The sequence below is a fragment of the Micromonospora sp. WMMD1120 genome, assembly GCF_029626235.1.
Taxonomy (GTDB): domain Bacteria; phylum Actinomycetota; class Actinomycetes; order Mycobacteriales; family Micromonosporaceae; genus Micromonospora.
Map to the genome: position 1 here is coordinate 708,719 of NZ_JARUBO010000005.1, position 54,425 is coordinate 763,143.

The window sequence follows — 54,425 nt, forward strand, 5'->3', positions numbered from 1 at the left end:
GACCGGCTGAACTCCTCCCGGTACGACTCGGCGGCCGCCTTGATCTCCTCGGTGACGCTCGTCGAGCCGTCGTCGTCGCGGCGCGGATAGTCCCCGGCCAGCACCCGCCCGTACGCCCCGGAGTCGATCCACTGGCGCACCTGCGCCGCCCGTGCCACCGGCGTCGGGTGGCTGCTCCAGGCGGTCATCCGGATCTTGTGCAGGCTGTCGCGCAGGTCTCCCCCGCCGGCGTACTCGGCGGCCTGCTCCAGGAAGGCGGTGGTGTCGACCTGCGACAGGTCACCACCACCGGCGAGTTTCATCAGCAGCCGCAGCGCGGCGGCCGGGTCCTGCCCGGCGAGCAGGCCGGCCCGGTCGGCGGACAGCTCCGCCTTGCGCCACCACTCCAGCATCGCCGCGATGATCGCCCGCAACGCGAACGCGCCCACCGGCAGCCAGCTCAGGTTGGCCGCCCAGCGGGTGAGGATCATGAGCATCGTCTTGTAGACCGCGTGCCCGCTGCCCACGTGCCCCAACTCGTGGCCGAGCAGGCACCGCAGCTCGTCCTCGTCGAGTTGCTGCACGCAGGCCGAGTTGAGCACGATGAACGGCCGTTCCAGACCGACCGCCTCGGCCCCCAACCAGGGCGACTGGGTCACGTACAGCTCGGGCAGCTCGGCCACGTCCAGCGCCGCCGCGGCCTCGGTGTAGCGCTGCCACACCGCCGGGTACTGCCGGTGGTCGACCCGGATGCCGGAAGCCAACACCGACAACCGGAAACCCCGCTCGTTCCACATCCCGAAGAACGCCCGCACCACGTCGTCGAAACCGCGCAGCTCGCGCAACGCGACCAGGGCGCCCCGATCGGCCGGGTGCTCCCAGGCGCGGGAGCTGATGCCGGTGAGGGTGATCCGACGCCGCGCGGGCGATTCCGTTGCCGACATGGTGAGTCCCCCCGATCGCCGTGGCTCCTCGCATCGTGCCCCAGCCGCTGTCCGGCGTCCATGCCGCGGCCGCTCGTCCGCTCGGGCGGCGCCGGCCGGGTCAGCGAATCCGCACGTAGTAGCGGTCGGCGTCGTGCGGCAGAGCCGGCGCGCCGTCGACCAACAGGTCGGCGTGTGCGCGGGTGTCGTCGGCGGCGAAGTGCGCCCGCTCCCCGTCGTGCCACCGCCGCAGGTCGGGCAGGATCTCCGGCCCGTCCCGGGCCACCGCGCGGGCGAGCCGCAGCGACGCGGGCGCGGTGACGAACACGGCAAGGGTCAGTTCCGGCCGCACGACCGCCCGGGCGGCGCTCACCCCCTCCACCACCAGCACCGGCGCGACCGGCACCGGAATCACACGCGGCAGGAAGCGCCCGCGCACCCAGCTGTACCGCCGGTACCCACCCGGTTCGCCGTCGCGCAACGGCGCGAGCACCCCGTCGTCGAGCCGGGGCCAGAAGGTGACCTGGTCGTCCCAACCGTCGAGCAGGTCGTCGGTGTGCACCACCGGCGGTCGCCCGCCAGGCAGCGCCGCCAGGGCATCCGCGAGCCGCGCGGCGAACCGGCTCTTGCCCGCGCCACTCGGCCCGTCGACGGCCACCAGCCGGGTCCGCCCCAACCGCGCCGGGCCCTCGAGCACCCGACGTGCCAGTTCGGCGTACGCCTCGACGACCGCCACGGGCGACCCACCAGTCCGACGGTCGGACAACTCCGGAACCTCCTCCCGACGCATCACCACACACGTCCCCACCGGCTCGCGAGCCCGCCGGCGGCCATGATCGTGCTCGATCGCGGATGGAGTGGTACCCCGATGACCCGGATGCCACTGCTTCCACGATGTTGCGCGATCTTGTGGCTGCGGGTCCACCGAAACCGCCACCGCGGAAACGTCAGTGGATCACCTCAGCTCGGGCCGTCGCCGCGCACCGGTGACCCGTCCGGCTGACCATCCTGCTCGGGCGCTGTCACGTCCGGGGGAATTGGGGTGGCGACGGGTGACGGGCATCCCGTTCGCCGCCGGCGCTGCCACCGAATCGGCATGATCGGGTGGTGCTCCGAGACGTGATGAGCCCCGGCATAGACGCCCTGCTCGAACAGGCCCGCGCCGGGCTGCACCGACTGACTCCGCAACAGACCGTCGAGGCGGTCCGAGGCGGTGCGCTGCTGGTCGACACCCGTACCGATCAGCAACGCCGCGAACAGGGCGACCTGCCGGGCGCGGTCGTCATCGACCGGACCGTGTTGGAGTGGCGGCTCGATCCGGCCAGCGCCTGGCGGATCCCGGAGGCCACCGGCTACGACCGGGAGATCGTGCTGGTGTGTCGGCAGGGCTACAGCTCCAGCCTCGCCGCCGCCAGCCTGCAGACCCTGGGACTGCGCCGGGCAACCGACATGATCGGCGGCGTCGACGCCTGGCTCGCGGCCGGCCTCCCGACGACCGACCGCCCCGCCGACATCCGCCCCTGACCAGATCCGCCCCTACTCGGACCGCCCTGATCAGGCCCGCCTCGGCTCGGACCCGCCCCTGATCAGGCCCGCCCCAGCTCGGACCGCCCTGATCAGGCCCGCCTCGGCTCGGACCCGCCCCTGATCAGGCCCGCCTTAGCTCGGACCCGCCCCGGCTTTGACCCGCCCTTCCGTCCGGCGGTCTGACCCGGGACCGTGCTTCCCCCGCCCGTCGGGTGAGCGCCGAGTCGGTCAGGTTTGTGGTGCGCCGGGCGGGATGAAGGGCAGGTCCGGTGGTGGACCGAAGTCGATCAGGTGCCACAACGCGTCGGTGTCGAGGTGTTCCTCGACCAGGTCACCGAGTAGGTCGAGGGATCGTTCCCGGGCGGCGGCGAAGCTGGTGGACGGCGCGACCCGGAACCCACTGCGGCCGGCCAGGCGGGCCGCCTCGGTCAGGAACCAGCGGCGGAACTCGTCGGACTCGAACGCCCCGTGCCAGTGCGTGCCGTGCACCACGCCGAGCACAGCACCCTCGCCGACCCCGTCGTCGCCGGTCAGCAGCGGTGTCAGACCGGGATCGGTGTGGGAGACGTACCCGTGGTGGATCTCGTAACCCCGCACCGGAAGGCCACCGTGCCCGGTGCCCACCGACTGCCGGACGGTCTTGCGCGGATCGAAGGTGATCTCGATGGGCAGCAGGCCGAGCCCGGGCACGCTGCCCCGTCGGCTCTCCACCGGGTCGTGGATGGCGCGACCGAGCATCTGGAAACCGCCGCAGAGCCCCAGCAGCGGCTTGCCGGCCGCCACGTGGGTGCCGACCGCGTCGGCGAGGCCGGTCTCGCGCAGCCAGGCGAGGTCGGCGACGGTCGACTTGGAACCGGGTAGGACGACCAGGTCGGCGGCGGCCACCTCGGCGGGCTCGATGGTGAGGCGTACCCGGACGCCCGGCTCGGTGGCGAGCGCCTCGACGTCGGTGGCGTTGCTGATCCGGGGTAGCCGGACGACTGCCACGTCCAGCCATTCGGTGCCAGCCGGGGCTGCGGGCCTACCGAGCACCCGGCCGTAGGCCAACGAGTCCTCCGCGTCGAGCCACAGGTCCAGCGCCCAGGGCAGCACCCCGTACGTGGGGCGGCCGGTCACCTGCCGCAGCATGTCCAGACCCGGCTGGAGCAGCCCGAGGTCGCCCCGGAACTTGTTGATGACGAAACCGGCGACCAGCGCCTGGTCGGCCGGGTCGAGCAGGGCAACGGTGCCGAACATCGAGGCGAAGACGCCGCCCCGGTCGATGTCACCGACGACGATGGTGGGCAGGTTCGCGTGCCGGGCCAGCCCCATGTTGACGTAGTCGCCGGCCCGCAGGTTGATCTCGGCCGGGCTGCCGGCGCCCTCACAGATCACCACGTCGTACGTCGCGCGCAGCTCGGCCAACGCCGCGTACGCCGTCTCGGCGAGCCGGGGCCGCAACTGCCGGAAGGTGCCGGCGGTGATGGTGTCCACCGCCTCGCCCAGCAGCACCACCTGACTGGCCAGGTCGCTGCCCGGCTTGAGCAGCACCGGGTTGAACCGCAGGTCGGGGGCGAGCCCGCAGGCTGCGGCCTGCATGGCCTGGGCTCGCCCGATCTCGCCGCCGCGCCCGTCCGACCCGACCACCACCGCCGAGTTGTTCGACATGTTCTGCGCCTTGTACGGCGCCACGCTGACGCCCTGCCGGTGCAGCCAGCGGCAGATGCCGGCGGTCAGCACGCTCTTGCCCGCGTCGGAGGTCGTCCCGGCGACCAGCAGCCCACCACTCATCGCCGGGTCCCCCGGTCGATCGCTGCGGTGGCGGCTCCACCCCGGTCGACCAGCCCGCGCCGACCGACAAGCCCTCCCCGCGTGACCAGCCCACGTCGACCGACAAGCCCTCCCCGCGTGACCAGCCCACGATCTTCGACCAGCCCGCCCCGCGTGACCAGCCCGCGCCGGCTGGCGGCCAGACCCCGCCGCCCCAGCGCGCCGAGCAGGCGGCCGACAGTCACCGGATAGGCGGCGGCCAACCCGACCGCGGCCAACCCGACCGCGCCGGAGATGCGCGCTGCCCGGCGCAGGTGTCGCGCCTCCGGACGGGGACCGTCGCCGAGGAACGGGCGCACCTCGGAGCGCCCGAAGTAGACGTTCCGACCGCCGAGACGCACACCCAGCGCTCCGGCCATCGCCGCCTCGCACTGGCCGGCGTTGGGGCTCGGGTGGTCGTTGCGGTCGCGCCGCCACACCCGCCAGGCCCGTTGCCGATCGCCGTGCGCGACCGGCGCGACGGCGATGGTGAGCAGCCCGGTCAGCCGCGACGGCACCAGGTTGAGCACGTCGTCGAGTCGGGCGGCCGGGGTGCCGAACCGCGCGTAACGTGCCGACCGGTGCCCGACCATCGCGTCGAGGGTGTTCGCCGCGCGGTAGCCCAGCAACCCCGGCAGCCCGGCGACCGCTCCCCAGACCAGAGGGGCGACGACCGCGTCGGAGGTGTTCTCCGCCACCGACTCGACAGTGGCGCGGGCCAGTTCCGACTCGCCGAGCGTCGACGGGTCCCGTCCGCAGAGGTGTCCGAGGCGTCGCCGGGCGGCGGGTAGATCGCCGTCGCGCAACGTCCGACCCATGACCGTCGCCTCGTTCCGGAGCGTACGACCGCCCAGGACCGTCCACGTGCCGGCGGCCACGAGCACCGCCCGGGTCACCGGTCGGTGTCGGGTGGCCACCGCGGCGACCGCCCCGAGCAGCACCGGCCCGCTGACCGCCAGCGCGGTGAACGCGGTGCCCGCCGCTCGGTCCGGTCGGTAGAGGCGGCGCTCCAGTGCCCCCGCGGCCCGCCCGAAGCCGGCCACCGGGTGCCATCGGCGTGGGTCACCGAGCAGCCTGTCCAGCGCGTACCCGGCCAGCAGCCCCACCGCGTTCGCCACCGGCGCTGTCCGTCGCACCCGCACCACCTCCGGCCGGCCAGCCTAGACGAGCAACCCGTGAGCCGACCGGGCCCACGATGATTCCTGAATATCCTGATGGCGCTCGATGAACAGTCCGGGCGCCGCCGCCGCCGGGGTGACGACGCCGGTCGCGTCGCCACCCCGCCCCCGTCGTGCCGGGCCGGTGCCGAACCGGAGGCCGAACCCGGTCCCTCCTGCCCAGCCACGCGTCAGGCCGGTTGCGGAACCCGGCCCCGAGCACGCCGCCCCCGACCGGGCCGTGCCGACTCCGGCTGCCCCTCGTCCGGCACCGGACCCAGCTCGTCGTCCACGGCGGCGTCGGTGTCGCCGTCGCTCGTCCCGGCCGGCGCGGCCGACTCGTCGTCGAGATCCACGAGGTTGAAGTCGCTGGCGGCCGAGAGGTCGTCGTCACCGTCGCCGAACGGGCTCACGCGCAGCTCGGTGTAGTCCGGTAGCTCGAAGTCGTCGTCCAGCGGGCGGTCGTCGGGCACCACGGGCGCCTGCTCGGCAGGCACCGCCTCGGTGGGCTCGCCGTGCACCCGACTCTCGGTCTCCTCGTCCTCCACGGTGCTTGTCGTCATGCTCGGCCGGTTGCGCAGGAACCGCGCCCGACCACGGGACAGGTCGTGGCCGACGGCCACCGCCTCCAGCTCGTAGATGGTGCGGTGGGTGCCCGAGTCGTCGACCCAGTCGCGGGTGTAGAGCCGGCCACAGACGACCACCGGGTCGCCGACCATGACGGAGGCCGCCACCCCCTCGGCGAGCTTGCGCCAACAGTTGACGCGGACACGCAGCGAGTTGCCGTCGACCCACCGGCCACTGTCCCGGTCGAGTCGGCGGGCCGTCGAGGCCACCTTGAAGTTGGCCACCAGGGTGTTGCTCTGGGCGGTACGCCGCCACTGGGGCGCGGTCAAGACGTTGCCGATGATGGTGAGATGAGTGTCGAACATAGCCCCTCCGGGAAGATGGGAACCTGCCAGCGCGAGTCGACTCGGCATCGAGCCTGGGCGCTGCGGACGATCGACACCAGCCACCGCCCCCGCCCTGTGGACGACGGGTCCACCTGTGGAAAACGCCCTGATCACGCCCGGATGTGGTAGGCGCGACCCACGCGAGCCGACGCCGACGGTTTCCCGGCCCCGCCGGACTGGGTAAGGACTTGATCAACGCACCACCGACAGCTCCACGTCGACGAGAGGTCAGCGCCATGATGATCACTACCTTCGGCTCCGCGAACGCTTCCGGGGCGCGGCGATGAGCGCCGTGGCGAACCCCGCCACCGTGGCTGAGTGCCTGCGGGTGGGTGCCGGGTTCTCCCAGGGCGACCGCAACTGGATCGCCGAGCAGTTCGCCACCCTCGACGCCCGGCTCGCCGGCTTCCACGCCGACGCCACCGAGCTGGAGGTGTCGGTGAAGGACCGCGAGGCCCGCGGGCAGAAGGTCACCCTGGAGTGCTGGATCGCCGGCCGGCAGAAGATCGTCACCACCTCCACCGAGGAGGACCTGCACGCCGCGCTCAACGACGTCCGCGACGACCTGCGTCGCCGGCTCAACGACGCCAAGACCCGCCAGGAGCCGCGCAACAACAAACACCTGCGCGACATCCCACAGCCCCAGGGCGAACCGGACCCGGTCGACGAGCAGACCCCAGCCCGAGCCGACGCAGAAACGGTCTAACCCGCCCCGACCCCGCCCGGCCCCGGCCCCGCCCTGCCCCGCCCTGCCGATCTTGCACTTACTGTCGCGATATAACGGGCAATCCCGGCGTATCACCGTTCGAAAGTGCAAGATCGACGGGGACGGGGCGCGGGGACGGGGCGCGGGGACGAGAGCGCGGGGTGCGGGGACGAGAGCGCGGGGCGCGGGAGCGAGGGCCGGGCACGGGAACCAGGGAGGGCAGGGCGCGGGGCTACCGCTGGGTAGGTGCGCGGGCGTAGCGTCGCGGGCGTGGAGCCGGACGTGTTGGGGCCGCCGTACGAGCGGCAGACGATCGACCTGGGCACCGACGACGAGGGGGCCGTGGTCGCGACCCTGGTCCGGCGACGGGCCGAGCGTCCGACCGGGCGGGCCGTCCTCTACGTGCACGGGTTCGTCGACTATTTCTTCCAGACCCACCTGGCCGACTTCTTCGCCGCGCGGGGCTGGGATTTCTACGCGCTCGACCTGCGGAAATACGGGCGGAGTCTGCTGCCCGGGCAGACCCCCAACTTCTGCCGCGACATCAGCGACTACTTCCCCGAACTGGACGCCGCAGCCAAGATCATCCGCGCGGACGACGGGCACGACACCCTGCTGGCCATGGGCCACTCCACCGGCGGCCTGATCCTCTCGCTCTGGGCGGACGCCCGTCGCGACAGCGGCGTCATCGACGGCCTGGTGCTGAACAGCCCCTTCTTCGACCTGAACGCCCCCTGGGCGTTGCGTCGCCCCATCGCGGCCGCCGTCTCGCGGCTGGGCCGCAGGGCGCCGCACCGCATCGTGCCGCTCGGGCTCGGCACCGTGTACGGCGAGAGCCTGCACGCCGACCACCGCGGCGAGTGGACCTACGACCTGGAGTGGAAGCCGCTCGCCGGGTTCCCGGTCCGGGCCGGCTGGTTGAACGCGATCCGCACCGGTCAACGCCGGCTGCGCGCCGGCCTGGACGTCCGGGTGCCGGTGCTGTTGGCCTGCTCGACCCGCTCCTTCCGCAGCACCAGGTGGCACGACAACGCCACCCTGGCCGACACCGTGCTGGACGTCGAACACATGGTCCGCTACGCGCCCCGCCTCGGTCGCCACGTCACGCTGGCGCGCTTCGAGGGCGGGCTGCACGACCTCACGCTCTCCGGCCCCGCCGTCCGCAAGAGGTTCTTCGACGAGGTCGGCCGGTGGGCCGAGGCGTTCCTCGCCGCGGGTCCCACCGCCCCGGCGGCGGCGACTCCGATCGCCGCCGACCCGCCCACCAGCGACTCACCCCAGGGCGGTGCGGCCACTGCCGACGCGAGCCCGACCGGAACGGTCACCGCCGACAGCTGACCGGGCGGGGTTCGGCTCAGGCGTGGTCGGACGGGGCCGGAAGGACGGCCCGGATCCGGTCGAAGGTCGCCACCGGGTGCGCGCCGGCGCCGGGCAGGACCAGACCGAGGCAGTACGGCGACACCTCCCCGGTCGGCTCCGCCTGGACGATGAAGACCGGTGCGCCCACGTACCCCGATGGCAGTTCGGTGGTGATCCGCACGGCGTCCCCGTCGCGGACGACGCGCTCGATCGCGACCTCAAGCGGTCGCGAGCCGTCTCCGCGTACCCCGTGGGCCAGCACGAAGGCGGAACCGGCGTCGGCGGTGAGGTGGGCGACCACCTCGGGCCCGGCGGCGATCCCCACCGGCACCGGCTGGACGCGCCACCGCCAGCCGCCGTCGCCGGCGTAGCGGTGCAGGCCGGCGGTCGGCAACACCGCCACCCCGTCCGGGAGGAAGCGGGACCAGCCCGGCGCGATCTCGCTCTCGGCGACGGCGTCCGGGGCGACTCCCGCCGGCTCGGTGACGCTCGACCGCAGGCTCAGTTCACCACCCGACGCGCCCACCAGGTCCGCCGCCGTCAGCAGCCACTCCCCCACCCTGTCGTCGCCATCCTGGAAGAAGAACGCGGTGCCGAAGTCGATCTCCGATCGGTACGGCAGGATGGCCCGGCCGACGACCTGACACAGCTCGTAGGCGACGTCACTCTCAGTGTCGGAATCCAGCAACACCAGCCCACGGTACGGTCCCGAGCAGGGTTGTTCGCCGGTAACCGGGATGCCCGAAGCGCCACCGACATGAGACCCTGCTCGGCAACGTGGACGCGGGCACCCTTTACGCCGTCGGGCAGCCGGACGGCGGTACCCTCTGGGCGCGACGATCTACGTCACACGCGCCCGTAGCTCAGCGGATAGAGCAGGGGACTTCTAATCCCAAGGCCGCAGGTTCGAATCCTGCCGGGCGCGCCCCTCCCTTCCGGGTGACGAGCCGTTCGTCGCTGGGGGCGGATCAGCAGCGTCCTGCCTCGATGGCGCCGATGCGGGGTCAGGCAGCCAGCCGTACCGCCAGGAGGACGACAACGGCGGTCGCGGCGACGGCGAGCAGAGTGCGCGGCGTCCGGAGGCCCCGCCACCACGGAATCGCCCAGAGCAGCAACCACATGACGCCAGCGATCAGCACGTGCCAGCCGACCACCCGGAGAGTGGTCTCCTCGCACATGTTGTCGGCCGCGGCCTCTTCGCACAGCCCCGGCGTGCCGTGCGGCTGGTAGAAGTAACTCGCCGTGAATCCGCCGATGCAGGCTAACACCGGAGCCGCCAGCAGGGTGAGCAGCGGCGTCACCAACCAGCCGGCGACATCCCGGCGCCGATCCGTCAGCCACTTCACCGGCAGCAGATTAGCGTGCGCTGATGGCCCCCACCGATGGCGGACCGGTGGTGCGGGAAGGGGACCCACCCGTCGACGTTATCTCGGTAGATCGGTCCACCCATGTCTCGGGTGGACGTCGCGGTGAGCGCTTGCGGGGCACCGGAAACGACCACTCCCCGTTAGGCTCGCCGGTACGGGCCGCAACGGGAGGTGTGATGGTCAACCCCACCCTGGAGATGCGTCGCCTGGCCGGCAAGGTCGCCGTACTCCTGGCGGGTGTCTATGTCCTCGTCGTGTTCGGCGCGGCGGTGGCCACGGCGAGCGGTGACGGCGTTCCGTGGTGGGGTTGGCTTCTGCTCCCGCTGCCGGCGGTTCCGTTCGTTCCGTCGGTGACGGCGGCCGCGCGTCTGCACCGCACCAGCGACCCGGAGCGGACGCGGGCGTTGTGGCGGCGCAGCCTCGGGTTCGCCGGCGTCGGCCTGGTGCTGGTGATCGTCGTGGCCCTCGTCCTGAACGCGGCGGGCGGATCATGACCTTCACGGTGCACCCTCCGGCGCTGCGCGTCTACGCCGACCAGCTCGCCGAGGCCGGCAAGGCGGCCGAAGCCGCGAAGACCTATGTCCATACGCACGGCTCGTTCAGCCTGCACGAGCGTGGGCTGCTGGGGATGGCCGCGCCGGGCCACCGCAACCTGGTCGACGCGCTCGACGAACTGCTGAGCCACCTCGGCGCCCTGACCGGGACGTCTGCCACGGCGTTGCGGCAGGTCGCCGACCGGTACGAGCAGACCGACTCCACGATCGCCGCCGACCTCGACGCCACCTACCCGGCGGTGCCGCGCCCCTCTCCCAGCCGCGACTGACCCGCTCATCGGGAGGCCACGATGGATGATCCGACCCGGTTCCTGACGGAGCCGGCCAAGCCGGAGAGCAGCATCAGCAACGGCTTCGTGAACCCGATCGACCTGTTCAACTACGTGAGCCCGTCCGCCTGGATCAACGCGACAATCAACAAGCCGACCGGCGTCGACGTGTTCGGCTGGATGACCACCTGGCTGAGCGGCGACTGGGAGGCGATCTGGAAGTTCGGCGACGCGATGGGCAACCTCGCGGCCTGCCTGCAACAGGTCGGCATCAACATCCAACAGGGCATGCTCGACCTGGACCGACAGTGGGACGGGCACGCCAACGACGCCGCCCACCAATATTTCTCCCGGCTGGCCTCGGCCACCAGCGGGCAGCAACTGGAGCTGTACAAGATCCGCGACAACTACCATAAGGCCGCCAACGGGGCGTGGCAGCTCTCCAACCAGCTCGGCAACATCCTCCAGGCGCTCGCCGACAAGGCGGTGATCGCCGGCATCGCGGCCGCCGCCGGCACGATCACGGCGGAGACCGGCGTCGGCGCGGTGGTGGGCTACGGGGTCGCGGCGCTGATGGTGGTGGACATGCTCGCCCTCATCAACAAGGCGTCCCTGCTGATCAACACCGCCGGCACCGTCATCCTCGGTCTCTTCGGCACCGCCATGGATGTCGCCTACCAGGGCGGCGACCTGTCGACGATCAAACTGCCCGCCCTCGCCTACACCGCACCGGGAGCCTGACGTGCCCGACGAGCCGGACGACGACCTGCACCGCGACCTGACCCGGATGGCCGGCAACCCGGCGCTCGCCGCCGGGGTACGCGAGAGTCTGCGGCGGCTCGCCGCCGGCGGGGCGAGCCCCGAGTTGGCGGCGCTGGCACGGGACGTGCTGTCCGGCCGGTCCTCGTTGCGCGCCGCCGCCGACAACGAGGCGATCACGGGGCAGTTGTCCGAGCGGATCGGGCGCTTCCAGCAGTGGCAGGCGGAGTTGACGCCCGAGGAACGTGAACACTTCCTCGCCGACGTCCGCGCCCGGTTCGGGGCCCAGGAGGGCTGACCGCGAGCGGCGGCGCAGGAAGTGCCCGGCCGGTGTCTACGGGCCGGCCGGCCCACGGCGTTAATAGGGCGTGACGTTCGAGGAGTACGCGTTCGCCCGCACCTCGGCGCTGGTACGGCTCGCCCGGCTGCTGACCGGCGATGACCACCGCGCCGAGGACCTGGTGCAGGACGTCCTGGCCCAGGCGTACGCGCGGTGGGGACGCATCGGGCGCACGGACCGCCCGGACGCGTACGTCCGGCGGATGCTCGTCAACGCCCACCACTCCTGGTGGCGCCGCCGCAGCAGCCGGGAGGTCTCCGTCGCCGCCGTCCTCGACCGGGCCGGCGACGTGGACGAGGCCGCCGCTGTCGCCGAGCGCGACGCACTGTGGCGGTTGGTGCGCGAGCTGCCGGCGCGTCAGCGCACCGTGATCGTCCTGCGTTACTACGAGGATCTCGACGACGTGCTCATCGCCGAGCTGCTCGGCTGCTCGACCGGCACCGTCCGTACCCACGCGAAGCGCGCGCTGGCCGCGCTGCGCGAACGGCAGCAGGCACCGTCCCCCGCACGGGCAGGAGACTTGTGATGTCCAGCGACCTCGATCAGCAGCTCGCCGCCGCGCTCCGGCGGCGCGCGGGCGGTGACGTCGACCCGACGCCGATGGTGGAACACGCCCTTCAGCACGGTCGCCGGCTCCGGCGGCGTCGCCGCGGGCTCCTCGCCGGCGCTGTGGCGGCGGCATGTGTCGCGGTGACCTCGCTGGTCATGGTGGTGTGGGCCGGTCGGACCGGGGACCACCCGATCCTGCCGGCCACGGCGCTGCTGCTGCCGGACGCCTCGACGCGGGCCGGCGCCCTCGCCCGCCCCGGGGAGGTCGGCGCGGACCCGGCGACCGTGCACTTCACGACCGACCCCCTGATCGGCGACGCCGAGTACGCGACGTGGCGCGCCGGGCGCGGCACCGAGAGCGTCGAGTTCCGGGGGCCGGGCGGTCAGGCCCGTTTCGCGCTGGCACGCAGCGAGGTCTCGCTGAACGAGCTGCCCCAGACGTTGTCCTCGGCCGGCACGCCGCAGCCCCGCGTCGACGTCCGGGTCGGAGAGCTTCCGGGGGTCGCCTGGTTCGACCCTTCCGGTGACCGGAAGCTGTGGTTCATCCGCTGGCAGCCGGCGGACGGGCTCTGGGCCCAACTGGACGCGTACGCGTCCACGAGCGACGAGGCGATCGGCACGGCCGGCCGGGTCCGGTTCGACGTGGCACACCGCTGCGTGGTGCCGTTCCGCCTGGAGTCGCTGCCGCGCCAGACGCGACCGCTCGAATGTTCGGTCACGCTCGGCCGGGCCGGGCGGGACGTCTTCGTGGAGGGCGCGGTCGTCGTCGGGGACGACAGCGGTCGGTGGCTGACGGTCCGGGCGCAGCGGACCCGGGCCGACCGCGGCGTGCGGCCCGGGGAACTCGCGGCGGGGCCGTACCGGGTGCGGCGGCAGGGCGACGACGTCCTGGAGATGACGGTGCGACAGTGCGCCGTCGAGGCGTTCCGGAAGGGTTGGGGCGAGGGTTACACCGAGGCGGAGGGCCTGGCGATCCTCGGCGGCTACCGAGCGGCCGACGACCTGGACCGCCCGGACACCTGGTGACGTCGGGTCAGGCCGAGGTCGCCGCCACGCAGAACTCGTTGCCCTCCGGGTCGGCCATCACCACATGGCTGTGCTCGGACTCCGCCAGGACCCGGCCGCCGGCCCGCACCAACCTCTCCGCCTCCGCGGTGATCCGCGCCCACCGCTCGCTCGGGCTGCCGTGGCCCGGCACCCGGATGTCGATGTGCAGGCGGTTCTTCGCCGTCTTGGGCTCGGGCACGTTGAGGATGGAGAGGTGCGGGCCGACGCCGTCCGGGTCGCAGAGCCACGCGCCGTGCTCGGGCAGGTCGTCCTCCGGCAGGTCGAACTGGGCGTGCCACTCCTCGCGGCTGGCGAAGGGCGGTGGCGGCGGCTCGTCGACGTAACCCAGGGCGGTCTTCCAGAACGCGGCGAGCACCCGCGCGTCGGTGGAGTCGAGGGTCAGGGTGATCCTGGCTGCCATACCGGGACCGTAACGCCCACCCCCGACGTCCTCAGATCGGCCCGAGCAGTCTGCTCAGCGTGGCGTCGCCCTGACCGAGCTGCGCGCCGTCCGTCGACTCGACCAGGAAGCGGTGGCAGCCGTCGAGTTCGACGTACCGTTCGGGCCCTCCGCCGTCGAGTGGACGCAGCACCGCGAAGCGGCTCGCCGGGGTCGCGCAGTCGACCACCGCCCGGCGGTTGCCCAGCGCCCGCAGCACCCCCGCCTGTCGCTCGGCGGGCAGTTGTCCGCCGTACACGAAATCGCCCGCCGGTTTGCCACCACCCTGCTCGGACGGGGGCACCTGGTAGACGCAGAGCCGCAGTGGCCCGGCGGCCGGCGCGGCGACCGGACCGGGCGGCGCGGGGCGGCCCGTGCGGGTCCGCACCCAGACCATGTCCGACCACTGCGGCGCGCAACCGACGGCGTCGGCCGCCGGGTTTCCGAGCCGCCCCACGGTACGGGTGTCCACCGTGGTCCACTGCGGGCCGGCCAGCGCGGCGGTCACCTCGGCGCGCGGTTTGCCGCAGGGGTCGGTCGGCAGATAGGGCCGCAGCCAGCGCCCCCGGTCGTCGACCAGGGCCAGCCACGGCGGGATGACCATGTCGAGGGTGCAGGCGACCTCGCCGTCGCCCTTCTCGTTGGGCAGGCGCAGCGCGGCGAGCAGCGGCGCGATCTCCTGGGCCCGTCGTTCGGTGGCGATCTGCTCCTGGCCGCCGCCCGCGCCGGGTCGGATCTCCCGCCCGCAGAGCACGGCGGCGACCGGGGCGAACGCGGGGTCGATCCGCCCGATTGTCGGCTCGGGCACGGCTGACGCCGACGGCCGCGTGGTCGGCGCCGTGATCAGCTCGCCGGCCCGTGGCGCCGCAGTGGCGCAGGAGGTCCAGCCCTCGACGATCTGGGCCGGGCCGGGCTCCGTCGCCACCCCCGACTCGATGTCGGTGCCACCGCAGCCGCCCAGCGCCATGCCGAGCAGAGCCACCGCCAGTGCCGTGCGGGACGAGCGCATCTGGCTCACCACCTTTCCATCGGGGATGGGACGGACGACGGGGGCGTCCGGTTCCGTCCGGCGTCAGCGACACGACGCACACAGAGGGTCACGCAATGCCATCGGTCATGCTATTGTCCGATGTCGATCTACGCTGTGCGGACCCGGAACGGGTCGTTGTCGGAAGGACACTTCCCGATGCCGGCCGTTGCCACCCCGAGCGCGCCACCCCCCACGCTGGACAATCCGGCCGGCGGCGCGTTGAGCCTCATCTTCACCACGCTGCCGGCGCTGCTGCGACTGACCTGCGGGCTGGTGGGCGCGGCGGTCGCCCTGTCGGTGCGGACCCCACCCGTCGAGCCGGCGGTGCTGCTGCCCGTGGTGGCCGCGCTGACCGGCTGGTCGCTCTGGTACGCGTACCGCGCGCTCACCGAGGGGATCGGCCCGGTCCTCGTCGCCGGTGACGTCGCGGTCACCGCGACCGCCTGTGTCCTCATCCCCGTGCTGGTGGCGCCGGAGGTCCTACCCGGCGAGGGCAGTTGGATAGCGGTGCTGGCCAGCACGACGGTGATCAACACACAGGCCACCGCCTCGGCGCGCTGGTCGATCCCGGCCGGGCTGCTCGTGATCATCGCGTACGTGGTGGGCACGCAGGCGGCCGGCAACCCGACCGAGGCTCGGGCGCACACCGCCACCCTGCTGGCGCAGACCCTGTGCACGGCGATGATGGCGGCGGTGATGCGCCGCCGTATCGGCCGGGCCGACCGCGCCTTCGCCGAGCACCAGCGGCTCACCCGGGAGGCGCTGGTCGCGCGGGCCGCCCGCGACGCCGAACGGCAGCACAACCGCGACCTGCACGACACGGTGCTCGGCACGCTGACCATGGTGGGGCAGGGCGCGGTGGCCGGGCCCTCGGCGATCTTCCGCGATCGTTGCGTCGCTGACCTGCGTACCCTCGGAACGCCGCACGACGGCGGCCCGGTGGCCGGCGACGGTCCGGTGCCGCTCGACGCGCGGTTGTCGGCGGTGGCGGGCCGGCTGCCCGAGTTGGCGATGCGCCTGGACCTGGCCCCCTGCGCCGTCCCCGCCGGAGTGGCCGACGCGATCAGCGAGAGCGCCTACGCGGCGTTGTCGAACGTGCTCCGCCACGCGCCGGGCGTGGCGGCGACGCTGCGGTTGAGCCCCGACGCGATCGGCGTCGTGGTCGAGGTCGTCGACGACGGCCCCGGCTTCGACCCGGCCACCGTCCCACCGCATCGGTACGGCCTGCGCGAGTCGATCAGAGGGCGGATGGCGACGGTCGGTGGGCGGGCCGAGGTGTGTTCCGCCATCGGCGCGGGCACCCGGATCAGGCTGGAGTGGCCCGGTGTCGGCTGATCTCGGCGCTGCGGCGCACCCCACCGGCACGGCGGGCCCGCCGGCTTCCGTCAGCGTGCCCGCGCCACGGGAGCCGGTCGTCGCCGACGGGTTCGCCACGCCGGCCGCCGTGGCGCGGGCGTCCGACCGGGGCGCCCGGATCGCCGCCGTCGCCATCGCGCTGGCCTGGCACGTCGCGATCGGGCTGCCGGCGGTGCTGGCCGCGCGCGGGGAACTCGGCGCACCGGCGGTGGTGCTGGGCGCCTGGGTGCTGGTCGCCGTGACCGGCGCGGTGGCCGGCGTACGCCTGCTGCGCGCCCGGCCGCTGCCGCCGTGGCCGTTGGCCGGGCTGCTGCTGCTCGTCGACGCGGCCGTCTTCGCCGCGGCCGGTGAGCGGCAGTTGTTCACCGCCGCCAACTGGGTGTGGGGCACCCTCGGCTGGTTCTTCGTGCTGGCGGTGTGGGGCCGGCGGGTGGTGGCGCTGATCGCGCTGCTCAGCACGCACGCGTTGATCGCGCTGGTGGCCGTGCTCGGGCACGGCCCCGAACCGGCCGACGTCGCACGCTACGTGATGTACGTCTACGGCACGTTCTCGCTGCCGGTGGCGGTGTTCGTGGGCAGCGCGGTGATCGTCGACCTGGCACGGAAACGGGCCGCCGTGGCGGCTGCCGGCCACGCGATGGCCGCGGAGCGGGACGCGGCCGAGCGGGGCGTGCGGGAACGCCGCAACCGGCTGGCCCTGGTCAGCTCGGCCGCCGGGCGGGTCCTCGGCGAACTGGCCGACGGCCAGGCCGACCCGAACGACCCGGAGGTGCAGCGCCGCTGCATGCTGGCCGCGGCCCGGCTGCGCCGGCTGATCGCGGAGTCCGACGACGTGCCGGACCCGCTGCTCCACGAGTTGCGGGCCGCCGCCGACCTGGCGGAACGCAACGGGCTGCCGATCGACCTGGTCACCATCGGCACCCCGCCGCCACTGCCGGTAGAGGTCCGTCGCCGGCTGGCCGACCCACTCACCGGCACCCTGGCCGACGCCCGGGACTGGGCCCGGCTGACAGTGGTCTCCGGCCCGGACGAGGTGGTGGTCAGCCTGGTCACGCCCGACCGGCAGGGGCCGGAGGCGACCGGGCCACCGTCCGCCGAGCACGACGACGGGCCGGTGCGGTACCTCTACGAACGGGACGGGAACATCAGATGGGCGCAGACCCAGTGGCGGCGGTGAGCGACGGTCGGCCGGTCGGGGTGGCGATCGTCGACGATCACCCGGTGGTGGTGGAGGGTGTCCGCGCCTGGCTCGCCACCGAGCCGAGACTGACCGTTCTCGCCACCGGCGACGACCCGGACGTGGTGCTGCGGGCCGCGCCGGACGCCGACGTCGTGCTGCTCGACCTGCGACTGCACGGCCGGATGGCACTGGACAAGCTGGCCGAGCTGAGCGCCGCCGGCCGACGGGTGGTGGTCTACTCGGAGCACACCGACCCGCAGACGATGCTCGCCGCGCTGGACGCCGGCGCGGTGGCGTTCCTCGCCAAGCACGAGGGTCGGGAGCACTGTGTGGAGACCGTGCTGGCCGCCGCGAGCGACCGTCCGTACGTGCCGCCCGCGCTCGCCGGCGCGATGGTCGGCGACCCCCGGCCGGACCGACCCATGCTCTCCGACAAGGAGCGCGAGGCGCTGCTGCTCTGGTTCCAGTCGATGTCCAAGGCGTCGGTGGCCCGGCGGATGCAGATCAGCGAGCACACGGTGAAGCAGTACGTCGACAGGGCCCGGATCAAGTACACGAGGGCGGGCCGTCCGGCCGCCACCAAGGCGGCGTTACTCGCCCGCGCGATCGAGGACGGCCTCGTCCGCCCGGAGGAGATCGGCATCTACCGGTCAACGGCGAAGCACGACCGGCCGACCCCCTAACAGGTGTCATGACAGCGGCGGGCCGATCGGCGAGGCTTGACCGCACAGCCAGCTGACCGGGAGGTCGTGACGATGCATGCCGACGCGTCCCCCTTCTTCATCGGCCCGCACCGGTTCGACGCGCCGGACGACGGGATGACGCCCACCCTGGACCGCCGCTACCACCTGCGCCCGATGCCGGGCGAGCGAGTGCTCGGGCGGCACCAACTAATGGTCGCGGGCTACCTGCTCGGGCCGAGCGAGACACGACGCCGCTGGGGGCTGCCCGAGCCGGTCGCGGTGACGGTCACCGACCAGCGGATCTGCTGGGTGGGCAGCGGGTCACACCTGTCGCTGGTCGCCGACGGGACGCACCGGAGCCGACCGCCCGCCCGGCTGAACGGCCTGATGAGCGGCCAGATTCGTTGGCAGTGGCCGTCCCGCCTGGAGTTGCCGGCGACCGGTGCGGACGCACCCGCGCAGGTGTTGATCGTCTGCGACGCGCTCCGCACCATCCAGCAGCCGGCACTGGCCCTCGGCGGTCCACCGGCCGAGGTCATGGCGCTGGCCCGTCAGGTCCGCCGCGCGGTGGCCATGTTCCGGCTCAGCCGTCCGCACCTGGTGGACCTCTCGGCGCAGGAGCGGGACGTGCTGCTGCTGCGGGCCGGGCCCGGCCTGCTCGCCGGTGACACCCGGGTCACGCTGCCCGGCTCGTTGCCCGTCGAGTTCCACTCCCGCGACGACTACTACCGCTCCCGGCCGGAACCGACCTCGTGGCGCGGGCTCGCCGGCGGCGCGGCGTCCGGAGACTGGTGAGACGACCGGACCGCTGAGACGGCCGGCCCGTGCGACGGCCGGGCCCGGGCGACGGCCGGGCCGGTACGGGCGGCCGGGCCAGCGCGGGCGGCCGGGCCAGCGCGGGCGGCCGGGCCAGCGCGGGCGGCCGGGCCAGCGCGGGCGGCCGGGGCCGGGCGGCGGCCCGGCGAGGGCCGCCCGGCGGCGGCTGGACGGGTTCGGTGCGGCTCGCGCCGGGCGACCCGGTGTCAGGCGCTGGTGGCGCGTTGCTCGGCGGCGGCGTCCAGCGCGGCGGCCTCCTCCGGGGTGGGCGCGCCGCCGCCCAGGTGCGCGGGCTGCCACCAGGTGTCGTCCGGGCCCGCCGGCTTGTCCGGATAGGTCCGCTGCGCGCGGTCGACGAGGGCGCTGAGCCGGGTGGTCAGCTCGGCGGCGAGCGCGTTCGGGTCCGGGAAGTCCGCCGGGTCGATCGGCTCGCCGACCAGAATGGTGATCGGGGTGTGCCGGCGGGTGAGGGTGCGCGGCCGGCCCTTGGTCCAGAGCCGCTGCGTGCCCCACAGCGCGACCGGCAGCACCGGCACCTTCGCCGAGCGGGCCATCCGCACCGTGCCGCTCTTCAGTTCCTTCACGGTGAAGGACTGGCTGATCGTGGCCTCGGGAAAGACGCCGACGACCTCGCCGCTCTTGAGCGCGGCCACCGCGGCCCGGAACGAGGCCGCTCCCGCCTGCCTGTCCACCGGGATGTGCCGCATGCCGCGCATCAGCGGGCCGGAGATCTTGTGCGCGAACACCGACTCTTTCGCCATGAACCGGACCAACCGGCCCGAGGCGTTCGCGCCCAGGCCGGCGAAGATGAAGTCGAGGTAGCTGACGTGGTTGCTGGCCAGGACCGCCCCGCCGGTACGGGGTACGTGGTGGGCGCCCTCAATGGTGATCTTCAGGTCGAGGAGACGGAACATCGTCTTGGCGGCGGCGATCACTGGCGGGTACACGAGCTCCGGCATCCGCAGAATCTACCCCGACGAGCAGGAGTTCGGCGCGGTGGCGAACCGGCGGTGACGTGGTCAGCGCCACCGCCGGCTCCGCCGCCGGGTCACTCAGTCGCCGAGGTTGTCCAGGGTCAGCCGGCCCCGGGCGAACGCGTCCACCCGACCCCAGCGACCCGGGATGTCCAGCACCTCGATACGGCCCATCCCGACCGGCAGGCGTGGCTCGACCGCCAGGTGACCGCCATGCGGCTCCAGGCCGAGCATGGTCCGCAGCAGCAACAGCGGCGTACCCGTCGACCACGCCTGCGGGCTGCACGCCGTCGGGTACTCCACCGGGAACTTGGTCAGCTCGCGTGGGTAGCCGCCGAACGCCTCCGGCAACCGGCCGTCGAAGTAGGTGGCCGCGTCCAGGATGCCGCTGGCGATGGTCGCGGCCTCCTCGGCGAAGCCGTACCGCCGTAGACCCCAGGCGATGAACGAGTTGTCGAACGGCCAGATCGTGCCGTTGTGGTAGCCGATCGGGTTGTACCGGATCTCGCCCTCGGCGAGCGTACGCACCCCCCAGCCGGAGAACAGTCGCGGCCCGACCAGGTGCGCGGCCAGCTTCTCGGCGCGCTCGGGCTCGACGATGCCGCTCCACAGCAAGTGACCGTTGTTGGAGCTGAGGATGTCGCACTGGCGGCCGTCCGGGTCCAGGGCCAGGGCGAAGAACTCGCCGTCGGCCACCCACCACTCCCGGTTGAACCGCTCCTTCAGCTCCGCCGCCTCCCGCTCCAACTGGTCGGCGAACTCCGGGTCGTCCCAGAACTCCCGGGCCAGCCGGGCCGCGCGGACCTTCGCGTCGTACGCGTACCCCTGCACCTCGCACGTCGCGCGCGGAAACGGCGGCAGCGTGCCGTCGGAGTAGGAGATCGAGTCCCAGGAGTCCTTCCAGCACTGGTTCTCCAGGCCGGTGTCGGTGTTGCGCCGCTCGTACCAGATGTAGCCGTTACCGACCAGGTCGGCGTAGTTGTCGATCCACCGCAACGCCGCCCGGGACTCCTGCTCCAACTCCTTGACCAGCGCGACGTCCCCGGTCCAGCGCTCGTACTCGTCGAGCAGCACGACGAACAGCGGCGTCGCGTCCACCGAGCCGTAGTACGGCGAGTGGGGCTGCTCCTCGAAGGCCGCCGTCTCGCCGTAGCGCATCTCGTGCAGGATGCGCCCGGGGTCCTCGTCCCGGAAGTCGTCGAACCGGCTGCCCTGCAGCGCGGCCAGGATGCGCAGCGTGGTCTTCGACAACTGCGGGGTGAACGGCAGCGTCTGGAGGCAGGTGAGAATGCTGTCCCGACCGAACATGGTCATGAACCAGGGCAACCCGGCGGCCGGCAGGGTCGCCCCGCCCAGCGACAGCGGCGAGAAGCGCAGCGCCGCCAGGTCGATCAGGCTGCGCCGGTACGTGCTGGCCACCCGCCCGTGCTCACTGTTGACCTTCGGGGCGTCGGCGATCCACTGCTCCAGGTCGCGCTGGAGCTCCTGCCGCTCGGTGTCGTGCACGCGCACGCCGAGTCGTAGGTCCCGGCCACCCGGCCCGACCGCGCGGGTCTCGACGTGGATCGCGGCCTCCCACTGCTCGTTGGGCTCCAGGTGCACTGTGTACGCGAACCCCTTGCTGTCGTAACGGGGTCCCATGGTCGACGAGATGACGGTCTCGCGCCGGAAGTTGCCCCGGCGGTAGCCCAACCGCAGCCGGTCCGACTCCACCTCGGTGAAGGTCTCGCCCTTCTTGTTCAGGATCTCGTCCTTCACCTGGAACAGGTCGGCGAAGTCCGACGCCGCGTCCATCCGCACTTCCAGGTCGACCGGCTTCTCGTCGTGGTTGAGGATGGTGACCTGCTCCCGGAAGCTCCCGCCCACCGCGCGCTCCCGGATGATCGACAACTTGGCGTCCACGTAGTGCGTGGCCATGCCCGGGACGAGGAAGAACCGCGACTCGTAGTACTGGAGGTCGTCGAAGGAGAGCGAGTTGAGCCGCTCACCGTTGACGCTCAGCACCCAGGTCGACAGGAACCGCGTGTCGAGGGAGAACAGCCCGGTGGGCTCGGTCGGTGTCGCCTCGATGTCGCCGGTGTCCTCGCAGACGACGAACGTGCTGCCGTCCAGGATCCGGATCGTGTTGCTCTGTCCCATCAGCGCGCTCCCCCCACGAAACGGCGACGCGGCCCACGGGCGTCCGGGGAACCGGGGAAGATCCGTTCCACCTGGACGATGAGACGGGCGTCGCCGGTGACCGTCATGTCGCCCCGCAACACCGCGGCCAGACCGTGCTCCCGGCCCGCGGCGACGTCGTCGAAGAGCACCGGGTCCGCGCCGATCACCGTGTCGGCCTCCTGGTCCTCCTGGCTGATGTTCAGCCGACCGTGGTCGATCCTCAGCAGCCAGTGCCGGGTCTGCGCCCCCTCGTGCAGGTCGATGCGCAGCGTCCCGGAGGTCTTCGCCAACAGGGGCTCGTACCCCCGCCGGTCCAGGTCCTCGAAGAACCTCGTGGTCGCGTCCACCATCGGGTCGACTCCTCCCAGTTGCCGGGCCGCACGTCCCCGCACGGGTCCCCGCCGCTCCCCCAATCAACCTCGCCCAAATCGGGTGACCCCCACCCCACCCCACCCTCCCCCGGCCACCCACCCTCCCCCGGCCGCCCACCCTCCCCCGGCCGTCCGCCCTCCCCCGGCCGTCCGCCCTCCCCCGGTGATCATGAAGTTAGCGCCAGCGGCACCGGCGTGTCGTGACGCTAACTTCATGATCATCTGGGGGAGGGCGGGGGCGTGGGGCGGGGCGGGGGCGGGGGCGTGGGGCGGGGCGGGGGCGGGGGCGTGGGGCGGGGCGGGGGCGGGGGCGGGGGCGGGACGCGGCGGCGCCCGGCTCTTCCCGAATGGGAAGAGCCGGGCGCGTGGCCTGCGGCGGGCCGTCAGTTGTTCGGGTCGTCGGCGCTGATGTCAGCGAGCACCGACTGCGGTTCGCGTTCGACGGCGAGGTCACCCATCGAGACCAGGCCGACCAGCCGCCCGTCGTCGATCACCGGAAGCCGGCGCACGGCGTACGTGCGCATCAGGTCCGCGGCGGCCACCGCGTCGTCGTACTGGCTCACCGTGATCACGTCGCGGGTGGTGATCTGGTTCAGCCGGGTCGAACCCGGATCCATGTTCTCCGCGACGCCACGAACCGCGATGTCCCGGTCCGTCACGATGCCGACCACGTTGTCGCCGTCGGTCACCACCACGTCGCCGATCGCGCTGTCACGCATCTCCTGCGCGGCCGAGACGAGCGTGTCGTTGCCGTCCATCGTCACCAACCGGGTCGTCATGAACTCTCCGACCGTTGTCATGGTGCTCCCCTCTCGGTGTCGGCACGGGCCGTCTACCCGCCGCCCGGGAGGGGGTAACGCGGAGCACCCGCCCGGGAGGGGGTAACGCGGAGCACCCGCCCGGCCGGCCGTGCGGGTACGGCGTCCACACGCCGTACCGGAGGGTCGGGCTTCCTCGGCCGCCGCATCCCGACCCCCGGTGTCCGGCGAAGCAGGGCGGTACGCCGGCCGACGACCGCGCGTCTACCGTGGCCCGGTGACGGCGAGCGAACAGGAACTGGCCCAGCTCGTGCTCGGCAGCGGTTGGCTGACCCGGGCGCTGACCGTCGTTCGTGACTCGGGGCTGCCCGACGCCTGGATCGGCGCGGGCGCCGTACGCGACCTGGTCTGGAGCGAACGGTACGGCGACGGCTTCGACCCCACCGCCGTACGGGACGTCGATGTGGTGTTCTTCGACCCCATGAGGCTGACCCGCGACGACGACCGGCACGCCACCGCCCGACTGGCGGCGGCCTGGGCGGACCCGCCGTGGGAGGCACGCAACCAGGCGGCGGTGCACACCTGGTACGCGGCGAAGTTCGGCGGCGACCCGATCGAGCCGTACCGCAGCGTGGCCGAGGCGGTGGCCACCTGGCCGGAGTACGCGACAGCCGTGGCCGTCCGCCTGGCGCCCGACGACCGGCTGGAGGTCTGTGCCCCGTACGGTCTGATGGATCTGTTGGGCGGAATCTGGCGTCACAACCCGGCCCGGGTGGACGTGGCCCTGTCGCGGCAGCGGTTGGCACGGCAACGGCCGGCGCAACGGTGGCCCGGCGTAGTGGTGATCGAGCCCGGCTGACCGACGGCGTCAGCCCCGGGGCGGCATCCCGTAGAGGCGTTCCACGTGTACGCGCAGCACCAGTCGCCCCTCGTCGACCATCGCCTGCCGGTACTCGTCCCAGTCGGGGTGCTCGCCGCGCAGGCTCCGGTAGAGCGTCACCAGCTCCTCGACGGTGTCGTCGTCGACCCGGGCGGCGGGTGGGGTCAGCTCGGCGCGTCCCTCGGCCACCGCGTACGCCCAGCCGTCCTCGCTGCTGACGTGGAAGCTGGCCCGTGGGTCCCGGCGCAGGTTGGCGGTCTTGGCGCGGCCGGTGGTGACCGAGATCCGGATCAGGTCCGCGTCCCGGTCGAAGGAGTAGACCACATTGGACAGCTGCGGCCGCCCGTCCCGCTTGATCGTGGCGAGCACGCCCATCGAGCGGCCGGCGACCAGATCGGTCAACGCCTGCTGGGTGCGGTCATCCGGCACGGTTACCTCCCGGTGCGACTGTCGGCTCCGTCCCATCCAAGCACGGCTGACCGGCCCCCGCCGGTGACCGAGGCACGCCGCCACGACACCGGGCCCCCGCCGACGCGCGGCGAGGGCCCGGGGAGATCACGCCTGTTCAGCGACGCTCGGCGGCGACCAACTCGGCGAGCTGCACCGCGTTGAGGGCGGCACCCTTGCGAAGGTTGTCGTTCGAGCAGAACAGCGCCAGCCCGTACTCCACCGTCTCGTCGGCGCGGATGCGCCCCACGTAGGTCGGGTCCTGGCCGGCGGCCTGCAACGGCGTGGGAACGTCGGTCACCGCCACCCCGGGCGCGCCGGTGAGCAGCTCGTGGGCGCGCTGCGGGGTCAGCGGCCGGGCGAACCGGGCGTTGATCTGCAACGAGTGACCGGTGAAGACCGGCACCCGGACGCAGGTGCCGGACACCTTCAGGTCGGGGATCTCCAGGATCTTGCGGCTCTCGTTGCGGAGCTTCTGCTCCTCGTCGGTCTCGAACGAGCCGTCGTCGACTATCGAACCGGCCAGCGGGAGGACGTTGAAGGCGATCGGCTCGGCGAACGAGCGCGGGGCGGGGAACTCCACCGCCGACCCGTCGAAGGCCAGCCCGGCGGCGTTCTCGGCGACCTTGCGGACCTGCTCGTCCAGCTCGGCGACGCCGGCCAGGCCGGCGCCGGAGACCGCCTGGTACGTCGAGACGACGAGACCGACCAGGCCGGCCTCGGCGTGCAGCGGGCGCAGGACCGGCATAGCGGCCATCGTGGTGCAGTTCGGGTTGGCGATGATGCCCTTCGGCCGGTTAGTGGCCGCGTGCGGGTTGACCTCGGCCACCACCAGCGGCACCAGGGGATCCATCCGGAAGGCGGAGGAGTTGTCGATCACTACGGCACCGGACTCGGCGACCCGGGGCGCCAACTCCCGCGCCGTGCCCTTACCGGCCGAGAAGAGCACGATGTCGAGCCCGGAGTAGTCGGCCGTCGCGGCGTCCTCGACGGTGACCTCTTCGTCGCGCCACGGCAGCGTACGCCCGGCCGATCGCGCCGAGGCGAACAACCGCACCTGCTCCGCCGGGAACTCGCGCTCCGCCAGCACCTGCCGCATTACGCCACCGACCTGACCGGTGGCACCCACAATGCCGATCCTCATGCCCGCGAGGCTACCCAGCCCAGCCCGCCAACCGGGACCCCTTTCCCACCCCCCGGTCCGGCATCACACCCCCACCCCCTCCCGGCCCCCGCGTCCGCGCCCCCCGGTTGATCATGAAGTTATCGCCACGACACGCCGCCGAAAACGACAACAACTTCATGATCAACCGGGGGGCGCGGGGGCGGCGGGGACCGGGCCGGACGCCGGGGTGGGGGTCGGGTTAGGGGGTTAGGGTGCCCAGGTTTGCTGTGGTCAGGGCTTCGCGGATGGTGGCGGCGTCGCCTTCGATGACCAGGGTCAGCGAGTTCGGGTGCAGGTGGGTGGCGGCCGCGGCGGACACCTGGTCCACGTCGGCGGCGAGCAGCGACTCCCGCAACCGCGCGTGGTAGTCGTCCGGCAGGTCGTGCACCACGAGCGTGGTCAGGGCGGAGGCGATGGCCCGAGGGCTCTGCAACTCCACCGAGAGCTGCCCGGCCCGCCAGGACCGGGCCACCGCCAGCTCCTCCTCGGTCACCCCGGTCTCCTGGGTACGGGTGATCTCGCCCACCGCCTCGACCAGGGCCGGCGCGGTGACCGCCGTCTGCACCCCGGAGCTGACCGCGAACCGGCCGAACCGCCGGGACGAGGCGAAGTCGGCCCGGACGCCGTAGGTGTAGCCGTGCACCTCGCGGAGCAGGTGGTTGAGGCGGGAGGTGAACGCCCCACCGAGCACCGTGCCGGCGAGCGTCATCGGCACGTGGTCGGGGTGCGCCCGGTGCGGCGACGGGTGCCCCAGCCGCAGCGTGGACTGCACCGACCCGGGTCGGTCCACCAGGATGATCCGCCGGTCGGCGCGCAGCGGCACCTCGATGGGACCGCCCCGCTCGGCCGGGCCGCCGCCGGTGCCGGCGAACGCCGCGGCGCCGAGCGCGTCCAGGTCGACACGGTCCAGGTCACCGGCGACGACGAGGGTGCCGGGGCGGAGGAACCACTCGGAGTGGAAGACCGTCACGTCCTCCACGTCGAGCGCGGCGACGGAGTCCGGGTCGCCGTACATCGGTCGTCCCCAACGGTTCGCCACGCCGAACAGGTCGGCGCGCAGCGCCGCATCGGCGCGCGGGCCCGGATTGGCCCAGTCCATCCGCAGCGCGGTGGCCTCGTCGTCGCGCACCCGCCGGACGTCGGCCGGGTCCAGTCGGGGCGTCCGGACCGCCTCGGCGAGCAGTTCGACGGCGGCGCTGAGCCGGTCCACCGGGACCACCACGCTGGCCTGGAAGGAGTCCCAGTCCAGGCCGGTCGACAGGGCGGTGCCGAGCCCTTCGACGGCGAGCGCGTACGCGGCGGCGTCCCGTTGCGCGGTGCCCTCCTCCAACGCCTTGGCCAGCACCCCGGACAGGCCCTCCTTGCCCAGCGGCTCCTGACCCGCGCCGACGTCGAGCAGGAGCAGGGCCACGGCGAGGTTCTGCCCGGGCAGGTGCGCGGCGACGACCTGACCGCCGGCCACGGTCCGGCGGACCACCGGCGGAAACCGGTACGGGCGGGCGGCGCCCGGGCCGGGACGGTCGGCGATCAGCGTCATGAGGTCTCCTCGGGCAGGTAGGTCAGGATCACCCGGTCGGTGGCGAGCACGTCGGCGGCGACCTCGGCGATCTGTTCGGCGGTGACCGCGAGCAGGGCGGGCAACTGGTCGGCGACGCGGGCCGGGTCACCGAACTGGGTGGCGTACCGGCCGAGCAGGTCGGCGCGTCCGTCGACGGTGGACAGTTGCCGCCACCAGCCGGTGCTGAGCAACGCCTTGGCCCGGTCCAGCTCGGCGGCGGTCACCGGCACGGTGGCCAGCTCGTCGACAACCTCGGTGAGCCCTTCTGCCAGCCGCTCGGCGCTCACTCCGGGGCGGGCGGTGACGGTGGCGATCAGCGGCGCCGGGGCGTGTGCGAGGTCCACCCCGTACGCCCCGACCAGGTCCGGCTGGGCGATCCGCTCGCCGTCGGCGAGCCGCTGGTAGAGCCGGCTGCCCCGGCCGCTGCCGAGGACGGTGGCGAGCACGGTGACCACGTCGTATCCGGGGCTGCCGAACGGGTGGGTGCGGTGGGCGACGTACACCCGTGGCGCCGGCACGTCGGCTCTGACCGACTCGATGGCGGTCTGCCCGGTCGACGGAACGCTGCGCCCGTCCGGGGCAGGCGCGATGTCGTCGCGGGCGGGCAGCGCGCCGAAGTACTTGTCGGCGAGCGCGAACACGTCCGCCGCTGTGGCGTCGCCGACCACGGTGAGCACCGCGTTGTTCGGCGCGTAGTAGGTCTGGTGGAACGCCTGGAAGGTGGCGAGGTCGGCGGCGTTGAGGTCGGCCATCGAGCCGATGGTCGCGTGGTGGTAGGGGTGCCCCGGCGGGTAGAGCAGCGGCAGCAGGCGCAACCAGGCGTCGCCGTACGGCACGTTCTCGTAGCGCTGCCGGCGTTCGTTCTTGACCACGTCGCGCTGGTTGTCGAGCGTCTCCTGGGTCAGGGCGGGCACCAGGCCGCCCATCCGGTCCGCCTCCAGCCAGAGCGCCAACTCCAGGTGCTCGGCCGGGACCGTCTCGAAGTAGTTCGTCCGGTCCGGGTTCGTGGTGGCGTTGAGCGAACCGCCGGAGCCCTGGATCAGTTTCATGTGTTCGGTCTTGGCCACGTTCACCGAACCTTCGAACATCAGGTGCTCGAAGAGGTGGGCGAAACCGGTCTGCCCGGCTGGCTCGTGCCGGGAGCCGACGTCGTACCAGAGGTTGACGGCCACGGCGGGCGCCGTGCGGTCCTCGCTCACCACCACGCGCAGGCCGTTGTCCAGTCGGGACGTCTCGATGGGCCAGGGGTAACCACTGTCGGGCATGTCCCGACGCTATCCGATCTCCCGGGTGGAAAGGTGACGTGCTGTCGGTCGGCGAGCCGACCCGCCGGCATCGGGAGCGCCGCTCGGGGTATCGGGGGGCCATGACCGTCACCCCGCCACCGTCCCGGCCCGCCACCCGGGCCGCCGTCGAGCGCGCCAGCGCCGCGCTCGCCCGGCTGCGCCGAGGCCGCCTGCTGCATCCGGCCGGTCGCTCGTTCGCCGGCGAGACCATGATCTGGGGTACGCCGGGACCACCGACCGGGGTGGGTCTGCTGGACGACCCCGGCCGGTATCCGACCACCGTACGGCTCTCCAAGGGGACGCCGACCCCGGGCAGTTGGCCGGACGTGCTGGGCCTCGCGCTGCGCCTGCACCACGACTCGGGTCGCCCGTTCGACCTGCTGGTCAGCTCCAGCGGCGCAGCCCCGCTGCTGCGGAACCTGCCGCTGCCCCGGCGTCGCTTCACCGGGACGTACAGCACGATCGTGAGCTACCGGGTCGGCCGCCGCCGGCTCTGGCTGGCCGCGCTCGCCGACCCGGAGGCCGTCGACCTCGGTCGCAGCCTCGCCGCGGTGGCCGCGGCGACCCGAGCGGACACGCCACGCCTGGTGCTCGCGGTCGCGTCCGCCGTGGGGCCGTGGCGGGCGGTCGGACAGGTCAGCCTCGGCGCCCAGCTCAGCGCCGAGGCCGACCTGGCGCTCGCGTTCGATCCGGTGCACAACCTGCCGACCGAGTTGCGGATGGCGGGTCCGGTGGCCGTCCTGCGCGACCTGACCTACCGGGGGTCGCGCCGGGCCCGCGGCGCGACCGCTCAGTCCGGCGGCTCGACCGCGGCCACCGTCTGATCGGAGGTACGACGTTCCAGCACGGTGTCGGGGGCCGCGTTCTGGTCCTCCGTGCGCATGTCCGACTCGGCGAGGATGGCCGCCGCCTGCGCCTGCGGGTCGTCGCTGCCGACCGCCGCCTCCTCGGGCAGAAGGTGGGCGCGGGACTCCACCCGATCCTGATCGCTCTGCTCAATAGTCATGGCTCCACTGATACCCAGACCACATCCGCGCCACGCGATGTCCGCCCCGCATGTTGGGACGACCGACCGGACATCGCCGTCGGGTCGGGTACGCTGGCCCGGTGACGCGTTCCTATCGATGGTTTAGGCAGCCGGCTCGCACGCCGGTGACTTCACCATGAACTGACGTCACCACGAATCGAGCCGGCCGGGCAGGAGCTGTCGTTCCTGCCCTTTTGCGTACGAGCAGCCGGCTCGTCCCGGGCACCGGCCCCGGGCACGGTCGGCGGAAGGATGCCCACCGTGACGACCCCGGAGACCGATCGGGTCAGCGATCAGCGGATCGACCGCGTCGTGCCGCTGACCACGCCCGCTCTGCTGCACCACGAGTTACCCCTCGACGCTCCGCTCGCGTCGGCCGTGCTGACCGGCCGCCGGGCGGTCAGTCGTGTGCTCGACCGCGAGGACGACCGCCTGCTGGTGGTGGTCGGCCCCTGCTCGGTGCATGATCCGGCCGCCGCGCTCGACTACGCGCAGCGTCTGCGCCTGGCGGCCGACCGGCTCGCCGACGACCTGCTGATCGTCATGCGGGTCTACTTCGAGAAGCCGCGCTCCACCGTCGGCTGGAAGGGCCTGATCAACGATCCGGGCCTGGACGGCAGCGGGGACGTCAACACCGGCCTGCGACTGGCCCGGGCGCTGCTGCTGGACGTGCTGCGCCTCGGCTTGCCGGTGGGTTGCGAGTTCCTCGACCCGATCACCCCGCAGTACATCGCGGACACGGTGGTCTGGGGCGCGATCGGCGCCCGTACGGTGGAGAGCCAGGTGCACCGACAGCTCTCCTCCGGCCTGTCGATGCCGATCGGCATGAAGAACCGCCCGGACGGCAGCATCAGCACGGCGGTGGACGCGATCCGCGCCGCCGGAGTGCCGCACGTCTTCCCCGGCATCGACTTCTCCGGAACCCCGGCGATCATGCACACCCGGGGCAACACGGACGGGCACCTGGTGCTGCGCGGGGGCGGTGGCCGGCCCAACTACGACGCGGAGTCGGTCGCCGGCGCGCTCGACCTACTGCGCGCGGCCGACCTGCCGGAGCGGCTGGTGATCGACGCCAGCCACGCCAACAGCGGCAAGGACCACCGCAACCAACCGCTGGTGGCAGCGGACGTGGCGGCCCAACTGGCCGCCGGTCAGCGCGGGATCACCGGCATCATGCTGGAGTCTTTCCTGCTGCCCGGCCGGCAGGATCTCGACCCGACCCGGGAACTCGAGTACGGCCGGTCGGTCACCGACGCCTGCCTCGGCTGGGACGACACCGCCGAGGTGCTGGACCATCTGGCGTCGGCGGTGCGGGCCCGCCGCGCCACCCTGCCGACGATGGCCTGACCCAACGTGACCCCCGTCACTCCGGCTCCCGGAACACGAGCCGGTGTGGGCTGGTTGACTGGGGTGTCGGTGTGTCCAGTGTCCCCGGGCCTCACCTAAATCGCCTCCGCGGAATACCGTTCGGCTGGAGCCGCGCAGTGCCACTCGCCGAGAGGCGACCTGCACACCGACACCAGCGCCGCCCCCGGCCCACAAGGCCGGGGGCGGCGCTGTCTGTCAGCCCGAACACCGCGTGAGGTGGCCACGGCCGGCCCCTATCCGCGCCGGCGGCCGCGAGCGCCCGCGCCGCACCCGGCGCGGGCGCGGCAGCCGGCGCGGGCGCGGCAGCCGGCGCGGGCGCGGCAGCCGGCGCGGGCGCGGCAGCCGGCGCGGGCGCGGCAGCCGGCGCGGGCGCGGCAGCCGGCGCGGGCGCGGGCGCGACCACAGCGACAGGTCCGCCGGCCACTTCGGAAGAACCTGCCACGACACCGGTCGCCCCCTTTGCTCTGCACCCGCCGATGCGACACTCACCGTGCGTGACTGGTGCGCGGATGGGTGCAGAGCAAAGGGGGCGGGTGGCGTCATCGATGGCGGCCCCGGGGCGCTGAACGGCGTTTGACCGATTCCGGCCCGGGTAGCTGATCGAGGTGACCGACGATCCATCAGTGGCCACCGAATCGGTGGCCGACGAACCGCCCACCCGGCCCATCGACGCCCTGCTCGACGACGTCTTTCGCGGGCAGGAACGGGTCGACCAGGGCGAGATCTACCGTCGGGCGGTGGCCGCCGGGCTTCCGGCCGACCTGCTCACCCGCGTCGACTCGCTGCCCGAGGGTGAGTACTCGGTGGACGAGGCCAGTGACCTGCTGGGCGGCACCCTCGGGTGAGCGACGGCAGAAAGGGACACGACATGAACCACGAGGACCAGCACGACGAGGTTCCGGCGCTGGGTCAGCCCCCGAAGGGCCGGGACACCACGCCCGAGCCGGATTTCGCCAACGAACACGACCGCACGGCAGTGGACCGGGACATCATCACCGGGGACGACAGCGGCGAACGCGAGCCGGAGTCGCCGCACGGTTGGTCCGGTATGCAGCGTTGAGGCGTACACCAGAAAAGGGGGCCGGCGGAGAAGCCGGCCCCCTTTCGCGTGCGTCAGTCGTCGTCGTGCTTGCCCTCGGCCGCCTGCTGCGCCGTCGCGTACGCCATCTGGAGGAAGTCGGACGCGGCGACCGCCGTCAGGGCGGTGGCCACCAGCCGGGTGAGCCGGGGCGCGAGCACCAGCCCGCCGGTCAGCCCGGTGGCCACCCAGACGGCCAGACAGAACGGGCAGCTCAGCAGTTCGCCGATCGCGTGCCGGGTCGAGCTGCCCGAGTCCCGGACCTGCTCCATCACCTCGCCACTGCCGATCGGGCGGTCGTACCGGGTGAACGGCGCCCGCAACGGGCTGGTCACCGCGTCTTTGGACAACAACCGGCTCAACTTGTGGGTGGCGATCGAGATCAGCACCACGTCGGCCGGCGCGGGACGCTCCGGCACCGGTCGGCCGGTCGCCTTGACCAGACCGGCGAGACCGCCGGTCACCCCGGCGTAGACGCCCATCGCCGCCAGGTAGCCGCCGAGTGGCCGGTGTTCGTGCGGCGCGTACGCCCGGCGCAGCCGCGCCGCCTTCTGTCGTAGGCCGGTGTCGGTCACCCGGTCTCCTCCCCGGTCGTGATGTCGTTCGATGGTGTCGGCGGGCCTCAGCCGGCCTGCAGGTTGTCCGCGACCTCGCGGTCCAGGTTGACGAGCGCCTCGTCGGCGAGCTGGTCGGGGTCCCCGTCGCCCGACCCCTCGGCGAGGTCGAGCTGTATGCGGGCGCCGCCGGAGTCCGCCGGATCCACCCGGATCTCGGCGGACCAGTCGGCGTCGCCGCTCCAGCGGGCACGCAACTCCTCGCCGTTGATCTCGGCCGCCGGGCTGCCGTCGCCGCGCAACGGCTCCGGCAGCCAGGCCGAGGCCCGGTCGGGGTCGGTGGCCGTGTTGAAGACCACCTCGGGCGGCGCGGACATGCCGCGCACCGCGCGGGCCGGCATCACGCGTCTCGCAGCCGGCTGGGATCGACCTCCCGGCCCGGGTGGCGGGCCAGGTACTCGGTCTCCAACTCGGCGGTCCGCCGCAGGTGGTTGGCGAGCGCCGAGTCCGCCGCGTGCCGCAGGGTGTCCAGGCGGGTGCGGTGCAGGCTGTGCATCTCGCGGATCAGGTCCTCGTCGGTCAACTCCGTCGGGTCGATGCCGGGCAGGTCACCGTCGAGACCCACGGCGCCGGCCGGGTCGGCGGCCTGGTCGCCGCTCCACTCGGCCACCCGCTGCTCCGGGCTCGTCTCGGTCCCGCCGCTGAACGGGACGCCGTCCTCGCGTACCGATCCGGTCATGATCGCCCCCCTTGATCTCGTTTGGGCTGGCGTCTAGACGATTGCCCAGGGGTGCTGACGCCAAACCACGCCGATCGGCCGACAACTACGACACGGTGTCGGAGACCGGCGGCCACCCCGGTACCCTCGGTGCCATGAGGCGGCTCTGGACCCCGGCGTGGATCGCGCGTCACGTGGCCATGGTCGTGCTGGTCGTGGGCTTCCTCGGCCTGGGTTGGTGGCAGGTCAGCCGGGCCGCGGCCGGCAACAGCCTGAGCTGGGGGTACGCGGTCGAGTGGCCGATCTTCGCCGGCTTCGTGGTCTACGTCTGGTGGCGCGAGGTGAAGCTCGCCCGACGCAGACCGGTGGAGCCCGAGACACCGTCGCCGGCCCCGACCGTCGAGCCGGCGCCCACCGTCGACGCCGGGTCCCGGCCGGCGGTCCGCCGACCGGTACGGGTCTCGAGGGCGCGGGTCGCCGACGACGTCGTCGAGGACACCGACCTGGCCGCCTACAACCGCTACCTGTCATGGTTGAACGCCAATCCGGGCGCCCGGCCCGGTGACTATCCCGGCTGAGCCGGGCTCGGAAGGACGGACGAAGGTGGGCGCTGCCCTTACCCGGTACCGCGTGATCGCCTGGATCGTGGGCGTGGTGCTGATCCTGCTGGTCGTGATCGGCATGCCGCTCAAGTACGCGTTCGACAACCCGGTCGTTGTCGAGACGGTGGGCCCGGCCCACGGTTTCCTCTACATGATCTACCTGGTGGCCGCATTCGACCTGAGCCGCCGTGCCGACTGGCCGCTGAAGCGGATGCTGCTGGTGATGCTCGCCGGCACCGTCCCGTTCGTCTCCTTCTACGCCGAGCGCCGGGTCAGCGCCTGGGTGGCCGCGCCGCGGCAGGAACGGGCACCGGAGCCGGTCGCCCACTGATCAGCGGTTGGGTCGCCACGGTTCGGCCGAGGCGAGCGGGTCCGTCCACCCGCCGTAGCGGTTGACCTCGCGGGCGCGCAGCAGCGCACGGGTGACCTGGCCGAACTGCCGTTCGTCGTCGGCGGTGAACAACAACGTCTCGGTCCCCTGGTGCCAGCCCCACAGCTCGTGCGGTGGTGGACGCCAGCGGTCGCCCACCACCGCGAGGGCGGCCGGGAGCAGGAAGACCGCGCCGAGGATGAGGTACGCCCCGGCGGTGAGGTGTTGCAGGCCACCGCTGAAGCCGAGCAGCAGCGCGACACCGCCGAGCATGCTGGCGGTGAGGACGACGGCCCGGACGGCGATCCGGTCGTGGGGACCCCGGGTGGTGCGCAGGTGGGTCAGGTCGGCGACCCGGTAGCTGGTCGACCCGACGGTGAACCGGTCGACGGTCACGATGATGCCGGGCCGCGCGTACAGCAGGGTCGTCCGGGCACCCGGCACCGTTCGCGGCGGTCGCGTCTTCGCGCCTTCACGATCCACGGTTCCTCCCGCGGGAGACGGGTTGGCCGAGCGGAACCACCGTCGACCGGCATCGCTACCGGTCGACGGGATTCCCGGCTTCGTCCTCATTGTGTTGCCGCAGCACCAGTCGACCTGTGCTTTTGCCGATCCGCGACACCTCGTGGCTCAGGCGACATCGGCAAGAAACGGCTTCCATTTCGGGTTTTGTCGGTTATGGCGAGCAGCTATCCGGCGGCATGCGCCCGGAACGACGAAAGTCGTATATCCGTCAAGCCTTCATCAAAGACGTGAAAGTGCCAGCACCGTACGTGTTACCAGTCACTGTGACGCCACCGGCACCGAGCGACACGCCGGGCGACTCTCCGCACTTCCGCCCCTGCTTCAACTGCGGACGACAGCCGTCCCGGGTTAGGTTGGGCGAGCCGGTCCGGCCCAGTGCCGTCCGCCCGGATGGCCCCGGCCGGTGCCGCCCGGGGCATCAGCAGCTCCGGCGGCCGTGGGAGAGGGGGCCCTCCGCTCTTGTCATCCCTGAGAAACCTGCTGCGCACCATGGCGCTGGCCGGCATGTCGGCCGCGCTGATCGCCCCGACGGCGGCAGCTCACGCCGAACCGTCCCCCGCCGAGCTGACCCAGCGGATCGAGACCTCCTCGGCCGAGCTGGAGCGGGTCGTCGAGTCGTACAACAAGCTCCGTGAGGAGATCAAGGCGAACGAGGCCGCGGCGGGCCGATTACAGACCCGCATCGGTCCCCTGGAACAACAGGTCGAGCAGAGCCGGGCCGACGTGGCCGAGTTGGCCACCACCGCGTACAAGAGCGGCGGCCTGCGTACCGCGGACGCCCTGCTGCGGCCCGGCGGTTCGTCGGCGCTGCTGGACCGGCTCGGCGCACTCGAACAGCTGACCCGGCAGCGACAGGAGCGCATCTCCGGCTTCACCGCTGACCAGCAGCGGCTGCTCGACGAGAAGACCCGCCTGGAAGCCACCCTGGCCCGGCAGGCCGCGCAGGCCCGAGAGCTCGCGGCGGGCAAGAAGCGGATCGAACAGGACCTGGCCAGGCTGTACGAGCTGCGCCGGCAGGCGTACGGGGCCGCCACCGAGCGACCCGAGCCGAAGGTGGCGGCCGCCGAGGCGAAGAACGTGCCAGCGGTGGCCGGCGCGGCCGGCACGGCGGTGCGCTACGCGTTCGGCGCGCTGGGCAAGCCGTACCAGTGGGCGAGCGACGGGCCGAACGGCTACGACTGCTCCGGGTTGACCTCGGCGGCGTGGCGGGCGGCCGGAAAGTCGCTACCGCACAACACGCGGATGCAGTGGAGCGCGGTGGCGCACATCGGTAGGAGCGACCTGAGCCCCGGCGACCTCGTCTTCTACAGCGGGCTCGGGCACGTCGCCCTCTACGTGGGCAACGGCCAGGTGATCGACGCGCCCAGCGCCGGTCGCAACGTGCTCAAGCGCGGCATGAACATGATGCCCATCCAGGGCTACGGTCGGGTCCGCTAGCCACCACCGGAAACGGCGAACGGCCGGCGTCCCCCTATCGGACGCCGGCCGTTCGCCGTCATTACTACCAGGTCAGGCCGCCTGCAACCCCTCGGCCCGAGCCAGCTCACGCAGCCGGCCGAGAGCCTGGATCTCGAGCTGGCGGATCCGCTCGCGAGACAGCGAGAACCGGGACGCGACCTCGGTGAGCGAGTGCTCCCGGCCGTCCTCCAGCCCGTAGCGGGCCCGCATGATGCCGGCGGACCGGTCGTCGAGGTGGTTGAGCAGACCCTCGATCCGCTGCCGCTCCAGGCCGCTCAGGACGATGTCCTCCGGCGACGGCGCGTCACTGTCGGCGACCAGGTCGCCGAGGTTGGTGTCGCCGTCGTCGCCCACCGGGGTGTCCAGCGAGACGGTGTCCTGCGACCAGCGGCGCAGCTCGTTGACCCGCTCGACGGTGACGCCGAGGGCCGCGGCGATCTGCTCCGGCTCCGGGTCGCTGCCCAGCTCGCGGGTCAACTGGCGGGCCACGTTGCGCATCCGGTTGACGTCCTCCACCAGGTGCACCGGCAGTCGGACGGTGCGCTCCTGCTGGGCGATCGCCCGGCTGATCGCCTGGCGGATCCACCAGGTGGCGTAGGTGGAGAACTTGTAGCCACGCTCGTAGTCGAACTTCTCGACCGCCCGGACCAGGCCGGTGTTGCCCTCCTGGATCAGATCCAGCATGGGCATGCCCGAGCGGACGTAGCGTCGGGCGATCGAGACGACCAGCCGGAGGTTGGCACGGATGAAGAGATCCTTCGCCCGTTCCCCCTCGACGACCAGCCACTCCAGGTCGGCCCGGTCCACACCGGTGGGGACGGCGTCCTCACCGAGCAGGTGCTCGGCGTAGAGGCCGGCCTCGATCGCCTTGGAGAGGTCAACCTCCTTGGCGGCGTCCAGCAGTGGCGTCCGGGAGATCTCGTGCAGGTAGACGCCGACCAGGTCGCGCTCCTCGGCAACCTCGTCGGTTCGCATGCCGATGTTCTTGTCCACGTTGCCCACGGTCCCCTCGCTCGCGCCGGTTGCCCGGTTCCTTGCCATTCCCCACGCCGTCAGCCCCTGGTAACTTCTGCTGTGCCCATCGGTGCTGACACCTACACAACAGATGAGACGTGTCGGGGATTCCATGTCGTGAGTCGAAAGTGTCACGAATGCCTGAGTAGTAGCTGAGAGCACGGTCCATGTTTGCTGTCAGCATCCCGCCGGGTGGCTCGCCACTGGGCACCACGTACGGGTTACCGCACCATGGCAACACCGCCCGCCGTGGGGGCACAGCGACCCGGGTCACCACCCGGCTGCGATTCTGGTCACTGCCAGATACGCACCCGGGAAGCGGTCGGTTCATCCACGAGGGTGTTATTACCCCCCGGCCGAATGAACAATCCGGAGGCTGATTCGCTTCCCGGGGCGAGCGGCCCTAGTGAGCCAGCAGTGCGAGCGCGCCGCGGACCTGGTCGGCCGAGCGCGCCAACGCGGCCCGGGCGGCGTCGATCTCGGCGCCCGAGACGAGTGAGACCAGGGCGGTCTTCAGGTCGCCGTCGGCCTGCGCGAGAGCCTGCCGGGAGACCTCCTCGGAGCAGCCGGTGGCCTCGACCAGAATCGAGATCATTCGGCCGCGGAGTTTGGCGTTGGTGGCGACCATGTCGATCATGAGGTTCGAGTAGACCCGACCCAGGCGCACCATGACGGCTGTCGAGAACGTGTTGAGCACCAACTTCTGCGCGGTGCCCGCCTTCATCCGCGTCGACCCGGTGACCACCTCGGGTCCGGTGTCCACCCCGATGAACACGTCGACCGACCGGGCGGCCTCGGCCTCCGGATTGGCGCACAGCAGCACCGTGGAGGCGTCCGTGGCGCGGGCCGCGGCGAGCGCCCCGAGGACGTACGGCGTGCGTCCGCTGGCCGCCAGGCCGACCACCAGGTCCCCGGCGCGTACGCAACCGGCCGCCTCGACCGCGCCTCCCCGATCGTCGTCCTCGGCGTCCTCCACGGCGCGCCACATGGCGTCCGGCCCGCCGGCCAGGTGGGCGCAGAACCAGTGCCGGGGCGAGTTGAAGGTGGGGGCCAACTCGGCCGCGTCGAGCACGCCCAGCCGGCCGGAGGTGCCCGCGCCGAAGTAGTGCACCCGGTGGCCGCCGCGCAGGGCCGCGACCGCCAGGTCGACGGTCGTGGCGATCTCGTCGAGCACCGCGGCGACGGCCGCCGGCACCCGCCGGTCCGCCTCGTTGATCACGGTGAGCACGTCCCGCGTCGACATCAGGTCGAGGTCGACGCTGAGCGGGTTACGCCGTTCGGTGGGGGCGCCGACCCGGACGGTCGGGCGGGTGGGCGGTGCGGGCAGGTCCGCACCCGCCGTCATGCCCGCCTCCGGTTCGCACCCACCCGGTGCGACTGGACGGCCTCGGCGGTCGCCTCGAGGGCCTTGCGGGCCCGGGCCCGGTTGCGGGCGGCCACCCCGACGAAGAGGCAGTCGACGACGGTGAGCTGGGCCAGTCGGCTGGCCGTCGCGCCCGATCGGTAGGTGGTTTCCCGGGCGGCCGTGGTCAGCACGAAGTCGGCCACCTCGGCGATGGGCGAGCGGGGGAAGTTGGTCAGCGCCACGGTGGCGGCGCCGCGCGTACGCGCCTGCTCCAACACCTCGATCACGTCCGAGGTGGTGCCGGTGTGCGAGATGCCGATCGCCACGTCGCCCCGGCCCAGCAGGGCGGCCGAGGTCAGCGCGGTGTGCACGTCGGGGAAGTAGAAGGCGATCCGGCCGATGCGGTGCAGCTTCTGCTGGAAGTCGGAGGCGACGAACCCGCTGGCGCCGGCGCCGTAGATGTCGATCCGTCCGGCGCCGCTGATCGCCTCGACCACCTGCTCGCACACGGCCGGGTCGAGTTGTTCGGCGGTTTCCTCGACCGCGCGGGCGTCGTTGAACGCGATCGTGGCGATGATCTGGGCGAGATCGGCGCCGGGCGGGATGTCGCCGCCGACCACCCGGGCGTCCGGCGGCTCGACCCGGCGGGCGGCCTCGGCGGCGAGGCGGATGCGCAGCTGGGGGTACCCGTCCATGCCCACCGAGCGGCAGAAACGGATGACTGTCGCCTCGGACGTCTCCGCTGCGGTGGCGAGGTCCGTGATCGTGCGTCGGGCGGCGGCGGCCGGATCGGAGACGACCAGCCGGGCAACCCGCTGCTCCGCGGGAGACAGCGACGGCAGGAGCCCGCTGATGTGGACGATCAGCCCACCGGGCTCATTGCTCGCAGAAATCTTCGGACTCTTCGCCACGGGTGAAACTTACTTTCACCAAGCGTGAGCGTCAACCATGACTGTCCGAGGTGGGGGAAAGTGTCGGCGCCGGGATCACCGGTCCCGCACAGCGTGCCACTTCCGCAGGATCTCCGCCTCATCCGCCGGGTCGAGTCCACCCTGCCGGACGGCGTCCGGGTGCGCTGTCATCCAGGACGCGGTCGCCCGAACGGTGTCGGGCAACGGACGGATGACCAGCCCGGCGGCCACGGCGGCGGAGACGTCGCGGTCCATCAGACCGGCGGACTCCGGCAGGCGCACCCAGAGCGGCAGGGCCCGCTCGCCCCACCACTCGCGGACGTCGTGCGCCGTGAGGAAGTCCTGGTCGACCCAGGTGAGCAGCGGCTCGGCCACACCCAGGCCGGCGGCCACCCCGGCCAGCATCTCCGCCCGCGACATCGTCGGCCCGGTGCCGTCGTACGTGCCACCGAGCCGGACGGCGGCGGCGTGCAGCAGCCAACCGGCCAGATCCTCGGCGTCCACGAACTGCACCCGATCGGTCGGCGCTCCTGGAGCCAGCACCTCGCCACCGGCCGCCAACCGCCGCACCCAGTACGGGAAGCGGCCGCTGGAGTCCTCCGGGCCGACGAGCAACCCGGCGCGACAGATGAACGAGCGATCCTCCCCGACCCGGTCCCGCACCATCTCCTCGATGCTGACCTTGCACTCGCCGTACCCGCTGAAGTCCGGGCCCGGCCCGTCCACGTCCGGCGCGGCGGGCGGCAACAGCGGCGTGTTCGACGTGGAGAGACCCGGGGTGGCGTGGTCGGCGTAGACCGAGATGGTGGACACGAAGGACCAGTGGGCAACCCGGTCGGCGAGCACGGCGAGCGCGTGGCGGGCGTGATTGATCTGGCGGGTCACGTCCACGACGGCGTCGAATCCCGTGTCGGCGAGCGGGCGGAGCGCGTCGGGGTCGTCCCGGTCCACCGGCACGAACCGGACCCCGGCCGGCGCGACGCCGGACACGCCCCGGGCGGCGCAGGTCACCTCGTGGCCCTGGGCGACGGCGAGCCGGGCCAACGCCCGGCCGAAGAACTGGGTGCCACCGAGAATGAGAATCCGCATCCGCCGATCCTGCACCCCGCATCCCCGAACAACCCCAGGGCTTAGCCGACAGCAGACCGTGATCATGAAGTTGTTGCCACTCGGCACGGCGTGTCTCGGCAACAACTTCATGATCAACGGGGAGAGTCCGGGGGTGGGAGAGAGCAGCGTTCTGGTTACCGGGGGGTCAGGCGGTTTGGGCGGGGCGGTGGTTGGCGCCTTCGCCGGGGCGGGGTGGCGGGTGGTCGTACCGCAGCGAACGGCCCGGCCCGGGTCGGGGCCGGCGGCGGACGACCTGGTCCGGGTGGTCGCGGACCTGGCCGAGCCGTCGGGCGCCGCGCGGGCGGTCGACGTCGCCGCCGGCGAGCCGGCCGCGCCGCTGCGGGCGGTGGTCAATCTGGTCGGGGGGTACGCCGGCGGCGGGCTGGTGCACGAGACGCCGGTCGAGGAGTTCGAGCGGATGTTCACCGTCAACCTCCGGCCGACCTACCTGGTCACCCAGGCGGCGCTGCCACACCTGGTGGCGGCCGGCGGTGGCGCTGTGGTCTGTGTCTCGTCCCGGGCGGCGCTGGCCCCGTTTCCCGGCGCGGCCGGCTACGTGGCGGCCAAGGCGGCGGTGCTGGCGTTCGCCAACGCGGTGGCCGTCGAGTACCGGTCCCGGAACGTGCGCTGCAACACAGTGCTGCCCAGCGTCATCGACACCCCGGCGAACCGGGCGGCCCAGCCCGACGCCGACCACTCCCGCTGGGTGACCCCGGAGGAGATCGCCCCGGTGGTCCGGTTCCTCGCGTCGGCGGACTCCGCGCCGACCAGCGGCGCCACCGTTCCGGTCTACGGGCGGGCCTGAGCCACCAACGGGCCGACGTCGTCGCCGCCGCTCGGCGACGGCAGCCAGCCCACCAGGTGGGACTGGATCTGCTCGGTCACCTCCTCGGCCGGGCGGCCCGCGTCCACCAGCACGAAGGTCGGGTACTCGGGAAGCGTCCGGTAGGCGGTGTCCGCCGCCGTCAGCCAGCTCATCGTCTCGTGGTCGGTGCCGCGTTCCTCGATCCGCCGGTACGCCTCGGCGGGGTCGACGGAGAGCAGGAACGTCACCTGCGGTGTCGGGAACAGTCGGTAACCGGCCCTGGCGAGCCGCTCCCACCGTTGCCCGCCGTGCGCCCTGATGCTCGCGTACTGGCAGGCCGAGTACCGGTCCATGACCGCTGTCCGTCCGGTGATCAGGCAACTGACCAGCGCGAGGGCGATGGCGAGCCAGCGCAGCACCGACTCCACGGCGAGGACGCCGTCGCGCCCGACGAGTCGTTGCGCGTCCGGCCGGCCCAGTCGGCGGGCGATCCGGCCGAGCCAGCGTCGCCCGCTGGCGTTGCGGCGGTAGGTGGCGGGGCGTCCGGCGGCGTTCAGCGCGTCGGCCAGCCGGTGCGCCTGGGTGGTCTTGCCTGAACCGTCGATGCCGATCAGGGCGACGGTGCGCAACCGGGCCCTCCGTCGTCGCATCCCCGATGATCTGGCCACCCTCCACAGGTTATCCGAACGCCGCATACCCCCTGTCCGATTTGTGGGCCTTGATTCCGGTTGGCACCCGACCGCGACGCCGGGAGGTGTGGCCGACCGGAATGCCGGGTACCGGAGTTCGAAACCCAACCGCCGGTCCACCGATACGACGACGGGAGATCCAGATGGCTGAGCGCGGGGACGAGAGTCTGGTGCACACCCTGAAAAAGGTCGCCGCCGTGCTCAAGCAGTCCGAGATCCCGTTCGCCCTGGGCGGCAGCTTCGCCGTGTACGCCCACGGCGGCCACTCCAGCGAGCACGACGTCGACTTCCTGATCCGGGAGGTGGACGTCGAGCCGGCGTTGGAGGCGCTGGTGGCGGCCGGCTTCGTCGCCGAGCGGCCGCCGGAGGACTGGCTGGTGAAGGTCTTCGACGACGGCCGGATGGTCGACCTGATCCACCGCCCGATCGAGACCCCGGTGACCGAGGAGACGTTCGCCGACACCGTCATCCGGCCGGTGGACGCGATCCACATGCCGGTGCTCTCCGCCACCCAGCTGATGGTGCACAAACTGCTCAGCTTCTCCCAGCACTACTGCGACTTCGCCCGTGGCCTGCCGCTGGCCCGGTCACTGCGGGAGCAGATCGACTGGGAACGGGTACGCAAGGAGACGCAGCACTCGCCGTACGCCGAGGCGTTCCTGGTGCTGCTGGACCGGCTGGAGGTGGTGTCGGTAGCCGGCACCCAGCCAGGAGAGGGGACATCGTGACCCACGATCGCGACATCGACACCGCGCCGCCGGACGAGTACGTCGAGGCCGAGATCCAGCGGCTGCTCGCCGAGGACCCGGCCGTGGCCGAGCAGGGGATCACAGTGGTCCGCCGGGAGAGCACCCTCGTGCTGTACGGCGAGGTGGAGAGCCCGCACCGACGGGAGGAGATCCTGCGTCGGGTGGCCGAACGTTTCCCGGACGTGCCGATCACCAGCGATATCGGGGTGATCCGCGTCCAGGCGCCCACGGAGATCGAGCAACTGCCCTGAGGGAGGTTTCATGGTGATCCGGATCGCCGCCGTGGGCGACGTGCATCTGGACCAGGACGTGGTCGGGCGGTTCCGGCCGGCGTTGGAGGAGCTGCCGGAGTGCGCCGACGTGCTGCTGCTGGCCGGGGACCTGACCCGGCACGGCACCGAGGCCGAGGCGCGCTGCGTGGCGGAGGAGTTCGGCGGGTTGGCGGTGCCGGTGGTGACGGTGCTCGGCAACCACGACCACCAGTGCGACCAGGTGCCGCAGGTGGTCAAGGTGCTCCAGGACGCGGGCATCACAGTGCTGGAGGGCAACGGCGTCGTCCTGGACTGCGCCGGCGGCCGGCTGGGCATCGCCGGCGTCAAGGGCTTCGGCGGCGGGTTCGCCGGGCGGTGCGCGAGCGACTTCGGCGAGCCGGAGATGAAGTCCTTCGTCCGCACCACCACCGAGAGCGCGGACAGCCTGGGCGCCGCGCTGCGTTCGCTGGACTGCGACCTGCTCGTCGCCCTCACCCACTACGCGCCGGTGCCGGACACGCTGGTCGGCGAGCCACTGGAGATCTACCCCTTCCTCGGCTCGTACCAGCTGGGTCAGGCGATCGACTCCGCGCCCACCGCGCTTGCCCTGCACGGGCACGCGCACGCCGGCAGCGAGCGCGGCACGACCCCCGGCGGGGTTCGGGTCCGCAACGTGGCGCACCCGGTGATCAAGCAGGCGTACAGCGTCTTCCACGTGGGCGATCAACTCGAGACCGACCAGGTTTCCCCGATCGGTTCGTCGGGTATTCAGCGGCCATGGAGCTGATTCTCTGGATTCTCGCAGTCGTACTCGTGGTCGCCGGCATTCTCGCGCTGTTCCGCCGGCAGATCCTGTGGGGCATCGTCCTCATCGTCGTCGGGCTGTTGGTCGGCCCGGGTGGCGTCAGCATCTTCAATTGACCTCCGCACCACATAACCGCACCGGGACCCGCCGGGGTCGCCGCGACCGGAGCTTCGTCCTCCCGACAGAAGCACCGGCCGCAGCGGCCCCGGCGCTTTCGTCGTGCCAGGTTTGCGTTCCCGCCCCCGCGGAAATATCTCGACCATGAAGACATCTCGGGAGGCGCCGGCCGCGACCGGCCGACGGACCTGGTGGGCCCTCGCCGGCTTCGCGGCGGCGGTCTTCGTGGCGGCCGCCATCGGCGGCCTGGGCGTGCAGGGCACCACCGAGGAGTACGCGAACCTGCGACAGCCCGGCTGGGCGCCACCCTCGTGGCTGTTCGGCCCGGTCTGGTCGCTGCTCTACGCGCTGATCGCGGTGGCCGGTTGGCTGGTGTGGCGCCGGGTCGGCTTCTCCCCCGCCCTCTGGGCCTGGACCGCCCAACTGGTCCTCAACGCGATCTGGACGCCGCTCTTCTTCGGCGCGGGGCAGTACGGGCTCGCGTTCGCCGAGATCGTGGTGATGTGGCTGGCGATCGGGCTCACCGTGGTGCTGTTCGCCAGGGTGTCCCGGGTCGCGGCGGCGCTGCTGCTGCCCTACTGGGCCTGGGTCACCTTCGCCGCCGCGCTGAACCTGTCGATCTGGCGGCTGAACGCCTGACCGACGGTGGCCCCGCACACCGGGAACCACCGCCGGCCTCCGCTCAGCAGCGGGGGACGTTCGGGATATAGCCGTCGTGACCGGTGTAGACGTACGCGTCGGCGATGTACCGGCCACTGCCGATCCGGTCCCAGATCGAGCTGGTGCCGAACGTGCCGGTGACCGAGGTGCCGCTGGTCTGGCACGCGATGGTCACCCGGGTGCCGTCGGCGACGGTGCCCACCGAGGCGTACCCGGTGCCGGGCCCGGAGCGGACGGTCAGTGGCGTGCCGCTGGTGTCGACGGTGCCGTTGCCGCTGCCCGAGGAGCACCCGTTGCCGCTGGTGTAGCTCTTGGTGCCCCAGTACAGCGCCAGGGTGCCGTTGAAGCGGACCTGGATGTCGGCGCCGTTGAGGCGCTGCTCGTAGTGCAGGTGCGGGCCGGTGGAGCCGCCGGTGCTGCCGACCCAGCCGATCACCTTGCCGTAGCCGACGGTCTGCCCGACCGAGACGTTGAAGCCGCTGAGGTGCGCGTAGTACGTGCTGTAACCGCCCCCGTGGTTGATTCGGACATATTTGCCATAACTGGTGCCGCCGAGGTCGGTCACCCGGTCGACGGTCCCCGGGGCACTGGCGACCACCGGGTCGCCCTGGTCGTCGGTGCGGTTGAAGTCGACGGCGTACGCCGGGCTGTGGTCCGACCGGGTCTGCCCGGACCAGGTCTGTCCGCACGGGAACGGCACCTTGAAGGTCGGCGCGGCCAGTGCCGGACTCGCCGGCACCAGTGTTCCCCCGACGAGCAGACCCGTCACCAGCAGGCTCATCCACCGCTTACGCATACAGCTCCTCCTATGTCGAAAACCTTCGATGAGGTTGCTACAGCCTGACAGATATCGCCAATCTTCGAAAGAGTCCCCCGCGCGGCCCGCCAGAGCGCTCACCAGGCAACTCCGAGGTTTCCGGATTGTTACTCGCTCGTGTCTGGCAGGGGGTGGACCGAACCGGATGCAAGCGCTTACATGTGTGCACGCCCAATCGGACCGGCGACGGGTCACCAGCAGAGACCGCGCCGGCTAGGAAGGAGGACGGCATGGCGGTCTTCACCAGACCACGCCAGGCCTTCGTGATCGCCGGTGCACTCGGGCTGGCGCTCAGCGCCACCGCCTGTGGCACCGGTAACGACAAGAAGAGCGACAAGGCAGGCTCCGCGGAGTGCGCCGCGTACGAGAAGTACGAGGGCAACGACGGCAAGAAGGTCTCCATCTACGCGTCCATCCGTGACGCCGAGGCCGACCTGCTGGAGCGGTCGTGGTCGCAGTTCACCGACTGCACCGGCATCGAGATCGCCTACGAGGGCAGCGGTGAGTTCGAGGCGCAGCTCCCGGTCCGCGTCGACGGCGGCAACGCGCCGGACATCGCCTTCGTGCCCCAGCCGGGCCTGGTGAAGCGGTTCGCCGACGCCGGCAAGCTCAAGCAGCTCGGCGCCGACACCAAGGCGCTCGCCGAGCAGAACATGCCGGCCGACTGGCTGAAGTACGGCACCGTCAACGGGACGCTCTACGGCGTGCCGCTCGGCGCCAACGTGAAGTCGTTCGTCTGGTACTCGCCGAAGACGTTCACGGAGAAGGGCTGGGAGGTCCCGCAGACCTGGGACCAGCTCATCGCCCTGAGCGACAAGATCGCCGCCAGCGGCATGAAGCCGTGGTGCGTGGGCGTCGAGTCCGGTGACGCCACCGGTTGGCCGGCCACCGACTGGATCGAGGACGTGATCCTGCGGACCCAGGGTCCCGAGGTCTACGACCAGTGGACCACCCACAGCATCCCGTTCAACGACCCGAGGATCGTCGACGCGGTGGACCGCGCCGGCAGCATCCTCAAGAACGACAAGTACGTCAACGGCGGCTTCGGCGGCGTCAAGAGCATCACCACCACCGCCTTCCAGGAGGCGGGCCTGCCGGTGACCACCGGCAAGTGTGCGATGCACCGTCAGGCGTCGTTCTACGCCAACCAGTTCCCCGAGGGCACCAAGGTGGCCCAGGACGGCGACGCGTTCGCCTTCTACTTCCCGACCATCGACCCGGCCAAGGGCAAGCCGGTGCTGGGCGCGGGCGAGTTCGTCGTCGCCTACGCCGACCGTCCCGAGGTCCAGGCGGTGCAGACCTACCTCGCCTCCGCCGAGTACGTGAACAGCCGCGCGAAGCTCGGCAACTGGGTCACGGCGAACAACAAGCTGGACATCGCCAACGTGGCCAGCCCGATCGACAAGCTCTCCGTCCAGATCCTCCAGGACAAGACGGGCACCTTCCGCTTCGACGGATCCGACCTCATGCCGGCCGCCGTCGGCGCGGGGACGTTCTGGAAGGGCATGGTCGACTGGCTGAACGGCAAGCAGACCGCTCCGGTGCTCCAGGGCATCGAGAGCAGCTGGCCTAAGTGATCCCGGCGGTGGCCCGGTCCGCGTGCGCGGGCCGGGCCACCGGCCGCCGTGGACCCGAGAGGGAGGGTTGATGGAGTTCGACTTCGCCGATGAGCAGCCGAAGCTCCTCATGCTGATGTACGGGCTGGTCGCCTTCGTGCTGGTGGTGGGCGGTCTGCTCCTGCTGCTCGACGTGGTGCCGGCCTGGTTCGCCAGGCGACGGGAGGCGCAGCTCGTCGCCGCCTCCACGAGTGGAGCTCCACTCACCCGCCGACCCCGACAGCGGGAGGGGCTCTTCGCGCTGTTCTTCCTGCTGCCGACGCTGCTGCTGCTCACCGTCGGTCTGGTCGTTCCGGCCATCCGTACCCTGCTGCTCTCCCTGATGAACGGGAGCAGCACCGAATGGGTGGGGCTGCGCAACTACGGCTTCCTGTTCTCCGACGACGCGATGCTCCGGGTCCTGATCAACACCCTGGTCTGGGTCCTGCTGGTGCCGTTGGTGGCGACCGCGTTCGGCCTGATCTACGCCGTTATGGTGGACAAGGCCCGGTTCGAGGCGGTGGCCAAGTCACTGATCTTCCTGCCGATGGCGATCTCGTTCGTCGGCGCGAGCATCATCTGGAAGTTCGTCTACGCCTACCGCGGCGAGGGCGACCAGATCGGTCTGCTCAACCAGATCGTCGTCAGCCTGGGCGGCGAGCCGAAGCAGTGGCTGCTCGAGTCACCGCTCAACACGCTCCTGCTGATCGTCATCATGGTGTGGATCCAGGCCGGTTTCGCGATGGTGGTGCTCTCCGCGGCGATCAAGGCGATCCCCGCCGACATCGTCGAGGCCGCCCGGCTCGACGGGGTCAGCCCGTGGCAGATGTTCTGGCAGATCACCATGCCGAGCATCCGGCCGGCGCTGATCGTCGTGATGGTGACGCTCACCATCGCCACGCTCAAGGTCTTCGACATCGTCCGGACCTCGACCAACGGCAACTACGACACCAGCGTGATCGCCAGCGAGATGTACAACCAGGCCTTCCGGTACGGCCAGAACGGGCAGGGCTCCGCGCTCGCGGTCTTCCTCTTCATCCTGGTCATCCCGGTCGTGATCTACCAGATCCGCAACCTCCGTCAGCAGCGGGAGGGCTGAGATGACCACTGCAACGCCCACCGTCGCCGCCGGCACCCAGAAGACCGGCGGCACCCCGTCCACGACGGCCGGCCGGGTCCGCAAGCGGCTGAACAGCCGCACCGCGACGCTCGTCTCGGTCGTCATCGCGGTGGTCTGGACCATCCCGACCTTCGGTCTGCTCATCTCCTCCCTCCGACCGGAGGACGAGATCAAGACCACCGGCTGGTGGACGGCGTTCACCAACCCGCAGTTCACGTTCGAGAACTACGAGCAGGTCCTGTTCGGGCGGTCGGCGTCCTCCGGGCAGCTCGCCGGGTCCTTCATCAACTCCCTGGCGATCACCATCCCGTCGGTGCTCTTCCCGCTGGCCTTCGCCTGTCTCGCCGCGTACGCCCTGGCCTGGATCAACTTCCGCGGCCGGGACTGGGTCTACATCGCGATCTTCGCGTTGCAGATCGTGCCGTTGCAGATGGCCCTGGTGCCGCTGCTGAAGTTCTTCTCCACCGGCGTCACCCTCGGCGGCGTCACACTGATGCCGGCCTGGGACCTTGTCGACGAGCAGAAGTTCGCCCAGGTGTGGTTCGCGCACACCTGCTTCGCGCTTCCGTTCGCCGTCTTCCTGCTGCACAACTTCATCTCGCAACTGCCGGGCGATCTGATGGAGGCGGCCCGGGTCGACGGGGCCACCCACCCGAAGATCTTCCGCACCATCGTGCTGCCGCTGATCACCCCGGCGCTGGCGGCGTTCGCCATCTTCCAGTTCCTCTGGGTCTGGAACGACCTGCTGGTCGCGCTGATCTTCGCCGGAGGCACCGACGAGACCGCCCCACTGACCGTCCGACTCGCCGAGATGGCCGGCACCCGGGGCAACGAGTGGCAACGGCTCACCGCGGGCGCGTTCGTCTCGATCGTCGTACCCCTCATCGTGTTCCTGTCCCTACAGCGCTTCTTCGTGCGAGGTCTGCTCGCCGGCAGCGTCAAGGGTTGACCCCCGCCCGCCGCCGCCCGGCCCCTCGGGCGGCGGCGGGCGCGTTGGGCACCCGGGCACCGAGCGAGGGAAACCGTGACGAAGATCGATGATGTCGCCCGACTGGCCGGAGTGTCCACGGCCACCGTCTCGCGGGCGCTGCGCGGACTGCCGACGGTCTCGGCCGCCACCCGGCGCCGGGTGCTCGCCGCGGCCCAGCAGCTCGACTACGAGGTCTCGCCGAGCGCGTCCCGACTGGCCGGTGGCCGTACCGGCACCGTCGCCGTCGTGGTCCCCCGGATCACCCGGTGGTTCTTCAGCACCGTCGTCGAGGCGGTCGAGGAGTACCTCCACCAGTCCGGCTACGACCTGCTGCTCTACAACCTGGGCGGCCGGGAGCAGATCCGCCAGCGGGTCCTGCGGACGGCCAACCTGCACAAGCGGGTGGACGCCATGATTCTCGTCGCCACCCCACTGCGGCGGTCGGACCTGAGCGCGCTGGCCACCCTGGACCTACCCGGAGTGACCATCAGCTCGGGCAGCAGGGTGCCCAACTGGCCCTGCGTACGCATCGACGACGTGGCGGCGGCGAGGGCCGCCACCCGGCACCTGATCGACCTCGGCCACCACCGGATCGCGCACATCTCCGGCGACCCGGACGACGAACTGGCCTTCACCACCCACCTCGACCGGCGTCGGGGCTACCAGGCCGCGTTGCGGGCCGCCGGTCTGCGACCCGACCCGAGCCTGGACGTCGAGTCCGGCTTCACCATCGACGGCGGCAACCAGGCCACCGCGGAGCTGCTGGCCCGCGGCGAACCACCGACCGCGATCGTCGCCGCCTGCGACGAGATGGCGATGGGCGCGATCACCGCCCTGCGCGACGTCGGCCTGCGGGTGCCGCAGGACGTCAGCGTGATCGGCATCGACAACCACGACCTGGCCGGCGTGCTGGGGCTCAGCACCATCGCCCAGCCCGCCGCCGAGCAGGGCCGGCTCGCCGCGCAACTGCTGCTCAACCCGCTCGGAGCCCGCACACCGGGCCCGATCATCAGGCAACCGGGCGCCGGCTACGACACCCCGGTGATCCTGCCCACTCGACTGGTGGTGCGGGAGTCGACCGCACCGCCCCGGGCAGACTGACAACCTGACCACCGCGCACCACGGGAGAAGACCCTGAACACCGATCCGACGCAGCAGACGCACTCCGGTCCCCCGGCCACCGGTTGGTGGACCGAGGCGACCATCTACCAGATCTACCCCCGTTCGTTCGCCGACTCGGACGGCGACGGGATCGGTGACCTTCCCGGCATCACCGCCCGCCTCGACCACCTGGTCGAGCTGGGCGTGGACGCGGTCTGGCTCTCCCCCTTCTACCCGTCCCCGCAGGCCGACGCCGGCTACGACGTGGCCGACTACCGTGACATCGACCCGCTGTTCGGGACCCTCACCGACGCGGACAAGCTGATCGCCGAGGCCCACTCGCGCGACCTGCGGGTGATCGTCGACCTGGTGCCGAACCACACCTCGTCGGCGCACCGCTGGTTCCAGGCGGCGCTGCCGGCCGCTCCCGGCAGCCCGGAACGGTCGCGGTACATCTTCCGGGACGGCCGTGGCCCGGCCGGGGACGAGCCGCCGAACGACTGGCAGAGCGTCTTCGGCGGTCCGGCCTGGACCCGGACGGTCGACGCCGACGGGCGGCCCGGCCAGTGGTACCTGCACCTGTTCGACACCGGGCAGCCGGACCTCAACTGGGACAACCCGGAGGTGCACGCCGAGTTCCTGGACGTGCTGCGGTTCTGGCTGGACCGGGGCGTGGACGGCTTCCGGGTGGACGTGGCGCACGGTCTGATCAAGCAGGCCGACCTGGCCGACTGGCAGGAGCCGCAGGAGATCCTCTCCGGCAACGAGGTCGACAAGCCCCGGCCGCCGATGTGGGACCAGGAGGGTGTGCACGAGATCTACCGGCAGTGGCGGCGGGTGCTCGACAGCTACCCCGGCGAGCGGGTGCTGGTCGCCGAGGCGTGGGTCGAGCCGGCCGAGCGACTGGCCCGGTACGTCCGCCGGGACGAGATGCACCAGGCGTTCAACTTCGAGTACCTGCTCGCCGCCTGGACCGCCCCGGCCCAGTACGCCGTGATCACCCGCTCGCTGGAGGCGACCGACGCGGTCGGCGCGCCGACCACCTGGGTACTGTCCAACCACGACGTGGTGCGGCACGCCTCCCGGCTCGGCCTGCCGGTGAGCGGCGGTCGACCCAACGGCATCGGCATCGGTGACCGGCAGCCGGACGCCGCCCTCGGTCTGCGCCGGGCCCGCGCGGCCACCCTGCTGATGCTCGCCCTGCCCGGCTCCGCGTACCTCTACCAGGGCGAGGAACTGGGGCTGCCCGAGCACACCACGCTGCCCGACGAGGCCCGGCAGGACCCGACGTGGGAGCGCAGTGGGCACACCCAGCGCGGTCGGGACGGCTGCCGGGTGCCGATCCCGTGGGAGGCCGACGCCCCGTCGTACGGTTTCGGACCGACCGACGCGAGCTGGCTGCCGCAGCCCGCGCTCTGGGCGGAGTACGCGCTGGACCGCCAGCGCGACGTGCCCGGCTCGACGTACGAGCTGTACCGGACCGCACTGCGGTTGCGGCGCTCGCACGGGCTGGGTCGCGGCACCCTGGAGTGGCTCTCCTCCGGCGACGAGGCGCTGACGTTCCGCAACGGCGAGCTGACCGTGCTGACGAACTTCGGCGACGTCCCGGTGCCCGTGCCGGCCGGCGCCGAGGTGCTCGCCGCCAGCGCGGCCCTGGACGACGACGGCGCGGTCCCGACCGACGTGACGGTCTGGCTGCGCGGCTGATCCCCACCGACCGGCCCGCCCCGACGAGTGACGCTGTCGGGGCGGGTCGGCCGGGCACGCTGTGGACCTGATGCCGCAAACGACTCACCCGCACCGCCACGCCACTCGCGCCGCCGCGCCGCCTCAAGATCGTGCTGTTTCCAGGATGTGGTGGCCTCAGCGTGGCGGGAGGCCACTACATCGTGGAAGTAGTGCGACCTTGAGGTGCGGCGCCGGGCACGACCGACGCGATGGGGCGAGCGCGACCCAGGCGGGTGCGGCGGGTGATCAGAGCCGGTCGGCGCGGGCGTGCAGCAGCTCGTGCACGTGGTCGATGTCCGTCGGCGAGCTGCGCGAGGCGAGCCAGTACATCACGCCGGTGGGTATGAAGAAGAGTTGGAACGCGGCCAGGCCGACGGCGAAGTTCAGCGGGGGCGGAAACGCCGTTCGGAGCGCCTGGAACGCCACCCCGACCAGCCCGTTGCCGGCCGCCCTGCCGACACCGTTGACCAGGTTGCCCAGGCTGTAGACGGTGCCCCGGTGCTCCGGCGGGTTGACGTCGGCGATCAGCGCGAACCAGTTCGGCGAGTTGGCCGAGGTCAGCGCCAGCGCCACGATGGCGGTGAGCAGGCTCAGCCCGACCGACGGTTCGGTGAAGACGCTGGCCAGTACCGCACCCACCACCGCGCCGCCGCTCGCGCCGTCCGGCACGTCGATGGTGACCGGCACGAAGAACAGCACCAGGTAGAACGGCAGCGCGGCGAGGACGCCGACGGCGGCGACCAGGGCGCGCCCCCGGGGCGTACGCCGTTGCAGGGCATCACCCACCAGCCCACCAACGATGGAGAGCACTCCGCCCAACTGGAACAGCGTGGCGAACACGCTGCCCACCACCACCGCCGTCGACGCGGAGTAGCCCTGTGCCTCGGCCCGCTCGGCGAAGAGCACCGGCAGCCAGACCAGCGAGCCGAAGGCGGCCTGCGCGGTCAGGCCCTGCAGGATCAGCCACCGGTTGGTCCGTCGGCCCAGGATGCGCGGCAGGTCGGCGCGGCTGATCCGGTAGTCGTAGTCCGCGCCGGCGTCGAGCCTGCCGGCCAGCTCCGGCTCGCTCTGACCACGCCGGATGTCGTACGTGAACAGGTAGGCCACCGTGGCGGCCAGGCCGACGCCGGTGAGCACCAGGAACGGGCGGCGCCAGTCGGCCGCGCCGAGCAACCCGCCGACGAGTGTGCCGGCCAGGGTGCCGACGCCCTGGGAGAGCCCCCAGAAGCTCATCACCAGCCCGCGTCGGGCCGGGGAGATCAGGTCGGTGACCACCGAGAAGCCCACCGAGCCGACCGCGCCGAGCCCGACCGCCGCGACCAGCTGCGCGACCAGGAACGTCAGGTAGCCACCGGCGAGGGCGCTGCCGCCGGTGCCCGCCGCCCAGAGCAGCGTGCCGACCATCAGCAGCGGCTTGCGGTTGGTCCGGTCGCCGACGTACGCCCAGCCCACCGCGGCCGCCGCGCTGACCAGGAAACTGACCGCGGTGACCACGCCGAGCAGCCGCCCCGGCACGTCGAACGCGTCGGAGATCGGCCCGTACAGCGGCGGGACCAGCCCGATCGCCACGTTGTCCAGCGAGGCGAGCAGCACGAACACCACGACGCTGTACAGCCGGTGCACGCGCCCACCGCCCCGACCGTGCGCGCGCTGGCCGGGCCCGCCACTGGTCACCGTCATGACCGGCAGCAAACCAGACGTCGCCGAGGAGATCGTCACGCGGGTGGGCGCCGATCACGGTGGACCGGCACCCACCCGCGTCGATCCCGACGCTCAGCGACGGTCGAGAACCGACCCCCGCGCGGCGGCGTACCGCTCCCGCACCGCGGGCACCGGCTCGGCCGCGTACTCCTCGGTGCCCTCGACCGCCCAGTCGGGTGGCGTGGCGCCACCCAGGGCGACCCAGGCGGCCTGCCGGGCGGCGCCGTCGGCCACGTACTCCCCGGGCGGTGGGACGACCACCGGGCAGCCGAAGACCTGCGGGGCGATCCGACGCACCGCGGCCGAGCGGGCTCCACCGCCGACCAGGATGACCCGGCGGACGGTGGCGCCCTGCGCGACCAGCGCGTCCAGGCCGTCGGCGAGGGCGCAGAGCATGCCCTCCACTGCCGCCCGGGCGAGGTGCGCGGGGGTGGAGGTGCGCAGCGTCAGCCCGTGCACCGCGCCGGTGGCGAGCGGCAGGTTCGGCGTCCGCTCGCCCTCCAGGTAGGGCACCATGACCAGCCCGTCGGCGCCGGCCGGCGCGGAGAGCGCCAGGTCGGCCAGCTCGTCCAGGCTGACGCCGAGCAGCGCGGCGGCGGCGTCCAGCACGCGGGCCGCGTTGAGCGTGCAGACCAGCGGCAGGAAGCGACCGGACGCGTCGGCGAAGCCGGCGACGGCGCCGCTGGCATCTGCGGCCGGCACGTCGGCCACGCTGAACACGGTGCCGGAGGTGCCGATCGAGACGACGACGTCACCCGGGCCGGCGCCGACGCCGAGCGCGGCGGCGGCGTTGTCCCCGGTGCCCGCGCCGAGCAACGCCCCGCCCGGCCCGCCCAGGGCGTCGGCCAGCTTCCCGG

61 protein-coding genes, 1 tRNA gene and 1 pseudogene (2 of these 63 running past the window's edge) are annotated in these 54,425 nt (G+C 72.3%); 33 read left to right on the top strand and 30 right to left on the bottom strand.

What is annotated here, in order from left to right; all coding sequences use genetic code 11:
• Both O7634_RS03405 and O7634_RS03410 read right to left on the bottom strand, forming a co-directional pair.
• Positions 1-923 carry the 5' portion of a M48 family metallopeptidase gene (locus O7634_RS03405; protein ID WP_278148709.1) on the bottom strand. 223 nt of this gene lie to the left of the window's left edge, so 923 of the gene's 1,146 nt are visible here — the first part of the coding sequence; it begins with the start codon at positions 921-923; its stop codon lies off the left edge, out of view.
• A gap of 100 nt (positions 924-1,023) precedes the next feature.
• Positions 1,024-1,692 carry a hypothetical protein gene (locus O7634_RS03410; protein WP_347404237.1) on the bottom strand — a complete coding sequence of 223 codons (669 nt, stop codon included), beginning with the start codon at positions 1,690-1,692 and terminating at the stop codon, positions 1,024-1,026.
• Between the two features lie 332 nt (positions 1,693-2,024).
• Here O7634_RS03410 and O7634_RS03415 point away from each other — a divergent pair, with 332 nt between their 5' ends.
• A complete protein-coding gene (locus O7634_RS03415) occupies positions 2,025-2,426 on the top strand; it encodes a rhodanese-like domain-containing protein (protein ID WP_278153857.1) in 402 nt (133 codons plus the stop codon).
• Positions 2,427-2,657: 231 nt separating this feature from the next.
• On the opposite strand, the gene O7634_RS03420 is transcribed toward O7634_RS03415, so the two are convergent.
• The 3 genes and pseudogenes from O7634_RS03420 to O7634_RS03430 form a co-directional block, all read right to left on the bottom strand.
• Positions 2,658-4,199 (bottom strand): cobyric acid synthase, encoded by a 1,542-nt coding sequence (locus O7634_RS03420; protein WP_278148711.1) that lies wholly within the window; start codon positions 4,197-4,199, stop codon positions 2,658-2,660.
• A 188-nt stretch (positions 4,200-4,387) separates the two neighbouring features.
• Positions 4,388-5,353: pseudogene (locus O7634_RS03425) on the bottom strand (cobalamin biosynthesis protein); the annotation flags it as partial.
• A 212-nt stretch (positions 5,354-5,565) separates the two neighbouring features.
• The gene (locus tag O7634_RS03430; protein WP_278148712.1) at positions 5,566-6,306 is read right to left on the bottom strand and encodes a single-stranded DNA-binding protein; all 741 of its coding nucleotides are present in this window, start codon (positions 6,304-6,306) and stop codon (positions 5,566-5,568) included.
• A gap of 304 nt (positions 6,307-6,610) precedes the next feature.
• Between O7634_RS03430 and O7634_RS03435 the strand changes: the two genes are divergently transcribed.
• Positions 6,611-7,033, top strand: a complete 423-nt coding sequence (locus tag O7634_RS03435) for an HPF/RaiA family ribosome-associated protein (RefSeq protein ID WP_278148713.1) — start codon at positions 6,611-6,613, stop codon at positions 7,031-7,033.
• 270 nt (positions 7,034-7,303) lie between these two features.
• Positions 7,304-8,371 (top strand): alpha/beta hydrolase, encoded by a 1,068-nt coding sequence (locus tag O7634_RS03440; RefSeq protein ID WP_278148714.1) that lies wholly within the window; start codon positions 7,304-7,306, stop codon positions 8,369-8,371.
• Positions 8,372-8,387: 16 nt separating this feature from the next.
• On the opposite strand, the gene O7634_RS03445 is transcribed toward O7634_RS03440, so the two are convergent.
• Positions 8,388-9,083: a hypothetical protein gene (locus O7634_RS03445; RefSeq protein WP_278148715.1), complete on the bottom strand. Its 696-nt coding sequence runs from the start codon at positions 9,081-9,083 to the stop codon at positions 8,388-8,390.
• Between the two features lie 161 nt (positions 9,084-9,244).
• Between O7634_RS03445 and O7634_RS03450 the strand changes: the two genes are divergently transcribed.
• Positions 9,245-9,317, top strand: a tRNA-Arg gene (locus O7634_RS03450).
• A 79-nt stretch (positions 9,318-9,396) separates the two neighbouring features.
• Here the strand turns inward: O7634_RS03450 and O7634_RS03455 are convergent.
• Positions 9,397-9,738 carry a hypothetical protein gene (locus O7634_RS03455; RefSeq protein ID WP_278148716.1) on the bottom strand — a complete coding sequence of 114 codons (342 nt, stop codon included), beginning with the start codon at positions 9,736-9,738 and terminating at the stop codon, positions 9,397-9,399.
• A 197-nt stretch (positions 9,739-9,935) separates the two neighbouring features.
• Here O7634_RS03455 and O7634_RS03460 point away from each other — a divergent pair, with 197 nt between their 5' ends.
• From O7634_RS03460 to O7634_RS03485, 6 genes are all read left to right on the top strand, one after another.
• Positions 9,936-10,253 carry a hypothetical protein gene (locus tag O7634_RS03460; RefSeq protein ID WP_278148717.1) on the top strand — a complete coding sequence of 106 codons (318 nt, stop codon included), beginning with the start codon at positions 9,936-9,938 and terminating at the stop codon, positions 10,251-10,253.
• On the top strand, positions 10,250-10,582 hold the full coding sequence (locus O7634_RS03465) for a type VII secretion target (RefSeq protein ID WP_278148718.1): 333 nt from the start codon (positions 10,250-10,252) through the stop codon (positions 10,580-10,582). The genes O7634_RS03460 and O7634_RS03465 overlap by 4 nt, the downstream gene beginning before the upstream one ends.
• Positions 10,583-10,603: 21 nt before the next feature.
• Positions 10,604-11,323 carry a hypothetical protein gene (locus tag O7634_RS03470; RefSeq protein WP_278148719.1) on the top strand — a complete coding sequence of 240 codons (720 nt, stop codon included), beginning with the start codon at positions 10,604-10,606 and terminating at the stop codon, positions 11,321-11,323.
• A 1-nt stretch (position 11,324) separates the two neighbouring features.
• Entirely contained in the window at positions 11,325-11,639 is a 315-nt protein-coding gene (locus O7634_RS03475; protein ID WP_278148720.1) for a hypothetical protein, read from the top strand.
• A gap of 70 nt (positions 11,640-11,709) precedes the next feature.
• Positions 11,710-12,207 carry a SigE family RNA polymerase sigma factor gene (locus O7634_RS03480; RefSeq protein ID WP_278148721.1) on the top strand — a complete coding sequence of 166 codons (498 nt, stop codon included), beginning with the start codon at positions 11,710-11,712 and terminating at the stop codon, positions 12,205-12,207.
• On the top strand, positions 12,207-13,256 hold the full coding sequence (locus tag O7634_RS03485; RefSeq protein WP_278148722.1) for a hypothetical protein: 1,050 nt from the start codon (positions 12,207-12,209) through the stop codon (positions 13,254-13,256). The genes O7634_RS03480 and O7634_RS03485 overlap by 1 nt, the downstream gene beginning before the upstream one ends.
• Positions 13,257-13,263: 7 nt before the next feature.
• On the opposite strand, the gene O7634_RS03490 is transcribed toward O7634_RS03485, so the two are convergent.
• A complete protein-coding gene (locus tag O7634_RS03490) occupies positions 13,264-13,698 on the bottom strand; it encodes a VOC family protein (RefSeq protein WP_278148723.1) in 435 nt (144 codons plus the stop codon).
• A gap of 31 nt (positions 13,699-13,729) precedes the next feature.
• Entirely contained in the window at positions 13,730-14,725 is a 996-nt protein-coding gene (locus tag O7634_RS03495) for a hypothetical protein (RefSeq protein WP_278148724.1), read from the bottom strand.
• A 177-nt stretch (positions 14,726-14,902) separates the two neighbouring features.
• Here O7634_RS03495 and O7634_RS03500 point away from each other — a divergent pair, with 177 nt between their 5' ends.
• From O7634_RS03500 to O7634_RS03515, 4 genes are all read left to right on the top strand, one after another.
• Positions 14,903-16,081: an ATP-binding protein gene (locus tag O7634_RS03500; RefSeq protein WP_278148725.1), complete on the top strand. Its 1,179-nt coding sequence runs from the start codon at positions 14,903-14,905 to the stop codon at positions 16,079-16,081.
• A 55-nt stretch (positions 16,082-16,136) separates the two neighbouring features.
• Positions 16,137-17,279: a hypothetical protein gene (locus O7634_RS03505; protein WP_278153858.1), complete on the top strand. Its 1,143-nt coding sequence runs from the start codon at positions 16,137-16,139 to the stop codon at positions 17,277-17,279.
• Positions 17,252-17,965, top strand: a complete 714-nt coding sequence (locus tag O7634_RS03510) for a response regulator transcription factor (RefSeq protein ID WP_278148726.1) — start codon at positions 17,252-17,254, stop codon at positions 17,963-17,965. The genes O7634_RS03505 and O7634_RS03510 overlap by 28 nt, the downstream gene beginning before the upstream one ends.
• Positions 17,966-18,037: 72 nt before the next feature.
• On the top strand, positions 18,038-18,760 hold the full coding sequence (locus O7634_RS03515; protein ID WP_278148727.1) for a hypothetical protein: 723 nt from the start codon (positions 18,038-18,040) through the stop codon (positions 18,758-18,760).
• Positions 18,761-18,987: 227 nt separating this feature from the next.
• Here the strand turns inward: O7634_RS03515 and O7634_RS03520 are convergent, their stop codons facing one another.
• The 4 genes from O7634_RS03520 to O7634_RS03535 form a co-directional block, all read right to left on the bottom strand.
• Positions 18,988-19,740, bottom strand: coding sequence for a lysophospholipid acyltransferase family protein (locus tag O7634_RS03520; RefSeq protein ID WP_278148728.1), 753 nt, complete (start codon positions 19,738-19,740; stop codon positions 18,988-18,990).
• Positions 19,741-19,833: 93 nt separating this feature from the next.
• Positions 19,834-21,894: a glycogen debranching N-terminal domain-containing protein gene (locus tag O7634_RS03525; RefSeq protein ID WP_278148729.1), complete on the bottom strand. Its 2,061-nt coding sequence runs from the start codon at positions 21,892-21,894 to the stop codon at positions 19,834-19,836.
• Complete coding sequence (locus O7634_RS03530; protein ID WP_278148730.1) at positions 21,894-22,265, bottom strand: SCP2 sterol-binding domain-containing protein; 372 nt, start codon at positions 22,263-22,265, stop codon at positions 21,894-21,896. The genes O7634_RS03525 and O7634_RS03530 overlap by 1 nt, the downstream gene beginning before the upstream one ends.
• Before the next feature lie 404 nt (positions 22,266-22,669).
• On the bottom strand, positions 22,670-23,086 hold the full coding sequence (locus tag O7634_RS03535) for a CBS domain-containing protein (RefSeq protein WP_278148731.1): 417 nt from the start codon (positions 23,084-23,086) through the stop codon (positions 22,670-22,672).
• A gap of 235 nt (positions 23,087-23,321) precedes the next feature.
• Between O7634_RS03535 and O7634_RS03540 the strand changes: the two genes are divergently transcribed.
• Positions 23,322-23,903, top strand: coding sequence for a nucleotidyltransferase family protein (locus tag O7634_RS03540; protein ID WP_278148732.1), 582 nt, complete (start codon positions 23,322-23,324; stop codon positions 23,901-23,903).
• Positions 23,904-23,912: 9 nt separating this feature from the next.
• On the opposite strand, the gene O7634_RS03545 is transcribed toward O7634_RS03540, so the two are convergent.
• The 4 genes from O7634_RS03545 to O7634_RS03560 form a co-directional block, all read right to left on the bottom strand.
• A complete protein-coding gene (locus O7634_RS03545; RefSeq protein ID WP_278148733.1) occupies positions 23,913-24,389 on the bottom strand; it encodes a PPOX class F420-dependent oxidoreductase in 477 nt (158 codons plus the stop codon).
• Between the two features lie 100 nt (positions 24,390-24,489).
• Positions 24,490-25,515: an aspartate-semialdehyde dehydrogenase gene (locus O7634_RS03550; RefSeq protein WP_278148734.1), complete on the bottom strand. Its 1,026-nt coding sequence runs from the start codon at positions 25,513-25,515 to the stop codon at positions 24,490-24,492.
• Positions 25,516-25,735: 220 nt separating this feature from the next.
• Positions 25,736-27,073, bottom strand: coding sequence for a pitrilysin family protein (locus O7634_RS03555; RefSeq protein WP_278148735.1), 1,338 nt, complete (start codon positions 27,071-27,073; stop codon positions 25,736-25,738).
• A complete protein-coding gene (locus O7634_RS03560) occupies positions 27,070-28,359 on the bottom strand; it encodes a pitrilysin family protein (RefSeq protein WP_278148736.1) in 1,290 nt (429 codons plus the stop codon). The genes O7634_RS03555 and O7634_RS03560 overlap by 4 nt, the downstream gene beginning before the upstream one ends.
• Positions 28,360-28,460: 101 nt before the next feature.
• On the opposite strand from O7634_RS03560, the gene O7634_RS03565 reads away from it, so the two are divergent.
• Positions 28,461-29,204: a phosphodiesterase gene (locus O7634_RS03565; protein WP_278148737.1), complete on the top strand. Its 744-nt coding sequence runs from the start codon at positions 28,461-28,463 to the stop codon at positions 29,202-29,204.
• Here the strand turns inward: O7634_RS03565 and O7634_RS03570 are convergent.
• Positions 29,171-29,386: a hypothetical protein gene (locus O7634_RS03570; protein ID WP_278148738.1), complete on the bottom strand. Its 216-nt coding sequence runs from the start codon at positions 29,384-29,386 to the stop codon at positions 29,171-29,173. The genes O7634_RS03565 and O7634_RS03570 overlap by 34 nt on opposite strands.
• 273 nt (positions 29,387-29,659) lie before the next feature.
• On the opposite strand from O7634_RS03570, the gene O7634_RS03575 reads away from it, so the two are divergent.
• The 3 genes from O7634_RS03575 to O7634_RS03585 all read left to right on the top strand — a co-directional run bounded on the left by O7634_RS03575 (position 29,660) and on the right by O7634_RS03585 (position 31,835).
• On the top strand, positions 29,660-30,754 hold the full coding sequence (locus tag O7634_RS03575; RefSeq protein ID WP_278148739.1) for a 3-deoxy-7-phosphoheptulonate synthase: 1,095 nt from the start codon (positions 29,660-29,662) through the stop codon (positions 30,752-30,754).
• A 644-nt stretch (positions 30,755-31,398) separates the two neighbouring features.
• Entirely contained in the window at positions 31,399-31,620 is a 222-nt protein-coding gene (locus O7634_RS03580; RefSeq protein ID WP_278148740.1) for a hypothetical protein, read from the top strand.
• A gap of 23 nt (positions 31,621-31,643) precedes the next feature.
• Positions 31,644-31,835, top strand: coding sequence for a hypothetical protein (locus O7634_RS03585; RefSeq protein WP_278148741.1), 192 nt, complete (start codon positions 31,644-31,646; stop codon positions 31,833-31,835).
• A 53-nt stretch (positions 31,836-31,888) separates the two neighbouring features.
• Here the strand turns inward: O7634_RS03585 and O7634_RS03590 are convergent, their stop codons facing one another.
• The 3 genes from O7634_RS03590 to O7634_RS03600 are packed head-to-tail and all read right to left on the bottom strand — an operon-like array spanning position 31,889 to position 33,146.
• Positions 31,889-32,428, bottom strand: a complete 540-nt coding sequence (locus tag O7634_RS03590) for a DUF1360 domain-containing protein (protein ID WP_278148742.1) — start codon at positions 32,426-32,428, stop codon at positions 31,889-31,891.
• Positions 32,429-32,475: 47 nt separating this feature from the next.
• Positions 32,476-32,808: a hypothetical protein gene (locus O7634_RS03595; protein WP_278148743.1), complete on the bottom strand. Its 333-nt coding sequence runs from the start codon at positions 32,806-32,808 to the stop codon at positions 32,476-32,478.
• The gene (locus O7634_RS03600; RefSeq protein WP_278148744.1) at positions 32,808-33,146 is read right to left on the bottom strand and encodes a DUF6158 family protein; all 339 of its coding nucleotides are present in this window, start codon (positions 33,144-33,146) and stop codon (positions 32,808-32,810) included. The genes O7634_RS03595 and O7634_RS03600 overlap by 1 nt, the downstream gene beginning before the upstream one ends.
• Positions 33,147-33,280: 134 nt before the next feature.
• Between O7634_RS03600 and O7634_RS03605 the strand changes: the two genes are divergently transcribed.
• Entirely contained in the window at positions 33,281-33,703 is a 423-nt protein-coding gene (locus O7634_RS03605) for a hypothetical protein (RefSeq protein WP_278148745.1), read from the top strand.
• 25 nt (positions 33,704-33,728) lie between these two features.
• Positions 33,729-34,058, top strand: a complete 330-nt coding sequence (locus tag O7634_RS03610; protein WP_278148746.1) for a DUF3817 domain-containing protein — start codon at positions 33,729-33,731, stop codon at positions 34,056-34,058.
• Here O7634_RS03610 and O7634_RS03615 read toward each other — a convergent pair whose 3' ends face one another.
• Entirely contained in the window at positions 34,059-34,580 is a 522-nt protein-coding gene (locus O7634_RS03615; RefSeq protein WP_278148747.1) for a DUF6232 family protein, read from the bottom strand.
• A 501-nt stretch (positions 34,581-35,081) separates the two neighbouring features.
• Here O7634_RS03615 and O7634_RS03620 point away from each other — a divergent pair.
• Positions 35,082-36,059: an NlpC/P60 family protein gene (locus tag O7634_RS03620; RefSeq protein ID WP_278148748.1), complete on the top strand. Its 978-nt coding sequence runs from the start codon at positions 35,082-35,084 to the stop codon at positions 36,057-36,059.
• 72 nt (positions 36,060-36,131) lie between these two features.
• On the opposite strand, the gene O7634_RS03625 is transcribed toward O7634_RS03620, so the two are convergent.
• The 4 genes from O7634_RS03625 to O7634_RS03640 all read right to left on the bottom strand — a co-directional run bounded on the left by O7634_RS03625 (position 36,132) and on the right by O7634_RS03640 (position 40,439).
• On the bottom strand, positions 36,132-37,121 hold the full coding sequence (locus tag O7634_RS03625; protein WP_278148749.1) for a sigma-70 family RNA polymerase sigma factor: 990 nt from the start codon (positions 37,119-37,121) through the stop codon (positions 36,132-36,134).
• A gap of 376 nt (positions 37,122-37,497) precedes the next feature.
• Positions 37,498-38,439 carry an N-acetylmuramic acid 6-phosphate etherase gene (gene murQ, locus O7634_RS03630; RefSeq protein ID WP_278148750.1) on the bottom strand — a complete coding sequence of 314 codons (942 nt, stop codon included), beginning with the start codon at positions 38,437-38,439 and terminating at the stop codon, positions 37,498-37,500.
• Positions 38,436-39,350, bottom strand: coding sequence for a MurR/RpiR family transcriptional regulator (locus O7634_RS03635; protein WP_278148751.1), 915 nt, complete (start codon positions 39,348-39,350; stop codon positions 38,436-38,438). Before O7634_RS03635 ends, murQ begins: the two co-directional genes overlap by 4 nt.
• A 75-nt stretch (positions 39,351-39,425) precedes the next feature.
• On the bottom strand, positions 39,426-40,439 hold the full coding sequence (locus O7634_RS03640; protein WP_278148752.1) for an NAD-dependent epimerase/dehydratase family protein: 1,014 nt from the start codon (positions 40,437-40,439) through the stop codon (positions 39,426-39,428).
• Between the two features lie 133 nt (positions 40,440-40,572).
• Here O7634_RS03640 and O7634_RS03645 point away from each other — a divergent pair, with 133 nt between their 5' ends.
• The gene (locus tag O7634_RS03645; RefSeq protein WP_278153859.1) at positions 40,573-41,265 is read left to right on the top strand and encodes an SDR family NAD(P)-dependent oxidoreductase; all 693 of its coding nucleotides are present in this window, start codon (positions 40,573-40,575) and stop codon (positions 41,263-41,265) included.
• Here O7634_RS03645 and O7634_RS03650 read toward each other — a convergent pair.
• The gene (locus O7634_RS03650) at positions 41,250-41,933 is read right to left on the bottom strand and encodes a thymidylate kinase (RefSeq protein WP_278148753.1); all 684 of its coding nucleotides are present in this window, start codon (positions 41,931-41,933) and stop codon (positions 41,250-41,252) included. The two genes, O7634_RS03645 and O7634_RS03650, sit on opposite strands and share 16 nt — an antisense overlap.
• 164 nt (positions 41,934-42,097) lie before the next feature.
• On the opposite strand from O7634_RS03650, the gene O7634_RS03655 reads away from it, so the two are divergent.
• From O7634_RS03655 to O7634_RS03675, 5 genes are all read left to right on the top strand, one after another.
• Entirely contained in the window at positions 42,098-42,682 is a 585-nt protein-coding gene (locus O7634_RS03655; protein ID WP_278148754.1) for a nucleotidyltransferase, read from the top strand.
• Positions 42,679-42,954 (top strand): hypothetical protein, encoded by a 276-nt coding sequence (locus tag O7634_RS03660; protein ID WP_278148755.1) that lies wholly within the window; start codon positions 42,679-42,681, stop codon positions 42,952-42,954. The genes O7634_RS03655 and O7634_RS03660 overlap by 4 nt, the downstream gene beginning before the upstream one ends.
• Before the next feature lie 10 nt (positions 42,955-42,964).
• Positions 42,965-43,741 (top strand): metallophosphoesterase, encoded by a 777-nt coding sequence (locus O7634_RS03665; protein ID WP_278148756.1) that lies wholly within the window; start codon positions 42,965-42,967, stop codon positions 43,739-43,741.
• Positions 43,732-43,875, top strand: coding sequence for a GPGG-motif small membrane protein (locus O7634_RS03670; RefSeq protein WP_007464364.1), 144 nt, complete (start codon positions 43,732-43,734; stop codon positions 43,873-43,875). The genes O7634_RS03665 and O7634_RS03670 overlap by 10 nt, the downstream gene beginning before the upstream one ends.
• Before the next feature lie 145 nt (positions 43,876-44,020).
• Positions 44,021-44,515 (top strand): TspO/MBR family protein, encoded by a 495-nt coding sequence (locus O7634_RS03675; RefSeq protein WP_278148757.1) that lies wholly within the window; start codon positions 44,021-44,023, stop codon positions 44,513-44,515.
• 43 nt (positions 44,516-44,558) lie between these two features.
• Here the strand turns inward: O7634_RS03675 and O7634_RS03680 are convergent, their stop codons facing one another.
• Positions 44,559-45,332 carry a peptidoglycan DD-metalloendopeptidase family protein gene (locus O7634_RS03680; protein ID WP_278148758.1) on the bottom strand — a complete coding sequence of 258 codons (774 nt, stop codon included), beginning with the start codon at positions 45,330-45,332 and terminating at the stop codon, positions 44,559-44,561.
• Between the two features lie 251 nt (positions 45,333-45,583).
• On the opposite strand from O7634_RS03680, the gene O7634_RS03685 reads away from it, so the two are divergent.
• The 5 genes from O7634_RS03685 to O7634_RS03705 all read left to right on the top strand — a co-directional run bounded on the left by O7634_RS03685 (position 45,584) and on the right by O7634_RS03705 (position 51,846).
• Positions 45,584-46,930 (top strand): ABC transporter substrate-binding protein, encoded by a 1,347-nt coding sequence (locus tag O7634_RS03685; RefSeq protein WP_278148759.1) that lies wholly within the window; start codon positions 45,584-45,586, stop codon positions 46,928-46,930.
• Positions 46,931-47,000: 70 nt separating this feature from the next.
• Positions 47,001-48,047, top strand: a complete 1,047-nt coding sequence (locus O7634_RS03690; RefSeq protein ID WP_278148760.1) for a sugar ABC transporter permease — start codon at positions 47,001-47,003, stop codon at positions 48,045-48,047.
• 1 nt (position 48,048) lies between these two features.
• On the top strand, positions 48,049-49,017 hold the full coding sequence (locus tag O7634_RS03695; protein WP_278148761.1) for a carbohydrate ABC transporter permease: 969 nt from the start codon (positions 48,049-48,051) through the stop codon (positions 49,015-49,017).
• Between the two features lie 75 nt (positions 49,018-49,092).
• Positions 49,093-50,139 carry a LacI family DNA-binding transcriptional regulator gene (locus O7634_RS03700; RefSeq protein ID WP_278148762.1) on the top strand — a complete coding sequence of 349 codons (1,047 nt, stop codon included), beginning with the start codon at positions 49,093-49,095 and terminating at the stop codon, positions 50,137-50,139.
• A 33-nt stretch (positions 50,140-50,172) separates the two neighbouring features.
• Entirely contained in the window at positions 50,173-51,846 is a 1,674-nt protein-coding gene (locus O7634_RS03705) for a glycoside hydrolase family 13 protein (RefSeq protein ID WP_278153860.1), read from the top strand.
• A 267-nt stretch (positions 51,847-52,113) separates the two neighbouring features.
• Here the strand turns inward: O7634_RS03705 and O7634_RS03710 are convergent, their stop codons facing one another.
• Together O7634_RS03710 and xylB are read right to left on the bottom strand one after the other, a co-directional pair.
• Positions 52,114-53,547, bottom strand: coding sequence for an MFS transporter (locus tag O7634_RS03710; protein WP_278148763.1), 1,434 nt, complete (start codon positions 53,545-53,547; stop codon positions 52,114-52,116).
• Positions 53,548-53,640: 93 nt separating this feature from the next.
• Positions 53,641-54,425: the 3' portion of a xylulokinase gene (gene xylB / locus O7634_RS03715; protein ID WP_278148764.1), read on the bottom strand. It continues 643 nt past the right edge of the window; the window shows 785 of its 1,428 coding nt (coding positions 644-1,428); the start codon falls outside the window, past its right edge — the gene reads right to left on this strand; the stop codon is at positions 53,641-53,643.

Coding starts and splice junctions, on each gene's coding strand:
- O7634_RS03410 (WP_347404237.1), bottom strand. CDS start 1,692: ATGCGTCGGGAGGAGGTTCCGGAGTTGTCCGACCGTCGGACTGGTGGG.
- O7634_RS03415 (WP_278153857.1), top strand. CDS start 2,025: ATGAGCCCCGGCATAGACGCCCTGCTCGAACAGGCCCGCGCCGGGCTG.
- O7634_RS03420 (WP_278148711.1), bottom strand. CDS start 4,199: ATGAGTGGTGGGCTGCTGGTCGCCGGGACGACCTCCGACGCGGGCAAG.
- O7634_RS03430 (WP_278148712.1), bottom strand. CDS start 6,306: ATGTTCGACACTCATCTCACCATCATCGGCAACGTCTTGACCGCGCCC.
- O7634_RS03435 (WP_278148713.1), top strand. CDS start 6,611: ATGAGCGCCGTGGCGAACCCCGCCACCGTGGCTGAGTGCCTGCGGGTG.
- O7634_RS03460 (WP_278148717.1), top strand. CDS start 9,936: ATGGTCAACCCCACCCTGGAGATGCGTCGCCTGGCCGGCAAGGTCGCC.
- O7634_RS03465 (WP_278148718.1), top strand. CDS start 10,250: ATGACCTTCACGGTGCACCCTCCGGCGCTGCGCGTCTACGCCGACCAG.
- O7634_RS03470 (WP_278148719.1), top strand. CDS start 10,604: ATGGATGATCCGACCCGGTTCCTGACGGAGCCGGCCAAGCCGGAGAGC.
- O7634_RS03485 (WP_278148722.1), top strand. CDS start 12,207: ATGTCCAGCGACCTCGATCAGCAGCTCGCCGCCGCGCTCCGGCGGCGC.
- O7634_RS03490 (WP_278148723.1), bottom strand. CDS start 13,698: ATGGCAGCCAGGATCACCCTGACCCTCGACTCCACCGACGCGCGGGTG.
- O7634_RS03495 (WP_278148724.1), bottom strand. CDS start 14,725: ATGCGCTCGTCCCGCACGGCACTGGCGGTGGCTCTGCTCGGCATGGCG.
- O7634_RS03500 (WP_278148725.1), top strand. CDS start 14,903: ATGCCGGCCGTTGCCACCCCGAGCGCGCCACCCCCCACGCTGGACAAT.
- O7634_RS03510 (WP_278148726.1), top strand. CDS start 17,252: ATGGGCGCAGACCCAGTGGCGGCGGTGAGCGACGGTCGGCCGGTCGGG.
- O7634_RS03515 (WP_278148727.1), top strand. CDS start 18,038: ATGCATGCCGACGCGTCCCCCTTCTTCATCGGCCCGCACCGGTTCGAC.
- O7634_RS03520 (WP_278148728.1), bottom strand. CDS start 19,740: ATGCCGGAGCTCGTGTACCCGCCAGTGATCGCCGCCGCCAAGACGATG.
- O7634_RS03525 (WP_278148729.1), bottom strand. CDS start 21,894: ATGGGACAGAGCAACACGATCCGGATCCTGGACGGCAGCACGTTCGTC.
- O7634_RS03530 (WP_278148730.1), bottom strand. CDS start 22,265: ATGGTGGACGCGACCACGAGGTTCTTCGAGGACCTGGACCGGCGGGGG.
- O7634_RS03535 (WP_278148731.1), bottom strand. CDS start 23,086: ATGACAACGGTCGGAGAGTTCATGACGACCCGGTTGGTGACGATGGAC.
- O7634_RS03545 (WP_278148733.1), bottom strand. CDS start 24,389: ATGGGACGGAGCCGACAGTCGCACCGGGAGGTAACCGTGCCGGATGAC.
- O7634_RS03550 (WP_278148734.1), bottom strand. CDS start 25,515: ATGAGGATCGGCATTGTGGGTGCCACCGGTCAGGTCGGTGGCGTAATG.
- O7634_RS03555 (WP_278148735.1), bottom strand. CDS start 27,073: ATGACGCTGATCGCCGACCGTCCCGGCCCGGGCGCCGCCCGCCCGTAC.
- O7634_RS03560 (WP_278148736.1), bottom strand. CDS start 28,359: ATGCCCGACAGTGGTTACCCCTGGCCCATCGAGACGTCCCGACTGGAC.
- O7634_RS03565 (WP_278148737.1), top strand. CDS start 28,461: ATGACCGTCACCCCGCCACCGTCCCGGCCCGCCACCCGGGCCGCCGTC.
- O7634_RS03570 (WP_278148738.1), bottom strand. CDS start 29,386: ATGACTATTGAGCAGAGCGATCAGGATCGGGTGGAGTCCCGCGCCCAC.
- O7634_RS03575 (WP_278148739.1), top strand. CDS start 29,660: ATGCCCACCGTGACGACCCCGGAGACCGATCGGGTCAGCGATCAGCGG.
- O7634_RS03585 (WP_278148741.1), top strand. CDS start 31,644: ATGAACCACGAGGACCAGCACGACGAGGTTCCGGCGCTGGGTCAGCCC.
- O7634_RS03595 (WP_278148743.1), bottom strand. CDS start 32,808: ATGCCGGCCCGCGCGGTGCGCGGCATGTCCGCGCCGCCCGAGGTGGTC.
- O7634_RS03600 (WP_278148744.1), bottom strand. CDS start 33,146: ATGACCGGATCGGTACGCGAGGACGGCGTCCCGTTCAGCGGCGGGACC.
- O7634_RS03605 (WP_278148745.1), top strand. CDS start 33,281: ATGAGGCGGCTCTGGACCCCGGCGTGGATCGCGCGTCACGTGGCCATG.
- O7634_RS03625 (WP_278148749.1), bottom strand. CDS start 37,121: ATGGCAAGGAACCGGGCAACCGGCGCGAGCGAGGGGACCGTGGGCAAC.
- murQ (WP_278148750.1), bottom strand. CDS start 38,439: ATGACGGCGGGTGCGGACCTGCCCGCACCGCCCACCCGCCCGACCGTC.
- O7634_RS03640 (WP_278148752.1), bottom strand. CDS start 40,439: ATGCGGATTCTCATTCTCGGTGGCACCCAGTTCTTCGGCCGGGCGTTG.
- O7634_RS03655 (WP_278148754.1), top strand. CDS start 42,098: ATGGCTGAGCGCGGGGACGAGAGTCTGGTGCACACCCTGAAAAAGGTC.
- O7634_RS03665 (WP_278148756.1), top strand. CDS start 42,965: ATGGTGATCCGGATCGCCGCCGTGGGCGACGTGCATCTGGACCAGGAC.
- O7634_RS03670 (WP_007464364.1), top strand. CDS start 43,732: ATGGAGCTGATTCTCTGGATTCTCGCAGTCGTACTCGTGGTCGCCGGC.
- O7634_RS03675 (WP_278148757.1), top strand. CDS start 44,021: ATGAAGACATCTCGGGAGGCGCCGGCCGCGACCGGCCGACGGACCTGG.
- O7634_RS03680 (WP_278148758.1), bottom strand. CDS start 45,332: ATGCGTAAGCGGTGGATGAGCCTGCTGGTGACGGGTCTGCTCGTCGGG.
- O7634_RS03685 (WP_278148759.1), top strand. CDS start 45,584: ATGGCGGTCTTCACCAGACCACGCCAGGCCTTCGTGATCGCCGGTGCA.
- O7634_RS03690 (WP_278148760.1), top strand. CDS start 47,001: ATGGAGTTCGACTTCGCCGATGAGCAGCCGAAGCTCCTCATGCTGATG.
- O7634_RS03695 (WP_278148761.1), top strand. CDS start 48,049: ATGACCACTGCAACGCCCACCGTCGCCGCCGGCACCCAGAAGACCGGC.
- O7634_RS03710 (WP_278148763.1), bottom strand. CDS start 53,547: ATGACGGTGACCAGTGGCGGGCCCGGCCAGCGCGCGCACGGTCGGGGC.